This window comes from Bacillus sp. FAU20 (assembly GCF_056033865.1).
Genome location: NZ_JBVYHY010000021.1, coordinates 461,373 through 518,103 on the forward strand (window position 1 = coordinate 461,373; position 56,731 = coordinate 518,103).

At 34.3% G+C, this 56,731-nt stretch carries 67 protein-coding genes and 2 pseudogenes (2 of these 69 only partly in view); 15 read left to right on the forward strand and 54 right to left on the reverse strand.

What is annotated here, in order from left to right:
• A protein-coding gene (locus AC0OM3_RS16090) for a PP2C family serine/threonine-protein phosphatase (RefSeq protein ID WP_074594594.1) crosses the window boundary here: on the reverse strand, nt 1-574 show its 5' portion. The gene continues 254 nt to the left of window position 1, outside the view; the window shows 574 of its 828 coding nt (coding positions 1-574); it begins with the start codon at nt 572-574; the stop codon falls past the left edge of the window.
• Between the two features lie 122 nt (nt 575-696).
• Between AC0OM3_RS16090 and AC0OM3_RS16095 the strand changes: the two genes are divergently transcribed.
• From AC0OM3_RS16095 to AC0OM3_RS16105, 3 genes are read left to right on the forward strand one after another with little or no spacing between them, the layout of a single operon-like run.
• Nucleotides 697-1,107 (forward strand): MarR family winged helix-turn-helix transcriptional regulator, encoded by a 411-nt coding sequence (locus tag AC0OM3_RS16095; protein ID WP_001059785.1) that lies wholly within the window; start codon nt 697-699, stop codon nt 1,105-1,107.
• Nucleotides 1,091-1,420, forward strand: a complete 330-nt coding sequence (locus AC0OM3_RS16100) for a DUF3147 family protein (protein WP_000545640.1) — start codon at nt 1,091-1,093, stop codon at nt 1,418-1,420. The genes AC0OM3_RS16095 and AC0OM3_RS16100 overlap by 17 nt, the downstream gene beginning before the upstream one ends.
• On the forward strand, nt 1,381-2,292 hold the full coding sequence (locus tag AC0OM3_RS16105) for an alpha/beta fold hydrolase (protein ID WP_474212598.1): 912 nt from the start codon (nt 1,381-1,383) through the stop codon (nt 2,290-2,292). Before AC0OM3_RS16100 ends, AC0OM3_RS16105 begins: the two co-directional genes overlap by 40 nt.
• A 39-nt stretch (nt 2,293-2,331) precedes the next feature.
• Here AC0OM3_RS16105 and AC0OM3_RS16110 read toward each other — a convergent pair whose 3' ends face one another.
• From AC0OM3_RS16110 to AC0OM3_RS16130, 5 genes are all read right to left on the reverse strand, one after another.
• Nucleotides 2,332-2,703 (reverse strand): hypothetical protein, encoded by a 372-nt coding sequence (locus tag AC0OM3_RS16110; protein ID WP_000461766.1) that lies wholly within the window; start codon nt 2,701-2,703, stop codon nt 2,332-2,334.
• Between the two features lie 89 nt (nt 2,704-2,792).
• Entirely contained in the window at nt 2,793-3,368 is a 576-nt protein-coding gene (locus AC0OM3_RS16115) for a histidine phosphatase family protein (RefSeq protein WP_000208266.1), read from the reverse strand.
• Between the two features lie 117 nt (nt 3,369-3,485).
• On the reverse strand, nt 3,486-4,577 hold the full coding sequence (locus tag AC0OM3_RS16120) for a serine hydrolase (protein ID WP_474212386.1): 1,092 nt from the start codon (nt 4,575-4,577) through the stop codon (nt 3,486-3,488).
• Nucleotides 4,578-4,813: 236 nt separating this feature from the next.
• Nucleotides 4,814-4,975, reverse strand: coding sequence for a hypothetical protein (locus AC0OM3_RS16125; RefSeq protein WP_000108701.1), 162 nt, complete (start codon nt 4,973-4,975; stop codon nt 4,814-4,816).
• A gap of 65 nt (nt 4,976-5,040) precedes the next feature.
• Entirely contained in the window at nt 5,041-5,157 is a 117-nt protein-coding gene (locus AC0OM3_RS16130; protein ID WP_001987133.1) for a hypothetical protein, read from the reverse strand.
• A 41-nt stretch (nt 5,158-5,198) separates the two neighbouring features.
• On the opposite strand from AC0OM3_RS16130, the gene AC0OM3_RS16135 reads away from it, so the two are divergent.
• On the forward strand, nt 5,199-5,621 hold the full coding sequence (locus AC0OM3_RS16135; protein ID WP_000214589.1) for a YfmQ family protein: 423 nt from the start codon (nt 5,199-5,201) through the stop codon (nt 5,619-5,621).
• Nucleotides 5,622-5,675: 54 nt separating this feature from the next.
• On the opposite strand, the gene AC0OM3_RS16140 is transcribed toward AC0OM3_RS16135, so the two are convergent.
• From AC0OM3_RS16140 to AC0OM3_RS16160, 5 genes are read right to left on the reverse strand one after another with little or no spacing between them, the layout of a single operon-like run.
• On the reverse strand, nt 5,676-6,509 hold the full coding sequence (locus tag AC0OM3_RS16140; RefSeq protein ID WP_474212391.1) for a hypothetical protein: 834 nt from the start codon (nt 6,507-6,509) through the stop codon (nt 5,676-5,678).
• 20 nt (nt 6,510-6,529) lie between these two features.
• Nucleotides 6,530-7,792, reverse strand: a complete 1,263-nt coding sequence (locus tag AC0OM3_RS16145) for an MBL fold metallo-hydrolase (protein ID WP_474212393.1) — start codon at nt 7,790-7,792, stop codon at nt 6,530-6,532.
• Nucleotides 7,789-9,459, reverse strand: a complete 1,671-nt coding sequence (locus AC0OM3_RS16150) for an ABC transporter permease (protein WP_474212395.1) — start codon at nt 9,457-9,459, stop codon at nt 7,789-7,791. Before AC0OM3_RS16150 ends, AC0OM3_RS16145 begins: the two co-directional genes overlap by 4 nt.
• 12 nt (nt 9,460-9,471) lie before the next feature.
• Nucleotides 9,472-10,497, reverse strand: a complete 1,026-nt coding sequence (locus tag AC0OM3_RS16155; protein WP_474212397.1) for an ABC transporter substrate-binding protein — start codon at nt 10,495-10,497, stop codon at nt 9,472-9,474.
• Nucleotides 10,475-11,467 carry an ABC transporter ATP-binding protein gene (locus AC0OM3_RS16160; RefSeq protein ID WP_474212399.1) on the reverse strand — a complete coding sequence of 331 codons (993 nt, stop codon included), beginning with the start codon at nt 11,465-11,467 and terminating at the stop codon, nt 10,475-10,477. The genes AC0OM3_RS16155 and AC0OM3_RS16160 overlap by 23 nt, the downstream gene beginning before the upstream one ends.
• A gap of 162 nt (nt 11,468-11,629) precedes the next feature.
• Here AC0OM3_RS16160 and AC0OM3_RS16165 point away from each other — a divergent pair, with 162 nt between their 5' ends.
• The gene (locus tag AC0OM3_RS16165; protein ID WP_001050594.1) at nt 11,630-12,523 is read left to right on the forward strand and encodes a LysR family transcriptional regulator; all 894 of its coding nucleotides are present in this window, start codon (nt 11,630-11,632) and stop codon (nt 12,521-12,523) included.
• Nucleotides 12,524-12,563: 40 nt separating this feature from the next.
• Here the strand turns inward: AC0OM3_RS16165 and AC0OM3_RS16170 are convergent, their stop codons facing one another.
• Nucleotides 12,564-13,088, reverse strand: coding sequence for a hypothetical protein (locus AC0OM3_RS16170; RefSeq protein ID WP_463713158.1), 525 nt, complete (start codon nt 13,086-13,088; stop codon nt 12,564-12,566).
• 126 nt (nt 13,089-13,214) lie between these two features.
• Nucleotides 13,215-14,483, reverse strand: coding sequence for an MFS transporter (locus tag AC0OM3_RS16175; protein WP_474212402.1), 1,269 nt, complete (start codon nt 14,481-14,483; stop codon nt 13,215-13,217).
• Between the two features lie 119 nt (nt 14,484-14,602).
• Between AC0OM3_RS16175 and AC0OM3_RS16180 the strand changes: the two genes are divergently transcribed.
• The 6 genes and pseudogenes from AC0OM3_RS16180 (at nt 14,603) to AC0OM3_RS16205 (ending at nt 19,883) form a co-directional block, all read left to right on the forward strand.
• A complete protein-coding gene (locus AC0OM3_RS16180; RefSeq protein ID WP_474212404.1) occupies nt 14,603-15,817 on the forward strand; it encodes a helix-turn-helix domain-containing protein in 1,215 nt (404 codons plus the stop codon).
• A gap of 66 nt (nt 15,818-15,883) precedes the next feature.
• A complete protein-coding gene (locus AC0OM3_RS16185) occupies nt 15,884-16,063 on the forward strand; it encodes an H-type small acid-soluble spore protein (RefSeq protein ID WP_001025731.1) in 180 nt (59 codons plus the stop codon).
• A 217-nt stretch (nt 16,064-16,280) separates the two neighbouring features.
• Nucleotides 16,281-18,505, forward strand: a pseudogene (locus tag AC0OM3_RS16190) (glycosyltransferase).
• Between the two features lie 75 nt (nt 18,506-18,580).
• Entirely contained in the window at nt 18,581-18,916 is a 336-nt protein-coding gene (locus AC0OM3_RS16195; RefSeq protein WP_000426498.1) for an antibiotic biosynthesis monooxygenase family protein, read from the forward strand.
• A 2-nt stretch (nt 18,917-18,918) separates the two neighbouring features.
• Entirely contained in the window at nt 18,919-19,524 is a 606-nt protein-coding gene (locus AC0OM3_RS16200; protein WP_000660110.1) for a dienelactone hydrolase family protein, read from the forward strand.
• A pseudogene (locus AC0OM3_RS16205) lies at nt 19,525-19,883 on the forward strand (hypothetical protein). It abuts the gene before it with no gap.
• A 25-nt stretch (nt 19,884-19,908) separates the two neighbouring features.
• On the opposite strand, the gene AC0OM3_RS16210 reads toward AC0OM3_RS16205, so the two are convergent.
• The 17 genes from AC0OM3_RS16210 to AC0OM3_RS16290 form a co-directional block, all read right to left on the reverse strand.
• Nucleotides 19,909-20,079, reverse strand: a complete 171-nt coding sequence (locus tag AC0OM3_RS16210) for a DUF3951 domain-containing protein (RefSeq protein WP_000602225.1) — start codon at nt 20,077-20,079, stop codon at nt 19,909-19,911.
• Nucleotides 20,080-20,141: 62 nt separating this feature from the next.
• On the reverse strand, nt 20,142-20,453 hold the full coding sequence (locus tag AC0OM3_RS16215; RefSeq protein ID WP_000425944.1) for an AzlD domain-containing protein: 312 nt from the start codon (nt 20,451-20,453) through the stop codon (nt 20,142-20,144).
• Nucleotides 20,444-21,169 (reverse strand): AzlC family ABC transporter permease, encoded by a 726-nt coding sequence (locus AC0OM3_RS16220; RefSeq protein ID WP_474212406.1) that lies wholly within the window; start codon nt 21,167-21,169, stop codon nt 20,444-20,446. The genes AC0OM3_RS16215 and AC0OM3_RS16220 overlap by 10 nt, the downstream gene beginning before the upstream one ends.
• The gene (locus tag AC0OM3_RS16225) at nt 21,162-21,998 is read right to left on the reverse strand and encodes a TrmB family transcriptional regulator (RefSeq protein ID WP_061883970.1); all 837 of its coding nucleotides are present in this window, start codon (nt 21,996-21,998) and stop codon (nt 21,162-21,164) included. The genes AC0OM3_RS16220 and AC0OM3_RS16225 overlap by 8 nt, the downstream gene beginning before the upstream one ends.
• Nucleotides 21,999-22,015: 17 nt before the next feature.
• Nucleotides 22,016-22,726 (reverse strand): alanyl-tRNA editing protein, encoded by a 711-nt coding sequence (locus AC0OM3_RS16230; protein WP_474212408.1) that lies wholly within the window; start codon nt 22,724-22,726, stop codon nt 22,016-22,018.
• Between the two features lie 117 nt (nt 22,727-22,843).
• Nucleotides 22,844-23,617, reverse strand: coding sequence for a flagellar basal-body rod protein FlgG (locus tag AC0OM3_RS16235; RefSeq protein WP_001013938.1), 774 nt, complete (start codon nt 23,615-23,617; stop codon nt 22,844-22,846).
• 42 nt (nt 23,618-23,659) lie between these two features.
• The gene (gene flhF / locus AC0OM3_RS16240; protein WP_474212410.1) at nt 23,660-24,979 is read right to left on the reverse strand and encodes a flagellar biosynthesis protein FlhF; all 1,320 of its coding nucleotides are present in this window, start codon (nt 24,977-24,979) and stop codon (nt 23,660-23,662) included.
• Nucleotides 24,980-24,993: 14 nt separating this feature from the next.
• Nucleotides 24,994-27,060, reverse strand: coding sequence for a flagellar biosynthesis protein FlhA (gene flhA, locus AC0OM3_RS16245; protein WP_000472585.1), 2,067 nt, complete (start codon nt 27,058-27,060; stop codon nt 24,994-24,996).
• A gap of 23 nt (nt 27,061-27,083) precedes the next feature.
• Nucleotides 27,084-28,130, reverse strand: coding sequence for a flagellar type III secretion system protein FlhB (gene flhB / locus AC0OM3_RS16250; RefSeq protein ID WP_474212412.1), 1,047 nt, complete (start codon nt 28,128-28,130; stop codon nt 27,084-27,086).
• A gap of 10 nt (nt 28,131-28,140) precedes the next feature.
• Nucleotides 28,141-28,902, reverse strand: coding sequence for a flagellar biosynthetic protein FliR (locus AC0OM3_RS16255; RefSeq protein WP_001055718.1), 762 nt, complete (start codon nt 28,900-28,902; stop codon nt 28,141-28,143).
• A gap of 15 nt (nt 28,903-28,917) precedes the next feature.
• Nucleotides 28,918-29,193, reverse strand: a complete 276-nt coding sequence (locus AC0OM3_RS16260) for a flagellar biosynthetic protein FliQ (RefSeq protein ID WP_001098081.1) — start codon at nt 29,191-29,193, stop codon at nt 28,918-28,920.
• 33 nt (nt 29,194-29,226) lie between these two features.
• Nucleotides 29,227-29,985 carry a flagellar type III secretion system pore protein FliP gene (locus tag AC0OM3_RS16265; protein WP_001220582.1) on the reverse strand — a complete coding sequence of 253 codons (759 nt, stop codon included), beginning with the start codon at nt 29,983-29,985 and terminating at the stop codon, nt 29,227-29,229.
• Entirely contained in the window at nt 29,982-30,302 is a 321-nt protein-coding gene (locus AC0OM3_RS16270; protein ID WP_000121178.1) for a hypothetical protein, read from the reverse strand. The genes AC0OM3_RS16265 and AC0OM3_RS16270 overlap by 4 nt, the downstream gene beginning before the upstream one ends.
• Nucleotides 30,303-30,314: 12 nt before the next feature.
• The gene (gene fliN, locus AC0OM3_RS16275) at nt 30,315-30,674 is read right to left on the reverse strand and encodes a flagellar motor switch protein FliN (protein WP_000680010.1); all 360 of its coding nucleotides are present in this window, start codon (nt 30,672-30,674) and stop codon (nt 30,315-30,317) included.
• Nucleotides 30,675-30,684: 10 nt separating this feature from the next.
• Nucleotides 30,685-31,671, reverse strand: a complete 987-nt coding sequence (gene fliM / locus AC0OM3_RS16280; RefSeq protein ID WP_000012356.1) for a flagellar motor switch protein FliM — start codon at nt 31,669-31,671, stop codon at nt 30,685-30,687.
• 14 nt (nt 31,672-31,685) lie between these two features.
• Nucleotides 31,686-31,910, reverse strand: a complete 225-nt coding sequence (locus AC0OM3_RS16285; protein ID WP_000775712.1) for a flagellar motor switch protein FliN — start codon at nt 31,908-31,910, stop codon at nt 31,686-31,688.
• A 62-nt stretch (nt 31,911-31,972) separates the two neighbouring features.
• Entirely contained in the window at nt 31,973-32,758 is a 786-nt protein-coding gene (locus tag AC0OM3_RS16290; protein ID WP_000635227.1) for a lytic transglycosylase domain-containing protein, read from the reverse strand.
• A 257-nt stretch (nt 32,759-33,015) separates the two neighbouring features.
• Here AC0OM3_RS16290 and AC0OM3_RS16295 point away from each other — a divergent pair, with 257 nt between their 5' ends.
• Both AC0OM3_RS16295 and AC0OM3_RS16300 read left to right on the forward strand, forming a co-directional pair.
• Nucleotides 33,016-34,089, forward strand: coding sequence for a flagellin N-terminal helical domain-containing protein (locus AC0OM3_RS16295; RefSeq protein ID WP_474212415.1), 1,074 nt, complete (start codon nt 33,016-33,018; stop codon nt 34,087-34,089).
• 257 nt (nt 34,090-34,346) lie between these two features.
• The gene (locus AC0OM3_RS16300; RefSeq protein ID WP_474212417.1) at nt 34,347-35,147 is read left to right on the forward strand and encodes a flagellin N-terminal helical domain-containing protein; all 801 of its coding nucleotides are present in this window, start codon (nt 34,347-34,349) and stop codon (nt 35,145-35,147) included.
• A 95-nt stretch (nt 35,148-35,242) separates the two neighbouring features.
• Here the strand turns inward: AC0OM3_RS16300 and AC0OM3_RS16305 are convergent, their stop codons facing one another.
• The 22 genes from AC0OM3_RS16305 to AC0OM3_RS16410 all read right to left on the reverse strand — a co-directional run bounded on the left by AC0OM3_RS16305 (nt 35,243) and on the right by AC0OM3_RS16410 (nt 53,847).
• Nucleotides 35,243-36,190, reverse strand: coding sequence for a DNA-binding domain-containing protein (locus AC0OM3_RS16305; RefSeq protein WP_474212600.1), 948 nt, complete (start codon nt 36,188-36,190; stop codon nt 35,243-35,245).
• 741 nt (nt 36,191-36,931) lie between these two features.
• Complete coding sequence (locus tag AC0OM3_RS16310) at nt 36,932-37,840, reverse strand: chemotaxis protein (RefSeq protein WP_000075943.1); 909 nt, start codon at nt 37,838-37,840, stop codon at nt 36,932-36,934.
• Between the two features lie 123 nt (nt 37,841-37,963).
• Nucleotides 37,964-38,449, reverse strand: a complete 486-nt coding sequence (locus AC0OM3_RS16315; protein WP_474212418.1) for a LysR family transcriptional regulator — start codon at nt 38,447-38,449, stop codon at nt 37,964-37,966.
• A gap of 214 nt (nt 38,450-38,663) precedes the next feature.
• Nucleotides 38,664-38,999 carry a DUF3964 family protein gene (locus AC0OM3_RS16320; RefSeq protein WP_000198169.1) on the reverse strand — a complete coding sequence of 112 codons (336 nt, stop codon included), beginning with the start codon at nt 38,997-38,999 and terminating at the stop codon, nt 38,664-38,666.
• A 49-nt stretch (nt 39,000-39,048) separates the two neighbouring features.
• Nucleotides 39,049-40,272 (reverse strand): flagellar hook protein FlgE, encoded by a 1,224-nt coding sequence (locus tag AC0OM3_RS16325; protein ID WP_000588321.1) that lies wholly within the window; start codon nt 40,270-40,272, stop codon nt 39,049-39,051.
• A gap of 16 nt (nt 40,273-40,288) precedes the next feature.
• Nucleotides 40,289-40,867: a flagellar hook assembly protein FlgD gene (locus AC0OM3_RS16330; RefSeq protein ID WP_001143462.1), complete on the reverse strand. Its 579-nt coding sequence runs from the start codon at nt 40,865-40,867 to the stop codon at nt 40,289-40,291.
• Between the two features lie 3 nt (nt 40,868-40,870).
• A complete protein-coding gene (locus tag AC0OM3_RS16335; RefSeq protein WP_474212601.1) occupies nt 40,871-41,980 on the reverse strand; it encodes a flagellar hook-length control protein FliK in 1,110 nt (369 codons plus the stop codon).
• Between the two features lie 10 nt (nt 41,981-41,990).
• Entirely contained in the window at nt 41,991-42,401 is a 411-nt protein-coding gene (locus AC0OM3_RS16340) for a cytoplasmic protein (protein ID WP_474212421.1), read from the reverse strand.
• 116 nt (nt 42,402-42,517) lie between these two features.
• A complete protein-coding gene (gene fliI / locus AC0OM3_RS16345; RefSeq protein ID WP_000088699.1) occupies nt 42,518-43,822 on the reverse strand; it encodes a flagellar protein export ATPase FliI in 1,305 nt (434 codons plus the stop codon).
• A complete protein-coding gene (locus tag AC0OM3_RS16350) occupies nt 43,819-44,508 on the reverse strand; it encodes a FliH/SctL family protein (protein ID WP_474212423.1) in 690 nt (229 codons plus the stop codon). Before AC0OM3_RS16350 ends, fliI begins: the two co-directional genes overlap by 4 nt.
• Nucleotides 44,495-45,499 carry a flagellar motor switch protein FliG gene (gene fliG, locus AC0OM3_RS16355; RefSeq protein WP_000883364.1) on the reverse strand — a complete coding sequence of 335 codons (1,005 nt, stop codon included), beginning with the start codon at nt 45,497-45,499 and terminating at the stop codon, nt 44,495-44,497. The genes AC0OM3_RS16350 and fliG overlap by 14 nt, the downstream gene beginning before the upstream one ends.
• Before the next feature lie 13 nt (nt 45,500-45,512).
• Complete coding sequence (gene fliF, locus AC0OM3_RS16360) at nt 45,513-47,087, reverse strand: flagellar basal-body MS-ring/collar protein FliF (protein WP_474212425.1); 1,575 nt, start codon at nt 47,085-47,087, stop codon at nt 45,513-45,515.
• Between the two features lie 22 nt (nt 47,088-47,109).
• A complete protein-coding gene (gene fliE, locus AC0OM3_RS16365; RefSeq protein WP_000701670.1) occupies nt 47,110-47,409 on the reverse strand; it encodes a flagellar hook-basal body complex protein FliE in 300 nt (99 codons plus the stop codon).
• Between the two features lie 16 nt (nt 47,410-47,425).
• Entirely contained in the window at nt 47,426-47,839 is a 414-nt protein-coding gene (gene flgC / locus AC0OM3_RS16370) for a flagellar basal body rod protein FlgC (protein ID WP_000484680.1), read from the reverse strand.
• Nucleotides 47,840-47,860: 21 nt separating this feature from the next.
• Nucleotides 47,861-48,319 carry a flagellar basal body rod protein FlgB gene (flgB, locus tag AC0OM3_RS16375; protein WP_370445031.1) on the reverse strand — a complete coding sequence of 153 codons (459 nt, stop codon included), beginning with the start codon at nt 48,317-48,319 and terminating at the stop codon, nt 47,861-47,863.
• 319 nt (nt 48,320-48,638) lie between these two features.
• Nucleotides 48,639-48,911, reverse strand: coding sequence for a hypothetical protein (locus AC0OM3_RS16380; protein ID WP_001058088.1), 273 nt, complete (start codon nt 48,909-48,911; stop codon nt 48,639-48,641).
• Entirely contained in the window at nt 48,901-49,269 is a 369-nt protein-coding gene (locus tag AC0OM3_RS16385; RefSeq protein ID WP_416807903.1) for a flagellar export chaperone FliS, read from the reverse strand. Before AC0OM3_RS16385 ends, AC0OM3_RS16380 begins: the two co-directional genes overlap by 11 nt.
• Before the next feature lie 22 nt (nt 49,270-49,291).
• Entirely contained in the window at nt 49,292-50,674 is a 1,383-nt protein-coding gene (locus tag AC0OM3_RS16390) for a flagellar hook-associated protein 2 (RefSeq protein WP_474212429.1), read from the reverse strand.
• A 19-nt stretch (nt 50,675-50,693) separates the two neighbouring features.
• Nucleotides 50,694-51,557 carry a flagellar hook-associated protein 3 gene (locus tag AC0OM3_RS16395; protein ID WP_001266405.1) on the reverse strand — a complete coding sequence of 288 codons (864 nt, stop codon included), beginning with the start codon at nt 51,555-51,557 and terminating at the stop codon, nt 50,694-50,696.
• A 41-nt stretch (nt 51,558-51,598) separates the two neighbouring features.
• A complete protein-coding gene (flgK, locus tag AC0OM3_RS16400) occupies nt 51,599-52,897 on the reverse strand; it encodes a flagellar hook-associated protein FlgK (RefSeq protein WP_474212431.1) in 1,299 nt (432 codons plus the stop codon).
• Between the two features lie 17 nt (nt 52,898-52,914).
• Complete coding sequence (locus tag AC0OM3_RS16405; protein ID WP_000275887.1) at nt 52,915-53,367, reverse strand: hypothetical protein; 453 nt, start codon at nt 53,365-53,367, stop codon at nt 52,915-52,917.
• A 15-nt stretch (nt 53,368-53,382) separates the two neighbouring features.
• Complete coding sequence (locus AC0OM3_RS16410; RefSeq protein WP_000946323.1) at nt 53,383-53,847, reverse strand: YaaR family protein; 465 nt, start codon at nt 53,845-53,847, stop codon at nt 53,383-53,385.
• Between the two features lie 143 nt (nt 53,848-53,990).
• Between AC0OM3_RS16410 and AC0OM3_RS16415 the strand changes: the two genes are divergently transcribed.
• Together AC0OM3_RS16415 and cheR are read left to right on the forward strand one after the other, a co-directional pair.
• Nucleotides 53,991-54,488, forward strand: a complete 498-nt coding sequence (locus tag AC0OM3_RS16415) for a flagellar motor switch protein FliG (RefSeq protein WP_001020107.1) — start codon at nt 53,991-53,993, stop codon at nt 54,486-54,488.
• Nucleotides 54,489-54,527: 39 nt separating this feature from the next.
• Nucleotides 54,528-55,310: a protein-glutamate O-methyltransferase CheR gene (cheR, locus tag AC0OM3_RS16420; protein WP_000582876.1), complete on the forward strand. Its 783-nt coding sequence runs from the start codon at nt 54,528-54,530 to the stop codon at nt 55,308-55,310.
• 31 nt (nt 55,311-55,341) lie between these two features.
• Here the strand turns inward: cheR and AC0OM3_RS16425 are convergent, their stop codons facing one another.
• Complete coding sequence (locus AC0OM3_RS16425; protein WP_000403967.1) at nt 55,342-56,058, reverse strand: hypothetical protein; 717 nt, start codon at nt 56,056-56,058, stop codon at nt 55,342-55,344.
• A gap of 27 nt (nt 56,059-56,085) precedes the next feature.
• Nucleotides 56,086-56,731: the 3' end of a transglycosylase gene (locus AC0OM3_RS16430; protein WP_474212434.1), read on the reverse strand. 761 nt of this gene lie beyond the right edge of the window; 646 of the gene's 1,407 nt are visible here — the last part of the coding sequence; the start codon falls outside the window, past its right edge; the stop codon is at nt 56,086-56,088.

Sequence of the window (56,731 nt, forward strand, 5' to 3'; positions counted from 1 at the left end):
TTGCTGCAAAAATATTTTTCCTGCCAATATATTCGTAATTTTTCCGTTTATTTAATCGTCCTTTTCCATTTTTCGTTTTCTCAGAATGGAATAAATACGCGAAACAATCACCAACTGATAACCAATATAAAAATTCGCCTTTTCGTAAACAAATTAAGCAAGCGAGTTCCTCATCATCTTGATCACACTTTTTAATAAATAACTCATCTGTAAATAACGCTAATAAGTACATATGTGTATGATGAAAAGCTAAATGTATTGGATAGGAAAATAACTCTTTTAATTTCTCTTTTCTTTCTGAAATCGCTTCTATTATATAATCAATATTTTTTGTTTTGTGGTGTGTATCAAAAATCATAACAAATTCAAATTGTAATTCAGGGTCCCACCAAGCAAGTACCGCATCTCCTCGTTCATATGCATCACTTTCTTGATTTCCCCCATATACGCCGACTGAAAGAGGACCACATTTTTCAACATGTATTTCATCTACATACATCTGTTCATGACTCATCCATTTGAATGTATTCACAACTATCATCCTCTCTCTTGCTAAATGTATACCTTTACACATAGATTACCTTATATTTCAATAAAAATAAACTTTTTCAACATTTTTTATCCAAATAAAAGGATTTTATTTCTAAAATGACGAATATATCTTACTATACGATATAAAAAAGGGGATTTATTATTATGAACAACATTAATCAACATTGGGAGAGCATTTATTATCACTTACGATACGAATACGAGGACAACCTTTCCCACCAAGCAATTCGTATTTTACAAATCGTTTCTCGTGAGAAAGATATAACAATTGGAAAAGTCGCTACTGAGCTTAGTCTTTCTCATAACACAGCATCTGAACATATAAAGCGCCTTATTCAAAAGGGGTTCATCGTTAAAGAGAGAAATAAAAAAGATGAAAGAGTGGTAAACCTTACATTAACAATTGAAGGAATTGAAGTATTAGAAAAACATACTTTACTAGATAAAGAAAAGATAAAAATATTAGAATCACAGTTATCAAAAGAAGAACAACAATTAATTGAAAAAGCATTTTCGTTATTAGCGAAGGAGGCAAAATATGCATTTCCTCGTTAAAGTAATCGTTTCGGCACTTATTATCGGCGTTATCACTGAAGTCGCTAAACACTACAGTACGATAGGTGGCTTTATTGCTGCCCTTCCTCTCGTGAGTTTACTTAGTCTATTTTGGATTTCATTTGAAGGCGGGAATAAACAAGAATTGAGTCAATTTGCTTTAGGGGTATTATATGGATTTCCCGCATCAGCACTACTATTATTTATTGTCTATATTGGTTTAAAAAATTCATTTACACTTAGTACATCTGTCCTACTCGGTATAGGTGTTTGGTGTATCGTTTTTGCTTGTCAAAAATTATTTCAAGCTTAGGAGGAATTAACATTCATAAATTTGTAGAAATAATGGGGCAAAATATAGAAGTACATATAAAAGGAGGTGGTAAACAAACTGTAGTCATTCAAACCGGAATGAGTTGCTCATTTTATGATTGGCTTCCTATTATAAAAAAGCTTTCACAGCACTTTACAGTCGTTTCATACCATCGCCCAGGTTACGGGAAAAGTGAGCTAGGAAATCAACCACGTACAATAAGGCAAGTTACAAAAGAGCTGCATATGTTACTAAACAAACTAGCTATTCAAGAGCCATTTATTCTAATCGGTCATTCCTATGGAGGATTATGTGCACAACATTTTGCGATGTTACATGAAGATAAGCTGCAAGCACTTATTTTAGTTGATTCTACTTCGATGAACTTACACCGTTTAGATGAACTTCATTTACCAATTTCTGATCAAACTGACTCGGATGATATGTGGCTTGAAAAATATAATACATACTCCAAAATGGATGTAGACATGCTTTCTAATAAACTAAAATCTATACTCGCTAACCAATCAAGACAGTACATTGAATTTTCTACCTCTCCTCTGTTATATAAAGCAACAGCTTCTGAACTATATGAGTGGAAAAATTGTGCTCGCTCAATAAAGGAGCTATATAAAACATTAGAAATACCATTAATCGTTATCGGTAGAGATCCTCATTATTCTATTACTCAGTTAACTGAGGATGGCATGCCAAAAGAGGAAGCAACACAACTTGAAGCAATGTGGCAAGAACTGATCCATGAACAATTACAACTCTCAATACATAGCCAATATATACTTGCCGAACATGCTGGTCACGGAATCGAAATTGATCGGCCTGATATTATTATTGGGGCTGTTCAATCTCTATAAATAAAAAAAGGAAGCAACTAAAGTTGCTTCCTTACTTATCTATTCATAATCTTCTTCATCATCGATTTCTTCGTAATAAGCATTCCCATTACTTACATAAATAGGGCCATTCGCAACATCAATACGTAATACCCATGCCCATGGCACAGCTAAACGCTTATGTATTGCTCGCCAAAAGCTCATTGATTTTCTTTCGTACTCCTGGAACTCCTGAAGTAACTCTTTATAGGAGGAACCGTCTAACTGAATATTTGCTTCTAGCAAACGAGAATGGGCATAGTACTGCAGCTCTAGTTCAGCAGCAATTTCCATTTCTTCTTCTGTTGCCATACCAATAATTGTTCCATCTGCTGGTGCAATTTCATATACGTTGTGAACTTCAATAAGCCCTTCTTTCTCTTTCTCAAACATGTAAACAGCCTCCTTTAACATATAATTTTTATGTTACAAAGTCATACTTCTACAATAACTTCTCTCTTTCCTCTTTTTTTGATAAACTTTTACAAAATATTTAACCGATGACCTGTTTTCTCTATTCTTTCAGCAGAAATGAAACGATTTTTATCAAAATTTAATTTATACACATCAGGCATATGAAGTGTTTTCCAAAACTCCAAATCATATTTCGAATTAAAATAATTCATGAGTAATACCATAATATTTCCATGCGTACCTATTACAATATTCTTACCTTCATATTTTTTTAATATATTTTGTATACATATTACAGCGCGCTTTTGTGCTACAGTATTCGATTCTCCGCCTTCGTATGCAAAACTCCAATCTTTCCACACATTCTGCATAGCATCATTAAAATTTGATACTGGCTCTGTGCTCAATAATCTTTCACGCAAATCTTCTTCAGTTTGTATTGATAATTTATATGTATTCGCAATTCCTTGTACAGTTTGGATTGCTCTTTTGTAAGGACTAGAAATAACAACATCAATATGTTTATCTTTTAATAAATGCGTTACATTTTCTGCATCACAGTGCCCTTTTTCAGATAAAGGTCGTTCCCGTTCTTCTTTTGTATATGTAGAATGGGCATGGCGAACGAAATATATTGTTGTCATTTTTCAACCTCCTTTCTTATTTTCCATCTATATTCAATAATAATATTGGAAAATCCTGTATTACAAAAGAGCACTTTTTCATAAGTGCCCCTTTGTTTACATAATAAAATTATTTCATTATAATTTATTTCCAAACTCTTCATCTGTTATAGCATCTTGAATAAAATAATCTATATTATTTCTCAGTTTTTGATATGAAACTTGATCTTCTATATCGTTAAACATAATGACAATTTCTACTTTATTCCCTTTCTTATCTGTAGTATACAAGCTTTTTGTCAATACGAATGCGGTAGAACCACCTTTTTGACCAGCATATTCGAACTTACTATTTTTAACTGTTTCTTTGAAAATGTTCTCGATCTCTTCTTGCATTGATTTTGGAAAATAATTTCTACTATTTATCTTTTCCATTATACTCATATAATCTTTAGCGTTTGCACCCACTAATCGATCTGACCAAATTCGCTGAAATTCCATATCTACCTTTAATGGAATATCCCGTTTTTTCCATTCTTCTTCATCTTTCATCCATTCATGAATTTGTAACACATGTTTATTATATTCTTTCTTTGACATGTTACGTATCATTTCTAACGATTGATTTTTTGGCTCATGAAGCTCTTTTTCTACATACCCTCTCATATATAGTGAAGCAGTATACGAAGAGAACTTGTCATGACTAGTAAGCTCTAACTCTTTTAAACTATCATTTACTCTTTCTATTCCAAGCTTATCTAACAAATATGTCGTATTTGCATTAGAACTATAATGAATCATTCCTTTTGCAACTTCTTCTAAAGCGATTTGTCCATTTTCCACTAATTCTCTCGCTTTTGCATCTTCTAACCAATCAGGATGTGCCCCACCATCAGTGTTTTTAACATAATATTTTTCTAGCTCCTGTAATGAAATTTGTTCATCACGATTGATTTTTCCTTCTGACACTTGCTTAGCAAATTCAACTGCTATTACGATTTTTGCCATACTTGCTAATGGCAATTTTTTATTTTCATTTATAGAAGTTAATACTTCTCCATTTCTTTTAATAAGTAATGAACATGTTTCATCTTCTTTATGTTCTTTTATGTACTTTAATACGTAATCAGGATCTTCTTTTGACAAATAGTAATTCATAATAACAAAGAAAGCTATAACAGCTACTATAATGACTCCTGCAATTATTCCTATAATCTTTAATATGTTCACAATATACCCCCTCTAACAAATTTCCTTCTATATCATAATTATACCGAATTTAATTACAAAATTATACAAAAAAGAATAAATATCCCTACAAACAAAGAATCATTTTTTTATTTCACACTGTATTGTATGGAAAATCTCATGAATATGTCTAACTTTCACATAACAAAAAAACATGCCTTCATTAGGAAAGCACGTTTTGTGATATTCTTCACATTGTTTAGTTAAAAAATAAATGTTTACTTACCATGATGTAACATTAAATCACTAAGTTCTTCTTCAATGTGATTTAATTTCGCAACGCCTTCTTTCCATTTATGAATATAACGTGAAACCCCAACGAAAAACAAAACAATAATTGTGGAAAGAATAATACCATATACGATTGCTACAGTACTCATAGTTACACTTCCTTATAATTAGTAATGTGGTTATTAGTTATATTTTTATTATAAACCTTTTTCTTTTAAAATACTTCGATTTCAACTTTTTGTAACAAAATTGATTTTTCTAACATTTCGTTCGTGAAAATGGCATATTTTTCACAAATTATACAAAACTTCACCATATGTACTATTACCATATGAGTTATATTATTAAATAGAATAAAGGGGATGATATACTATGACGACTTGGTTTATTGTAATGTTAGTTGTATTTGGAGCATTTAAAATTATCGTTTCTAGCCTTCCTAACACTGTTATTGAATCCATTATTAGCAAGTACGAAACACATCCAAAACTTGAAGAAGAGAATGTGACTATTACAATTCACGGAAATAACGTAGAAGGCGAACAGAAATCAAAAATTATTCATGATTTTAACGAAGGTTTATTTTTAGATCGCTATTATGCACCACCCCATAATGAAGGCACTCCTTTAATTATCAATGCAAAACGGGGTAAAAAAGATTTCACATTTTATATTTACAGTCATGAAGAGCATGTTGATGTTGTAAAACAATATAAAAAGAAGGTAGTTGCTTATAGTTTACGCTCTAAAAACCTTCAAAATAGTGATATGTTCGTGTCAGCTGACTTAGCTTAATACTCATATATTAGAAAAAGGAATCCAAGAAATATGGATTCCTTTTTTTCTCATTTACTGAAAAATAAGCTCTGTCTTCAAACTATCTTTCGGTAACAACCAGCCTTTTTTCTCTAAACTCGCCATTAATAATTCCCTTTGTTTTGTCGCAATACTTTCTTCATTTGTTTTAAATGACACTTCTATTACGAAGTCATCTTCTAATTTTCCGGTATTACTTAATGGCCAAATTTCAATATTTGCTTTTATGTTTTCAAACTCTCCTGTATATCGTTTCATTAATACAGGACCGTAAATACGGGAATTCTTTAACATTTCTTCTCCCCAATTTGTATACAACCATTTGTTCATTTTCCCTGGTAATTTTTCTATTAACATGTTTTGAGCAGCTTGTTCATTTGGTAAATCAAGTATCCCATATCCTTTAGCGCTGTAACTTTTCTTATTTGAAATGCTTAATGTTTTCTTCTCAAATCCCCAATCTATTTCCGCCTCATAACTATCCGTATTACTATCGAATCCTTCTTTTTTAGCTACTTCTAGTGCATCTTGAATTACACCATTTGGAATAGGATATCTTTTTTTATATGTTAATTCAAAATCTTTACTAAATTCTTTCTTTCGAATTCTAGCAAACCAACCTTCCTCACTTAAACTTTTATTCGCAGTGTCTAAAAATTGCACTTGTATTCTTTCATATTTTGTACCAGCCTGGAAATGTTCTAGCACCTCTTGCTTCATCTCTTTGTTATCACCTAATACTTGTTCTGGCTTCAATAATAACTTTACTTCAAAACTAGGTTTCATTGGACTAGCTGCAAACCCTTCGTTAACGTTATAAAGGAAACAACAAAAGAAAATGCTTACGAATACAAATACTTTTTTCATATACCTATCCCCTTTACATTTCAAATGACTTCTATACGTTCCATTGCAAGTGAATATACATTTTCATATCCTGCTGTACTTAGCTTTTGTTGTAATCGATCCGTATCCTCTTTCAAAGCGTGTACTAGCACCGTATGTTCTGGTAATAATGTATTTAACATCTCTTTAACGTCTCTTATACTTTGGTGAACTTTATACGCAACTCGATTCACCCTACATGTATTCCTTACATGCTCTTTCATAACTTTTTCTGCAAAACTCCCTTTCGCAATATGCCCAGTAAAAATAACGGCATTCCGTTTTTCATTCCGAAGTTGTTCATAGTATAACTGTGCTCGTTTCGTTTGCATATTCGCATCGCTCATTACAACTATTCCGTAACTATTTTGCATACTAATGTCATTATCCATCACTATTATGTTTCTTTTTAAACTCTCCATAATCCATTTAAATTCTTCATTATTTTTTATCCAATCTTTATATACGAACATCTCTTCAAATCCATCTAAAATTTCTTTATCTACTATAAGCGGAAATTCTTTATATCGTTCATATAAATACAATACTATATCTTGCGCCCTACCAAGTTGTGGCAGCGGTAATAATGCTATTCCTTTATTTTTCATAACTCGTTCAATTTCTGTACATAGATCGTCTAATCTTTCATTTTGCGAAACATCCTCTGTGTGATAAGCGGCATCTACTATTGCAACTTTTATATTGTGGCCCAATTTCTCAGGTAAATTAGCTCGTAGTATATTAGACTCTGCTGAATAGTCGCCTGAATAAAATACGTATGTATTACACATATCCACCAAAAACCAAACAGCTCCTAATACATGCCCACTATATCCCCATTGAAACCGCAATGTAGGAGTAATTTGTATCCATTCATTTGGATTACTAATCTCATCAATACATACATAATTTAAATCTTTTATATGTTGGTCGCTATAAGGTAAATTCCACCCTTGCATCACATTATAGTTTCTCCATTTTTCATAATATAACGGCAGTTGCTCCTTCGTATAACGAGTCGTCCAAATTTTTTTCTTATAGCCATACTTCGCTAATAAAGGTAAACCCATCGTATGATCTTCATGAATATGTGATAAAAATACCGCATCTAAAAATGGAACAGCTTCTCTCTCTATTTTTGGATAACCATCCTCATAAGATCGATTAATACCACAATCAAATACTATTTTCGTCTCTTTATTTTTTACAAAATAGCAAGAGCGACCGTATTCTCCTGCTCCTCCCCATACTTCCACTCTCATCATGCTACCCCTTTTCGCTTTTGCTCCATATGTTGCAGCAGTAATAAGCACATTGTTGTAAGTCCAACAGAAACAACGGCCATCGCCATTCCAATAGATACTTCACCCTGTTCAAATTGAGCAAAAATAAACGTTGCTGACGTTTCTACTGATGGAGGTAATACGAGAAGTGATGCTACTAACTCTCTTATTGAAATTGTAAATGTCATCGCCCATCCGGCAAGAATGCCTGGGATAATAAGAGACAATATTATTTTTCTAAAAATATAAATATAATTTCCAGAAAAAATACTTCCTGCCTGCACGAGAGAATCATCAATTTGTCCGAGTGATGATTTTACATATTGCACCGTGTAAGGTAAAAACAGAACAACATACGTTACGATAACCATGATTGGTGTATTATAAATTGACATAGGCATATATGGTGAATTCCAAAATAGAATAAGACCTACAACCATAACGATTCCTGGTACCATATTCGGTAACATACCGCACATATCAAGCCATTTTTCAGAGGTTTTTTTCCCCTTTCGAATCATAAGTGCCAAAAAGACTCCAATCATTACCGCAATAATCGCTGTTACGAGTGAAAAAAGAAAACTATTCCATAAAGCCTCTAATCCCGGAGACCCCATTGTAAACAATGCCTCATAATGACTTGTTGTAAAGTTATTTACATGTAAACCGCCGCCTCTTAATTTTGAAAAAGAAGCAATAAGTATAGAAAAGTATGGAATTCCAATTGATACGATTAATAAACCAATTACATACATCCATGCTACAACGCGCGTAAATATAGACAAAGTATATCTTTTAGATTTCACACCTTTTCCACTAACCATTGCATATGAATACTTTCGATTCAATACATTTTGCATATACCAAATGAGCATACAAGCACTAAGTAATAAAGAAGATAATGCTGTTGCACTACTGAAATCAATTGGCCAACTCGAAATAAATTTATGAATTTCTGATGTTAATACGTGGAATCCTATTCTACGTCCGAATGTAGCCGGTGTTCCAAATTCAGCAATCGTCTTTACGAAAATGAGTAAAGCACCCATTACATAACTTGATACTAATAACGGCAATATTATTTTTCTTAAGCGATAGAAAAAACTTCCGCCATGAACTGCTGCAGCCTCTTCTTTACTACTCCCAATCTGAAGTAACGTGTTTTTCAGCATGAAATAAAGGAATGGGAATAAATGCAGACTCATAATTAATACCATACCTCCTAAACTAAAAAACGATGATGAAACTGTCTTTAGCATCGGGAAAAATTGTTCAAAATAGCCGTTAGGTTGCATGAACAAAATCCAGCCCATCGATCCAATATACGGCGGTGTCATAAATGGAATCATAAAAACAATATCTAACTTACTATACTTTCCTACATCTGTTTTGCTCATAATAAATGCCAATGGAAATGCAAATATTGTAGCACCTATTACAACGAGTACACCTAGAAGCATCGAATTTAGAAAAATCCCCGCTAATCCACCACTCTGCATCACTTCAAAAGGCTTTAAAAAATTCCAACTGCTATTTTCATATACACTAGAAAATAAAATAAGAAAAAGTGGAATGACGATTAACATCGCCACAAGTAATAACGCTACCGTCATTCCAACTTGTCTTACTGATACGAATCGATTTACCATGGAATCACCATCTTATTGAAATACTTTCTTAAATTGTTTCCCTATTTCATCTTGCTCTTTCTCAACTGTTTTCCAATCAATATTTAATACTGGAATCTCTTCTACATTTGGTCTATTTTCAGCTTTTATATCTGTTCTACCAGGCAATAAATACGCTTTAGAAACTTGTTTTTGTACATCATCGGATAATAAATAATCAATAAACTCTTTTGCACCTTCAACATTTTTACTATCCTTCATAATCCCCGCTGCACGTGGGCTAATAACTGTTCCGCTTTTTGGATATACGATATCAACAGGTTCACCCTTTGCTTTTGCGCTATACGTCATATAATCAACACCCGCAATGACCATATCTTTCGCACCTGTTACAACTGGGTCTAACGCTTCCTGGTTTGCTCCTGCTACTGTAACTTCATTTTTCTTAAGCTGCTCAAATAAATTCCATCCATCTTGTCCATTCTTTTTCACGTATCCTGTTACAAAGTCTAAAGCTGAACCTGAAAGTGCTGGATCTGGAAGATTCACTTTCCCTTTCCATTCTCCTTTCGTTATATCGCTCCAATCTTCAGGCGCCGTCTTCACATTTTTTGTATTGTACACAACCCCTAATGCTGAAGCACTATACCCGAAATAATGGCCTTTATCATCTGACCATTCAGAACGCAGCTTATCAGCTTGTTTCGCCTCTTTATAAGCTAACGTTTGACCCTCTTTCTTTAATCCTTCCATCGCTGGTAAGGAAGCGAGTACGACAACGTCAACGACTGGATTTTTCTTTTCAGCTTCCATTCTCGCTAAAATTTTACCAGTTGTCCCTTGAAACATTTCCACCTTTATACCAGTTTTCTTTTCAAAGTCTTTTTGAATTTTTTCTGCTAACCCTTTTGGCCCTGCACTATATACAACAATTTTCTTTTCATTCGTATTTTTACTTTTTGCATCTGCATTACCTGTCTTTGAACTACAACCTGTTACTACAGTAGAAAATAGTAAAGTACATACAAATAAAGACTTAAGCGAACTGAATTTCTTCATACGATTCTCCCCCTATATGATGAATACATTTTTTGGGTACATATAACGATACTGGTTTCCCGATGCTTAGCTTACTATTGTGATAGGCTGTCCAGATGCCTAAAGTCCCCATATTTACTTTCACTTCATAACGTTCTCCTACATATATAACGTGCTGAATTTCACCTGTATACATTTCGCACACATCATTTTTTGTCCAACTCACATGCTCTGGACGAATCATTTTTTCACCCTCTACAAGCCAATTCGCCTTACCAACAAATTTGGCAACAAATTCATGAGACGGTTTCACATAAATATCTTCCGGTGTTCCTTTTTGTAATACTTCTCCTTGTTTCATGACGATAATTTGGTCTGACATTGACATTGCTTCTGTTTGATCGTGAGTGACATACAGTGCAGTTAAACCAATGGAATGAACGATATCCATAAGCTCTATTCTCATTTCTTCTCGCAAAATTGCATCGAGTGCACTTAGCGGTTCATCAAACAAAATAAAATGAGGTTTTGTTACAATTGCTCTAGCGAATGCGACACGTTGTTGCTGTCCACCAGAAAGTTCGTGTGGATACCTTTTCTCCATACCTTGCAGGCGAACTCGCTTTATCGCATCCTCTACTTTTTCTCTTAAATGATTCGTTTGCTTTGTAGCCCTTAAACCAAATGCAACATTTTCAAAAACAGTCATGTGCGGCCATAAAGCAAAATCTTGAAATACCATACCGATATTCCGTTCATGAGGAGATGTCTTTATCTTTTTTGTAGCAGAATACATGCACTGGTCTCCAAAATATATTTCTCCCTTATCCGGTTCTTCAAGTCCTGCTATCATTCTAAGTAAAGTCGTTTTCCCACATCCCGAAGGTCCTAAAAGTGTAGTGAATTCCCCTTGTTTCATTACAATCTGCAACGGCTTTAACGCTTGTGTTTTTCCAAATGTTTTTTCTAATCCACTAATTTTAATATCCATCGTCTCACCTCTCTCCCCTCATTCTTAACCTGCTTTCATTCTATATGGAAGATTTATACTGAATGTTAATGTACTGTAAAGATTAAATTAAAAAACTTCTAATAAACTATTTATTTCTATAGATTTTTTCTATAGTTAAAATAAAAAAGGCGGCAATTCATAATGAATCTCTTAAAATTAGAAATTGTAGTACTTATTAAGAAATACAAAAAGCTTACAATCGTTGCAGAAAAACTTGGCGTTAAACAACCAACTATTACTTTTCATATAAAAAGCTTAGAAGAAGAACTCGGTGTGTCTTTATTCGAATTACGTTCTGGAAGGTATTTCTTAACAGAGGCTGGTGAGGCTTTGCACCATTATGCTTGTAAAATAGATGCACTTATGAAAGAAGCTAGACGTGTCACGCAAGAGTTTAAAGATTTTCATAAAGGTGCTATAACAATCGGCGCTAGTTATGTACCAGCGACTTATCTTTTGCCAGCAGTCGTTCATCAATTTCAATGTGAATTTCCCAATATAAAAATAACGCTACTAGTTAAAACAGCCCCTGAAATTCGAATGATGCTACAAAATCACGAAATCGATCTTGGGATAATTTCCGCTGCTCCATTTGATGAACCACTTTTAAAACAAACGAATATAATGCCCGATACACTTGTTCTTGCTTTTTCCAAAGAACATCATTTTTCAAAGAAAGACAATGTATCGTTACAAAATATAGAAAAGGAACGCATACTATTGCATCGTAATCCATCTACAACGAGAGACTTACTTACACAATGGACGTTAGCGCACAACATTACATTCCAATCAGAAATTGAATTAGACTCATTAGAAACGATGAAACAAATTTTAAAATATGGTAATGGAATTGCCTTGATTTCTAAACTTGCTATCGAACAAGAAATACAACGAAATGAGCTATGCTATATACCAATCCCTGAATTTGAATTTCAGCGTAATATTTATACGATTCATCATGAGGACAGATGGAATTCTAAAATCATTTCTTTTTTACTACAGAGCATCACTTCATTTGCAACAAAAAATTAAAAGGCTGTCGTTATGCATGACAGCCTTTTAAACTATAAATCTATTTATTTTTCTTTGCCTCAATTTTTGCTTGCGCCTCTTCAGCCTTATCTAATGCTTCTGATACTTTCTTCTCTTTTTCTTTCACTTCATCTATACTATCGACAGCTTTAATAATTTTATCGATTCCTTCTTCTTCTACCTTTCTACGCTTTGCCACTCTTTCATTTACTTTCTCTTCCACATCTTTTGCTTTTTGAAGCATATTCTCTGCATTTGATGTTACAGCTTTTTCAAGTTCATCATCTTTTTTCTTTTGTAACACTTCATTTGCAATGTCTTTCGCTTCTAAATACTTACCATCTTTTAATGCTGTTGCTCCGTTATCCATCTTCTCAGCAACTTCTTTATATGATTTCGCTTCATTTCCTGATTTCTCTTTTTCTGCTTTTTCGAACCACATTGTTGCATCACTATACTTTTCATCTTTCAATGATTGCATACCTGTTTCAATATATGTGTCATAATTGCTACATCCAGCCATTACGACTAATAGAAAAAGCATAACAAAACTTAATTTTTTCATGCTGTTGTCTCCTTTTCTTTGCAAGCTCACTTTACTTTAACATACATGAAAAAGAGTTTCAAAAACTAAAATACTAATTTAGTCATTTTTATAATGATAAGTCAAATTTTTATTATTTTCTTATTTTTAAGCGGACACATCTACTTGTTTTTTCGCCATATGTTGCTTTACTCCAACTAATACAACTAACAATAAACCTCCGCCTATTGTCATCATAACAATGCTAGTTGGCAACATATCTAATAGTAGTCCATATACAATTATACCAAGTGGTGCGATTGCAGTCGCAATTGTTTCAAGTAGGCCAAACACACGCCCTAGGTAGCTCGGATCTGTCGTTTTTTGCATATGTACTTGCATTGGAATGTTTACAATCATAATTGCTATACCAGTTAACATCATAAAAGCAATATAGTAAATAAAACTTGCTACTTTTGGAATGATAACTAACAACGGAAAGACTGTACATAAACTTAAACCTGCAAACAAAAACAGTCCAGTATAAATAGAACGAAACGGATTATTCACTTCTTTACGCACTGATAAAGAAATCGCTCCCATTAGCATCCCGACTGCTAACATTCCCTCTACAGTACCGAGTTGCTTTGAAGATAAATGCAATGTATGGACGATAATATATGGAAGTGCAACTGTTAGACCACACGCAAAAAAGTTTACCCACAATGCTATTTTTATTAAACCATATATTTCACGTTGTCTTTTTACATATAAAAAACCTTCTTTTATACTCGTCAAGAAATGCTCTTTGCTTTCAGCCATTTCTTTTTTATATAGATCAAATACAATAAACAATTGCAAAATAACCGCTAAAAAGAACGTAATACTATTTAATAGGAAAAACGATTTAATTGAAAAGAAACCATATACAACTCCGCCAATAATCGGCCCTAAAATATTTGATAAAGAAGCCGCCGTTTGATTTAAAGCACTCGCTTTTTGAATACGTCCTTCATCTACTAAACTCGGAATAGACGAAGTTAATGCAACGGAATAAAAACTTGCACAAATTGATAATAATGCTGCTGAAATATAAATAAAAAGAAGTGATGGTCCAAATATAGTAGCAAGAATAAACATACTAAGCATCGTTAAACTACTTAATAAATCAGTACCAATGACAAGCCATTTTCGATTCACACGGTCTGCTACAGCACCAGCAATTGGGCCACAGATCATCCTTGGAATTGATCCGCAAACGAGCGTAATTGCAAACCCCATCCCTGAACCAGTAGTCTTTAATACATATAACCCCATTGCGAACGTATAAATACCTGAGCCTAATAAAGACGTCATTTTTCCAATCATCATTAAAATGATATTTCTAGTTGCAATCTTCATTCTTGAATCATGTTGTCCTATACTTATATCTCCCATTTTTGACTCTCTCCCCTTAAAAGTTAAATTGTGTTAAACTTATTATATAATCAACTTTCCAATTTTCACAACAAAAAGTTAAATACAATTAAACTTCTTAAATATAAAGGAGCAATAATATGGCAACTCTCGGTGAAAAAATTAAAGCATTACGAAAAGAAAAAAAGCTTACGCAAACAGCACTGGCAGGTTCGGAACTGACAAAAAGTATGCTTAGTCAAATTGAAAATGGAAAAGCTACACCTTCTATGAAAACATTACAATATATTGCGGAAAAACTTGAATGTGAAACGAGCTTTTTATTAGAAGAAGATGAAGAAGAAATTGTGGAACTCATTCAAAAAATGGAGCCATTAATAAAATCAAATAAATGCGATGAAGTTTACAAGACTTTACTACCTATCGTTCAAAAAGAACTACCCCTTACTTTAAATACAGCACGTTTATATAAACAGTTCTTAACTGGAGCGGCTATTATGAACGATTACAATATTGAATATTACGTTGAAACAGCTGTTTCTATATTTGAAAAATATACTTTGTATCGCGAAAGTACTGAAACGAAATTACTGTTTTACTATATGCTCTACAAACGGAAAAAATATAAAGAATGTTTACAGTTGATTACCAAAATTCGCGATGAATATAAAACGAAGAATTTAGAAATGGATCTTATTACACATATACAATTATATTTAAAAGAAGCAATTATTTTACTCGCATATGGTAATTATGAAAAATGTGAAAAAATCATTTTAGATGCACTTGCATTTTCAAAAAAACATCAAGTGTATTATAAAACAGATGAATTTTACCGTATTTTATCTTATCAAAAAATCATTACAACCGATAAAGAACGATATTTATATTACATAAAAAAATCGGAGCAATTTGCCATTTTTACAGAAGATACTTTATCCGCTGCAAATATAGATATATTAAAAGCTTATTACTACAATACCGTTACAAATGAATATACAATTGCATTAGAACATTTAGAACAATTCCGAGAAAAACTAAAAGATGTACCGATTTTTCAAGACGATGGATTGTATTATCTTGAAAAAGGAAAATCTCTGTATGGTTTAAAACGTTACGAGGAAGCTTTGGAAACATTAGAACGTGCTAATATTCCAGATTATATGAGTCATCCACTTGATCAGTCATGGTTATTAACAGCTGGATCATATCGTGCCCTGTGTCATATAGAACTTCAAGATAAACCAGCTGCTCTGAAAGAAGCAAAAGAAGCAGTTCAAACGATAGATGGTTATCCTGATTCCATCTTCACTTCATTTATTAAAGAAACATTACAAATAATACAAAAACTTTAAGAATGTCTCTAAATGGTATATTATTCCTCTTTTTTAGCAAAGATAATAATGATGGGAGGAATATAAATGAATATACAACGTGCAATAGAGCTTTCTATGTCAGCAGAACAAGCCAATGTCAATTTTCAAGGCATGCCTGTTATGATTCAACACGTCGATGAAAGCAATGAAACCGCCCGCATATATGAAGTAAAAAACCCAGGACGCGAATTAACTGTTCCAGTTAATAGCTTAGAGGAAATATAAGAAATGCCACTTCTCTTTTGAAGTGGCATTTTTCTTATGAATCAAAAATACGACTATTATTTCTTCTAATTTTTTAAGATTATAATAAGAAAATGTAAAATTTATACTATAAACCTATATTTTGTGATAATGTATGATTTGGAAATAAATAAATCTTTATAGATGAATAATATAAAGTTTTTTTCATTTCCTACTCTATACATAAAGGAGGCATTGTATGAGCCTTTCTATATACGAAGGTTTAGGCATTATTTTTTTCGTAATCATTATGACTTACGCCCTTGCACACAAATATTTATGCTCAAAAAAATTACTTATTATTCTATTTCTCATTTGTAATGCTATTTATCTTATTTGGCGAACTTTTTATTCGTTACCAACTATTAATCTCATAAGTATTATCGCTGGTATTATATTGTTAATTACAGAATGGGCTGGTTACTTACAATCTATCGTTTTCAGCATTGTTTCATGGAAGCCATATAAACGGAAAGAAGTACCATTATCCACTTTCGAAAAACTGCCTACTGTCGACATATTTATTGCAACTTACAATGAACCGATCGATTTGTTAAAACGTACTGTAGCTGCTTGTACGTTGATTACTTATCCGAAAGAGTTACTAAACATTTATATTTGTGACGATGGGCGCCGTGAAAGTGTAAAGCAACTTGCGGCAGAGTTTTCTGTTCAGCACATAACTCGCACAGAAAATAAGCATGCAAAAGCTGGAAATTTAAATCATGCGATGCTTCATTCAAAAGGTGATATTATCGTAACAATGGATGCTGATATGATACCACGAGCTAACTTTTTAGAGCGAACGATTGGTTATTTTTCTAAAAATAATGTTGTATTCGTACAAGCACCACAAGTTTTTTATAATGCTGATCCTTTCCAATATAATTTGTTTTTTGAAGATAACATCGCCAATGAACAAGATTTCTTTATGCGCCAGTTAGAAGAAGGAAAAGATCGCTTTAATGCTACGATGTATGTTGGTAGTAACGCCCTATTTCGCCGCACCGCTCTTGAAGAAATTGGAGGATTTGCGACTGGAGTTATTACTGAAGATATGGCAACTGGTATGCTACTACAAGCTAACAAATGGGAAACTATATTTGTCAATGAAACACTTGCTGTTGGATTATCCCCAGAAACATTTAGTGATTTATTAAAACAGCGTGACCGCTGGTGTAGAGGGAATATTCAAGTCGTAAAAAAATGGAATCCTTTCACTATAAAAGGATTATCTTTTATGCAGCGTCTTTTATATGCAGATGGAATCCATTATTGGTTTTTCGGTGTTTATAAAATGATATTTTTACTAGCACCGCTATTATTTTTAATATTTGATATTTATAGTTTAGAAATTAATTTCATGCACTTATTCATGTTCTGGGCACCTGCTTTTTTAACATCACAGCTTATTTTCAAAGCTGTTTCTAATAAAAAACGAACAACTACGTGGAGTCATGTGTACGAAGTTGCTATGGCTCCTTATATGGGATTTGCTATTTTATCAGAAACTTTCTTACGTAAAAAATTTCAATTTCATGTGACAAGAAAAGGAGTTCAAAATAATACAAGGCATTTTTTATGGATTGCAAGCGTCCCTCATCTCATATTACTCATTTTAACAATTATTGCACTGATTCGTGCAACACTTATGTTCTTATATCCTGAGCAATATCATATTGAAAGAGAAAGTTTATATATTAATATTTTCTGGGTACTATACAACGGGATAGCTATTGTCACTTCACTATTTGTAGCATTTGAAAGACCGCGTTTTCGAAATTCAGAACGTTTCGTAGTAAATTTACCAGGTACTTTATATGCCGAAGATATGATCATTTCTTGCAATGTCCTTGATATTAGTGAAACGGGGGCACGTTTTGAATTAGATTCCTCCATTCCATTTGAAACTTTATCAAGTCTATCTTCCTATACGTTATCTTTTGGCGAGGTAAAAAAGATTCATAGTACAAAAAAATGGATTCAAAGACAAGAAAATTCTGTACAAGTTGGTGTATCATTTGATGATGTATCCCATGAGCAATATTGTAAACTCATTCTTCATTTATTTAGTAAACCGGTTAATGACCGGGTGGAAAAGGTGTACGATAAAGCATTTCTTACACTAGCAATTGCATCTTTCATAAAAAACACAAAAAAAGCACCAAGACAATTTCGCAGACAACATATACGTGAGCAACTGATGTCTCCTGGAACATTGCATATGAATGGGATGCCGATTGAAGCGACTATTATCGACTATAGTACAGGTGGATGCCAAGTACAAACGAACATCCCACTTGTTATTGACCAAATTATACAAGTAACAATGGAGGAACGTAATATTCAAAAGAGAAATGCACAAGTGTGTTGGATTCAAAAAAAGGTCGTAAAATATATGCTGGATTAAAATTCACAGCGTAAAAAAAGAAAAGAAGCGTAGTGCTTCTTTTCTTTTTTTTTACATGCTAAAATACTTATTAAAAGGGGGAAATTTATATGGAAAATGCTTCACAAAAGGCGAGTCATTATTATGCGGTGATATTCACTTCTAATTTATCAAATGATACAACTGACTATAATACCGTTGCCGAAGAAATGGAGGAACTCGCAAAGCAACAACCTGGATTTTTAGGTGTAGAAAGTGCACGAGGTAATTCTGGGCTCGGAATAACAATTTCTTATTGGGAATCACTTGATGCAATTGAAAATTGGAAAAAGAACGCCTTACATAAAGAAGCGAAAAAAAGAGGTCGTGAGCAATGGTATGAAAACTTCCACCTGCGTATTTGCCTTGTTGAGAAAGAATTTAAGTCTCAAAGAGGCACAATATAACTATGAAGGAAAAATTAGCTCTCGTTATTGTTCATGAAATATATGGTGTGAACGACCATATGCATCACGTTGCCCAGCACTTTACTTCATCTCATATAGACGTATTCTGTCCTAATCTTCTACACTTACAACATGCATTTCATTATCGTGATGAAGAAAAGGCATATGAACATTTTGTAAATCATATTGGATTTGATTATGGAAAAAAGCAAATTGAAGAATTCATTTCTCATCTTTCTAGTAGTTATACACATATTGGACTTATCGGCTTTAGTGTTGGAGCTACCATCTCATGGCTATGTAGTAACAATCCGAAAATAAATTTTATTATCGGATGTTACGGTTCTCGTATACGCGACTATGTTCACATAAAGCCTACATGCGCTACACTACTTATATTCCCTGAAAAAGAAGCTAGTTTTTCAGTATCCTCTTTAATTCACACATTGCAGCAACAAAATAATCCTTTATTAGAAATAAAACAACTACACGGTGAACATGGATTTCTAAATCCGTATACTAAAAAATATAACGGACACTCTACAAAACAAGCATATAATGTAATAGATTCATTTCTTGTAAAAAACACTCTTATAAAGGAGATGTAAATGACACTTACATTACTCTTACTTATTTTCATATTCATTGCCTTTTTCTCAGTGCTAACTATTATTTTCGTAACCGTAAAAAAGGGGGAGTTTTCCAAACAGCCCTACTTACAATCTATTATCGTTTGCATTTTATTTTTTACAAATTGGATTTTATATTTATCAACTTTTTATGCGTTACTTCCCGAGAAAATTAGTGAGTTCCTATTCCTACCCATTTGGTTTTTCCTTTGTATTTTAGGTTTTATCACTTTCTGGCGCGAATGGAGAAATAATCGTGTATTTTCCATATGTATCGTTCTTCTTTCCTTTATTAGTTTTTATTTGGGTTATTGTTGTTAGTTCTTTCGGGGATGTAATAGAAGAAGGAAGAAAAGCCAACTTTCAACTTTTCTTCCTTCTCTGTTTACCTTTAGTTTTCACTGTCACTGATTCACAAGGTGTATAATATATTTGAGGTGTCGCCTTATCAACAAACATCATAAACGTAACGAAACCGATAATAAAGAAAATAAACAACGCTAACAAAATTGCTCCTATCGTTAAAAGTATCATAACACCACCCCTATATTTTTCATGTTATTACACTTTTCGCTATTATATGAGCGTAATCCTTTTTAGAAAAAGAAACGTAACAAAATAATCACAACCACTCCCGTTAATACTGTACCTAATAAACTACGAGTATATATCGCTACAAGAAATGTTGGAATTGCTGCAATAAGATAATCCCACTGCATCGTCTCATGCATAAATAAAACTTGTGCTAAAAGTGCTGCTAATATCGCAATTGGTATGTAATTTAACCATTTTAAACCCCAGTCTGGAATTTGTAGTTTACTAAATACGAGTAGAGGTAAAATACGTGGCACGAGTGTAACAGCTCCTGCTGCTAGTAAAAGTAATAATACATCTAATCTCATTTCCATTTTTCAATCACCACTCCAATCGTCGCAGCTAGTAATGTTGCGATAATAACTGCTATACTATCTGGCATAAATAGGTGTGAAACGTATGCGATAATAATCGCTACAATTGCAACACTTAAATGAATTGCTAGCTTTGGTTTACTACTTATGAGCTGAAGTACAAATAATCCGATAAACATCGCTGGTAATGCATAATCCATCCCGTATGTATGTGGATCTGGTATCCACTCACCAAATAGCCCACCAATAATAGTAGCAAGAATCCAATTTAAATACGCTGTTACGTTAAGCCCTATCATCCATCTTTCACCTAAATATCCTTTTTGCGCAGCATGCTGCACTGCAACGCCGAAAGTTTCATCTGTAATTTGCGAACCGATGATTAAGTTTTTAAATAGAGGAATTTTCCTAAAGTACGGTGCAAGTGCAGCACTCATAAGAAGGTGGCGCAAGTTAACAAAAAATACAGTAAAAATAATTGCGGAAGCAGGAGCACCGGCTGCATACATACCAGCTAATATAAATTGGGCAGAACCTGCATAAATTAAAGTGGACATAAATGCAATTTCAATGATAGAAAAACCTGCTGTTTTTGCAATTACACCAGCTGCTATACCGATGCTCAAGTAACCAAATACAGTTGGTAAACAATCTTTTACTCCTTGCTGAAATGTATCATCGCTCTGCAAAGCTACATGTGCCTGAGCTTTACTCATCCTTATCATCCTCCATTCCTTCTAAAGTTCGTTTTCCTGTTACGACATGAACTAGATCTATATTTTCACGCCATAACGTATCTAACTTATCAGCTCCAAATTCCTTCGTAATTTCTTCAACCATAATATCGTGCCGCACATACTCTGTAGCAACGAGAACTAGCGCTGGGTCATACGTTGTAACGGCCCATGAAGTGCTATCATTTGAGAATTTCGCAATTAATACTTCCTCTCCATCACGAGCAATAACAGTTAAATGACCACCCATTCTCTTTTCAACAACGTGGGGCGTCATATAATTATGGTGAAATGTCGCTCCTATTTTTGTTTCTGGAGCTCCAAATAAGATTGAAAATATATGTACGCCTTCCTCTTCCTTTTGATGAATGTATGGTTCAATTTCATGCACTTGATCTTCCCATAAAGAAACCCATAACTCTTCCTTAGCTCTACTAATTATATTGCATATTTCTTTCAAAACACGATCATTTGAACGAATATGCGAAATTACATCTATTTGTCTCTCTTGTTCTAAACAATTTAATTTCTGGTCTAAAAACTCAAAGGACTTTTCAAAGTCTTTTCGCATTCGATTCATTAATTCGGTAGCTGGTACTGGTACATATTTAACTGGTTCAGAAGGTACAATATGCACCGCTCCTTTATCCATTAACTTACCGAGTACCTCGTAAATCATAGAACGAGGTACTCCTGTTTGTTTACTCACTTCATAGCCTGTTACTGGGGAATGTTTTAGTAGTCCAATATACGCTTTACATTCATATTGGGAAAATCCTAACTTTTGTAATTCCTTTATAATTTCATCCATCGGTAACCCCTCACAATCTAAATCGCCCTTACTTCAAAACGACGATTTTGCTTTCCTTTACTTTTTACTTTATCAATAACAAGTGTTCCTATTTCACTCGTATTTTTCACATGTGTGCCTCCACAAGCTTGTTCGTCTAAATTTTCAATTGTAACAATGCGGATTTCTTGGATAGTAGTTGGCAGGAGATTTATTGCTGTTTTAATCATTCCTACAGCATTTTCTGCTTCTTCGCGGTTCATATAACGAGTGGAAATTTCTTTATTTTGCTTAATAAGTTTATTCACTTCCTCAACAATTTCTTCTACTTCCACGCTCGATAACTCTTGTAACTCATTAAAATCGATACGTGCTTTATCAGGATAAATTTGATTTCCAGTGCATAGAGCTCCATACTTTTCATAAACAACAGCTCCGATAAGATGCAGTAAAGAGTGATGACGCATTAAATTATGACGTCTTTCCCAATTTATCTCTAATTTAACTGGACCTAACTTTACTTGTGTTTCGTCTTTTATATAGTGAACTATTTCTCCTTGCTCCTTCTTTACTTTTTCAACTTCAAATACAGACCCATCTTGTACAATGACACCCGTATCACATTCCTGTCCTCCACCAGTTGGATAAAAAATTGTTTCTTTTACAAATACTTTATTCCCTTCTACTCTTATCACTTCTGTTTCGCAACTCGTTTTGTATGCATCTTCTAAATATAATGCCGTTGTCATACTCTCACCTCTTTAGTAGTTATAGTTATACCTACTAATATAAAAAAGAAGCTCCGTAAAGTCAATTGATAATTCTGAAATTTAAAATTAATAAAAGACTCCTTTATTAGGAGTCCACTATCTCAATATTTCATTCGCTTCTTTTTCATAAATTTTATCAAATGACGTCATAACGCGCTGTGATGCTTGAATCATCTTTTGATCTGTCATAAGATCTGCCATCTCTTTCGTCATATCAACATTCGAATTTTCTAGCATATGATTTTTTACTATTCCTGTTCCGTTCGGTAAATTAGCAATGTTTCCTTCTGCTAGTGTAAAGCTTTTGTTCTCTCTTTGCACAAGACGAGCATTCGTTTCGGCATCTACTGTTTTTGTTTGCAAACGAGCAATATTATTTTGTGTTACTTCATCATATAATGTACCATCTGCTTGTACAGCAACCTTTGCTCCTTCTGGAATACGAATACGCTCATTATTAACATCCATCACATAAGCACCTGAAGATGTTTGTAAATAACGATCACTATTTAATGTGAAACTACCATCTCTCGTTAAAAACGTTTCATCATTTTTAGAAGTAACGAAAAATGATGTTGTGCCGGCCGCGCCGTCATCTAAAAAGAAATCTGTAGCGCTATTTGTCATTTGTATATTTCCTTGTACTAAATTCACATGCGTTGCAGCTGGTACTACAGCGTAATCGACCGAACCGATATTTGTTACCGCCCCATCTCCGCGGCGATATGTGTCTTGTACATCAAATACTTTAGACGTCATATTTTCTGCTTTAAATCCTGTCGTTTGAGCATTTGCAACGTTATTCGAATGAACATTAATGCGCTGCATGTAATTCATCATGCCCATAGAACCTATATAAAGACCGTTCATATTCGTTTGAATAAGGCAAGCGCCTTATTCTTCACCTCTTTTCTACGATGTTTGTAACATTTGTTTTGCTAAATGTTCAGCTGTAGCGATATGTATATTTTTCTTTATGTCTTGGCCATCTGTCATTAATACAATAGGAGCTGATGATACTGCTGGAATTTTCAACAATTCGCCACTACTTGCTGTTTCATCAAATTTCGTAAACACAATACCATCTATATGAATATCTTTAAAGTTTGTAATAATTTCAATCATATCTTTACTTTTCATAGAAGCTGATAACGTTAAACAAATATAATCTGGTTCTACTTGTCCCATCGTTTCAATCATTTCTTCCACTGTTTCTGACGTACGATAATTTTTCCCTGCTGTATCAATTAAAATATAATCGACGCGTGCTTCTTCTTTAAAATACGTAAGCGCTCTTGTCATTGCAGCTTCATCACGCACAGCAATTACTTCAGATCCAATTGTCTTTACGTTATCTTGCAATTGCTGCACTGTCCCTATGCGCGAATGATCTGTCGTTATAAAACCAACTGTTTTTTTCTTACCGTGAAATTGCCATGCCATTTTCGCAAGTGTCGTCGTTTTACCAACGCCAGTTGGACCGATTAATGCAATTGTTTGTACTTCTTTTTCAAAGACGTTTTCCGTATTAAAATGAGATTTCATATCTTCCAATATGTACCTGATAACTTCTTCTTCCGTAATCATCGTTGCATTTTCAAACTTTATTTTTAACTTTTCAGCATATGCATGAATGAAATATTGTTCCACATCGTTTTGTTCTAGCATCCGAATTACTTTTTGAATAATAAACGGTACAGATTCTTGATTTTCTTTCTTTGGAACTACTTCTTCTTTCTTTACCGGAACGACTTGTTTCACAAATTTTTTCTTTTTCGTTACTTTCGTTACTTCCGTTTCTTTCATCGGTTTCACAACGACGATTCCTTTTTCAAACAGCTTTAATAGTTTCTCTTTTTTTCTTGCCCATTCTTCACTATTTCCTGTTTGCATCGCCGCGTATGACATAGAAGTCGTTACGTTTTCTAAATTGTGCAGTACTGATTGAATTCCATTCGCCTTCACAATTTGTTCTGAAGGATCATTCACAACATCCATTAATTGTTCATGAAATTGAGCTGTACCTTCATTCACTTCTTCCTGTTTTTCTTCTGGAAATGCAACTAACATTTCATAATCCTTTTTCCAAAAAAACGGTATATTTCGTTTTACACTTTCATCGACAACGTAATAATAATCTGTACCATATTGGTCAAATAACTTTCGATACAATTCATTTTTCGAAGCTGCTTTTATTCGCATTAACGCTTCTTTCTTTTCTGTACTTTCCATTACTTCACCCCCTACTATTCAATATAGGCAATTTGATCCACAACAATTTCTGGTGCTAATTCACTAATACAAAGTACTTGTGCTTCCACTTGATAACGTTCTAGCAGTCTTACAATCGCAAATCTAAAATCTTTTCTACGTGTTAATAACACTGGTTCTCTTCCCATTAAACGTGCTTGCTTAAAGACGCGCTGCACTTGCTCAACGACACGTGTTTCTAAATCTAAATCCCAGTTTAATAAGTAACCTTGATATGAATTATTCACAACATCCGCATCTAACTCAATTGAATCAGAGAAGAGCGCTGCATATATTTTTCCGTCCGGATTTTTCGCATTTTCACAAATAACTTTTGAAATACATTCACGAACAAATGATGTTACACCATCCACGTGGTTTTGATAAATTTCCTTGCCGTCAATAATACCTTCAATAATTGTTGGTAAATCACGAATAGAAATACCTTCTTTTAGAAGTTGTTTAATAACATTTTGAACAAGTGATAAATCAATTTCTTTTTTCTTAATCTCTTCTAATAGAACGCCATTATCATTTTCAAGCGAGTTAATTAAGTCTTTTACATGTTGGCGCTGAATTAATTCATGAAGATTACGTCTAACGACAACATCTAAATGTGTAATTAATATGCTAAGTGGCTCTAACACTTGATAGCCTTTCATTTGTGCATCTTGCACCATATGCTCTAAAATCCAATATCCATCTTCACCGAAAATTGGATCTTTCGCTGGCTCTGCATCTAAATCAGCCATTACGTTTGGTGTTTTCAGTGCTAATAAATAACCTGATTTTAAAACACCTTCAGCCGCCTTCGCACCTTTAATTCGAATAATGTAACGTCCGCGTGGTCTAAAGCTCGTATTATCTTTAAAGTTAATTCCAGGAACGTTAATACCAAGGTCAGTAATAATTGACTTCCTCATAAGAACAACTTTATCACGCGCTGTTTCCCCGTTAATTTTTTGCTTTACAAGTGCTGCTAAATCTAAACCGAGTTCTACTATAATTGGATATTTATCCGTAAATACTCCAAATGAATCTTCTACTTGTTGCAGTTGCTCATCTTCGCCTTGGATCATTTCTATTTCTTTTTGAAGCTCGTCTTCTTTTTCTTTCTTTATTCGATTTTTATTACGAATTCCTAAGAAGATAATTGTTCCGCCAACGAGTGCGAATGGTAGAAACGGTAGCGGAGTAAAAATACCCATTGCGATAAATAAACCACCGAGCGCATATACAACGACTTCATGCGCTAATAACTCTTTAAAGATACCTTCTGTTACTGTATCTGGTGAGCCGTCAAATACACGCGTTACGATAATACCAGTTGAAATCGCAAGCATAAGCGATCCAATTTGGTTTACGATTCCGTCACCGACAGTTAACTGTGTATAATGAAGAGCCGCATCTGCAAAGCTCATCCCTTGCTGCATCATTCCGACAATTAAACCGAAAATAATGTTTACGAATAAAATGACAATCCCGAAAATAACGTCCCCTTTAATGAACTTTCCGGCACCATCCATCGCCCCATAAAACTCTGTTTCCATATTTAATTTTTTTCGTTTTGCTTGTGCATCTTTTTCTGAAATAATACGCTGGTTTAAATCAGCATCGATAGACATTTGTTTCCCTGGTAAAGAATCAAGTGTAAAACGAGCTGCTACTTCAGCTGTACGAGACGCACCGTTTGCAACAATAAACTGGAATATGATTAATACTGTAAAAATAACGATACCAATTAATAAGTTTCCGCCAATTACGAACTGGCCGAACTCTTCAATAACATGACCTGCATTTCCATCTGTCAAAATCGCTCGCGTCGTCGAAACGTTAATCGATACGCGGAAAATCCCGATTAATAACAACATCGTTGGAAATGACTTTAATTCATCCCACTCGTTAATACTTGTCGCTCGCATATAAATAAGCACTGACATACTTAGTAGAAAAACGATAATGATATCAAGTATAAATGGTGGAAGTGGAATTAAGAGCGCCACTACGAATGACGCTGCTAAAAAGATAGAAAAATAGGTTCTTGCAGACTCTATCTTAAACAAAGAGATCTCCTCCAAACGCGCTATTATACTTCAAGTTCGTTCGTCTGAATTAAATAGCGCATAACTTCAATTACAGCTACGTATAAATCTTCTGGAATCGCCATATCTTCCTCGACTTGATAATATAAAGAACGAGCAAGCGGACGGTTTTCCACCATTGGTATTTCTTGTTCACGGGCAAGCGTTCGTATATATAACGCGAGCTCATCTTCCCCTTTTGCAACGACAATTGGTGCTGCATCAACGTGTTTATTGTAACGAAGTACGACCGAAATATGAGTCGGGTTGTTTACAATAAACGTTGCGCCATCCATCTTCTTCGCAATTGTTCCTTGCAAGATTGCATGCATAAAGTTTTTTCGTTTCCCTTTTACTTGCGGGTCCCCTTCATTATCTTTATGCTCTTGTTTCACTTCTTCTTTTTTCATCTTAATATCTTGCTCGTACTCCCATTTTTGATAAATGAAATCAATAATAGAAAGAACGATTAAAATAATTAAAATTGCTAAGAAAATAAATTTAATTTGCCTAATAATTTCAGTAAGTGACGCAGTCCAGTTAAATCCAATCATGCTCACGATTTTCTCTAAATTCTTTTTAAAAAGAACGTAAGCGACGTAACCGATTAATCCCATATAAAACAGTGATTTCAAAATATCTACTAAACTTTTACGACTAAACAGTCTCGTGAAATAGTTTTTCGGATTAATACGTGATGCTTTCGGTTGAATGACTTTAGAAGAAAATAGGAACCCGACTTGAATCATATAATTGAATAAATGAAAAGCGTATACGAGTATTAATATCGGAGCCGATACTTTCAGTAATAAAATCCCCATTAAATAAAAATACTCGGTTGAATCTGTATTTTTTCCAATTTGACCAAACAGCACCGCTACGGAATTCGCAATCTCATACCCTAGCCAATCTCCGAAGAAATAAACGACAACTGCTAATACGAGAATGGAAAATAAATTATTTAAATCTTTACTCCGGGCAATATTCCCTTCTTCACGCGATTTTTTACGCTTCTGCGGGGTGGCCTTTTCTGTTTTATTATCCTTTGCCATGCGCGTCCCCCTACTTCGTTAAGAAAAAGTTAAATAGTTTCGTATACTCTTCAAGTAATACATCCGTCATATTTTTAAACACATAACCGAGCATCGGTACACTCATCGCAATAAACAAAATACCGCACGTAATTTTAATTACGTATGCATTCATAAAAACGTTTAATTGCGGAGCGTTTTTTGCAATTAAAATAAGAACAAAGTTAATAATGAATAAACTTCCCATAAGCGGAAGAGCAATTTCAACCGCTGATGTGATCGCAAATAATAGCGTTGCGAGTAGACTATCTAAAAAACTAGTCGTCAACAATTTTGAAATCGCCTCTGTATATTGAAACGACTTTAAAATCGTGGCAACGAAATAATTAATGCCGCCAAGTGAAATAAAAATAATGAGAAAAAATATATCAAAAATGGTTGATAGTAAAGTAGACTGTGAGCCCGCATTTACATCAAACAAACTTGCCTGTGATAAACCGATATCAAAGTCTAAAATATGCCCGGCCATTTTCGGAATGTTCCATAGCATTTCTACAATTTTTGAAAGTGATAATCCAATTACAATTTGCGTTCCTGCATAAGCTGCAACGTCCCAAACTGTCTTGATGTGAGAGACATCCACTTGATCGGCCACTGTAATTGAAAGAGCAAGTCCAACTGTAACCTTCGCCATTGCTGGAATGGATCGTCCTGAGAAAAACGGTAAAAAATATAAAAATGAAGTAATGCGGCAAAACGCAAAAAACGTTGCCGCCCATAATTCCATATTCATTTCAGTTCACCTATCTTAGTACGAACGCAATAGCGATGGGATTTTATCAAATAAATCTAAAATAAGTGTCGTTAACTCTTGGAACATCCACGGACCTAAAATGATAATAACAAGGACAATACTCGCCATTTTCGGTAAAAACGTCAGCGTTTGCTCTTGAATTTGCATCATTGCCATAATAACCGCGATAATAATAACGACAATCAGACTTACAACGGCAATCGGCATTAAAATCATAACCCCTTTATAAAAAAAGGTTTGGAAAATATCTATAATTGGTGACGTATTCATTTATATGACTCCTATCACATAGCATCAAGCGCTTCAGGCGACCGTCTTAAACATAATATCGACGATTTTTGTATATCCACCTAAATATACGAAAACGAGTATTTTAAACGGTAAACTTAAAATCATCGGCGGTACCATCATCATCCCGAGGTACATTAAAAGTGTACTAATAATCAAATCTATAAATACAAACGCTAAATAAATGAACATCCCTGTAAGTAACCCTTTTTGAATTTGCGTTAACGTAAAGGATGGTACGAGTGTAAATAGTGAAAGATCTTTCAAATCTTTCGGCAACTCTTCTCCGCGTACTTTCAGCATCATTTTCAAATCATGCTTATACGTATGCTTTGACATATATTCTTTCATAATAGGAGCTGTCGTTTCCGCAGCTTGGCTTACTGTTATTTTCTCTTTCGTCATCGGATCCCACACATCGCTCTTCAGTTGCCCGAGTACAGGCTGCATCGTAAAGAGTGATAAAAATAATGCAAGTCCAACAAGCACTTGGTTTGGTGGTAAATTCATTACCCCAAGTCCTTGACGTGTAATCCCAAGAACGATCATAAAATAAGTAAAATGTGTAAATAATAGAACGATAGAAGAAGATAATGATAAAAGGGTAACGAGCGCAAATAGTTGTACACTTGAATTACTCGTAAACTCTTTTCCATTTTCGAAATTAATAAAACCGTTCGGGGCCGCATACGCTGGATTTACAAAAATAATTGAAAAAACGATAGAAAATACGAAAATAACGGCTAATAATGATAACTGTTTCTTTATTCTCATGATGGATCCTCTACTTTTTTCGTTTCAGTCTTCACCGCGTCTTCTAGTGCTTGTTGAAACTGATTTCCTGTTCCGGTTAATTGCACAGACTGCACACCGTTATTACTAATAACAGTGAACACTTGCTTTCCGTCCACTTCAAATAAAAAGGCACTCGTTTGATGATTTAAATACACGCCGTCTTTTACTTGAATATGGCCATTTTCACCCTGCTTAAAAAACTGCTGTTTGCGCGTCTTTTTTGTCATATAATATGCACCGTAACCGAGCGCACCAAACAGTAAAACGACTTGAAATAAGGTCGTCATATACGACATATGACTCCTCCTCTACTCTTTATCTTGCATTTGACTTTGCGCTTTCATAAGCGCCGCTTGTTTCTTGTCAGCTTCAATTTCAGAAATGATAATACCGAATTTCTCGTCCATTACGATTGCTTCACCGATGCCGACTTTCATATTACTTAAATACACATCTACTTTATGTCCTAAGTTTTTCTCTACTTCAAGAACATCGCCAACTTTTAACTGCTTTACATCACCAAGCGTAATAGATGACTTTCCAAGCTTTACACCAAGTTCAATCGAAATATCTGAAACAGTATCGATATGTGCTTTGCCTGCTTCATTTCGCTTTCCTGCAAAATCTTCTAATCCCATTAATGACACGGGAGATACTTCATGCTTCATATGGATCCTCCTACTCTACAAAACTTTTAAATAGGAGCGCCTTACGCGTTCCATCTTTTCCAATAAAACAATTAAATTTATGCTTTCCATCTACATAACCAAGTAATTCATCCGAAACTTTCGTATGAAGCGGAATAATATCGCCTTCTTCAATTTGTTCAATCTCACTCATTGTCATTTTCTGCTCACCAATTGCAACGTGAACAGGTTTGTACACTTGATTTACTTTCATTTCCACTTCAGACGTATACTTTTTACGCTTGTCTGAAGAATGTTCGACAATATTTTCAGACGTTAACTTATCCATAATTTCTTCAACAGATAAGAATGGAATTCCGATACGCACCGTCGTATTCCAAAAATCTGTTTTCATATTTACGTTAAGTAATGAAATGATATCGCTCGCTGTTGTAATCTTTAATGCATTCGGGTCTGTTTCCGTCGTTACAAATTTCGGTTCAATCGCAACAACACTTTCAAATGATTGCTCTAAATTTTTACAAAGAAGCAAGAATATATTATCAAGCGTTAAAAACTCAAACGCTGTTAACGGTCTGCGCATCGTAAAGTTACGCTTACTATCTCCGCCAAGCCAACATTCATGAATATAAATAACGAATGCTAAATCAATCTCAATAACAATTTCTCCAAGCTCTGGTAAACCGAGATCAATTACGCAATATAAATAATAATCTTTCGGCATTTTCTCCACATATTCACTCGTAAATGGAACTTGCTCAACTGTTGAAGGTTCTAGTTCAATTGGAATACGCATACGCGCTGATAACGTCTGTGACGTCTGCTTTCCAAACGTAGAAGCAATCGCTTGCAAACTACGTAAATGCTCAACACCGAACTTCTCTGGTCTATTAAAATCATACTCTTGAAATTTCTCTTGCTTTCCTGCTTCTTGTGCGAAAGCTGGCATTTCCTCGCCTTCATTTACCGCCTTCAGCAGGGCATCAATTTGCTCTTGGCTTAATTTTTCGCCACTCATGACAATCCCCTTCCCTACCTTTTCAATTCAACGATTTCAACGTACATCTTTCCATTCTTCGTCAAAATCTTTCCGGTTCCAATCTCTTCATTCTCAAGCATAAGACGCACCGTATTTTTCGTTGAATTTTCAAGACGATACAATGTACCTTTCGTAATATGAAGCAGATCTTCAATTTTCTTTTTCGTATTTCCGATTTCAAAATAAATTGTTAACGGAATATCATCTTGTAATTTCAAATCTAGCCAACTCCCATATCATGTTCACGAAAATTTCATGTTCTCTCTATATATGAAACTTCTTATTTTGAAACGTCGATATTTAATATTTTTTTAATATATCCTTGCGTTTCTTTAAATGGCGGTACGCCTCCGTACTTTCTCACATTACCAGGACCAGCATTATAAGAAGCAAGCGCCAATACTAAGTCGCCGTTATTTTTCTTTAAATAACCGCTTAACTCTTTCACGCCACCTTCAATACTTTCAGCTGGTGAAAAGGGATTCTTCACACCCATCTCCTTCACATTCGCTGGCATAAGCTGCATAAGTCCCATCGCACCGGCATGTGACACCGTTTTCGGATTAAAATTAGACTCTACCTCAATCATTTTTTGAATTAACGTTTTCGGAATTCCATATGTACGACTTACACGATCAATAATATCCTCATACTTCCCTTCATTGGAAGAACGTATTTTTTGAATATTATACTTCTTCGTTAATTCCCACGTATCAGCAGCCTCATTTTTCGTTTCTGGGAAACGTCGTTCAAACTCTTTTTGTGCAACTTGCACTTCATCTGCTTTCTTCGTTTCAGCCTTTTCTTCAGGCTTATTCGCTTCCTCTACTTTATTAATAGTTTCTACCGGCTTATTAACAACCGCTTCTATTTTCGTAGATTGTACCGGCTGACTCATATCTTCTATGTTTGCCGGCTGCGTAGTAGCCTTCGTCTCCTTCGCAGGTTCACTCTGCAACTTCTCTTGAAAACGACTACTAACGAATGCTTGTGGACTACTTAGCTTTTGCTGAATTTGTCCTTTTTTATATGCAAGCACTTCTTTTACTATATTTCCAACTATCATAATATCACCTTTTCGGTAAACAAAGATAATCTAATATTAGAGTTTTTTTTTAAAGTTTGCAATAATCCTTTTAATAATTATGTAATAAAAAAATGAATATATTGTTAAACTGTTATTTTTTTATATTTATTAATTCGAATTTTTAGTTGACACCCGCTATGACAGGGATTACAATAAATCTCGAAATTGATTTTTTCGCATATTACCGTTTTTCAATTTGCAGAAAAGTCAATATAAAAAAATGGGGGTTTCTTAACATGAGAATTAATACAAACATTAACAGCATGCGTACTCAAGAGTACATGCGCCAAAACCAAGCTAAAATGAGCAACGCTATGGACCGTTTATCAAGCGGTAAACGTATCAACAACGCTTCTGACGATGCAGCAGGTCTTGCAATCGCAACTCGTATGCGTGCTCGTGAAAGCGGATTAGGAGTTGCAGCTAACAACACACAAGACGGTATTTCATTAATCCGTACAGCTGATTCAGCAATGAACTCAGTATCTAACATCTTACTTCGTATGCGTGACCTTGCAAACCAATCTGCAAATGGTACAAATACATCTGAGAACCAAGCAGCTCTAGATAAAGAATTCGGCGCATTAAAAGAGCAAATCAATTACATCTCTACAAACACTGAATTCAATGATAAAAAATTATTAGATGGTTCTAATGAAACTATTGCAATTCAAACACTAGATAACGCTGATGAAGGTAAGAAAATTGATATTAAATTAGCAAACGTTTCTACCAAATCATTAAGTATTGATAAACTAACAATTAGTGGCGCATCACAAAAAACAGTTGATGATGTTGCAGCCAAATTTACTGCACTTAGCACAACAACTACTACTGACAAAGGTGATCTTCAAAAAGAAGTTGATGCTGTTATGACGGAATTCAATAAAGTTAAAGGGTCTATGTCTGCAGCAGATGCTAAAGCCGTTACTGACAAATTAACAGCTTACAATACAGCCGCAGATGCAGATAAAGCTACTACAGCTAAAGCCTTAGGCGGTGCGTTCGATAAAACAAAAGTAACTGTTGGTAATCCTAATGCTGCTGTCGCTGCAATTGACTCTGCACTAGAAAACATTGCATCTAACCGTGCAACTCTAGGTGCTACATTAAACCGTCTTGACTTTAACGTAAACAACCTGAAGAGCCAATCTTCTTCTATGGCTTCAGCTGCTTCTCAAATCGAAGACGCTGACATGGCGAAAGAAATGTCTGAAATGACTAAGTTCAAAATCTTGAACGAAGCTGGTATCAGCATGCTTTCTCAAGCAAACCAAACTCCACAAATGGTTTCTAAATTATTACAATAAGCCATTTGAGTTAGTTTCCTGAATAAACCTCTCTGCTTGCGGAGGGGTTTATTTTTTCTATATAGACAGATTATTTATAAAACTTTCTTTTTTATGTGGAAGAGAGTATCTGCGGTGCATAGAAGCGGTTAGTGCTTATCTTGATCCCCTCTTATGCTAAAACACAAATAGCAAATAAGCATAAGCCTTTTTATCTTTTCATGACCTTTTATTAACTTTAGAACACTAACTATATCAATCTATAAGGAGTGTCTATTATGCGTATTGGTACGAATGTTTTAAGTATGAATGCTAGGCAGTCGTTGTATGAGAATGAGAAACGTATGAATGTGTCAATGGAGCATTTGGCGACTGGTAAGAAGTTAAACCATGCTTCTGATAATCCCGCTAATGTTGCAGTTGTGACTCGTATGCATGCGAGAGCAAGTGGTATGCGAGTGGCGATTCGTAATAATGAGGATGCGATATCGATGCTTCGCACGGCGGAAGCTGCCCTTCAAACTGTGACAAATATTTTACAGCGTATGCGTGATTTAGCCGTTCAATCTGCGAACGGTACAAATTCAAATGCAAACCGTCATTCGCTGAATAAAGAGTTTCAGTCTTTAACAGAACAAATTGGCTATATTGGCGAGACGACTGAGTTTAATGATTTATCTGTATTTGACGGTCAAAACCGCCCTATTACACTAGACGATATCGGTCATACGGTAAATATGACGAAACATATTCCCCCTTCCCCTACACAACATGACATCAAGATTTCAACAGAACAAGAAGCAAGAGCGGCAATTCTTAAAATCGAAGAGGCTTTGCAAAGTGTGTCATTTCATCGTGCCGACCTTGGTGCAATGATAAATCGTTTACAGTTTAATATTGAAAATTTAAATAGCCAAAGTATGGCGTTAACAGATGCTGCATCTCGAATTGAAGATGCAGACATGGCGCAGGAGATGAGTGATTTTTTAAAGTTCAAATTATTGACTGAAGTTGCACTTAGTATGGTTTCACAAGCGAACCAAATTCCGAAAATGGTCTCTAAACTACTACAATCATAAAAATTAATCTTCCATTTTTGGAACGATTCCATACAAAACAAAAGGGAAATACATATAAACTATGTATCTCCCTTTTATTTTGTACCCAAATTTTATTACTGTGTTACCGTCATAACTTGTCCGCTACGGTCAACCATTATTTTCATTTTTCCGTCTTGTGCATTATATAGCCCGAGTTTATGTAATTCCATTTTACAATCTTGTACGAAAGTTGGTAATTTACGAATTTGATCGATATCAGAACTTGTAATGAAATGAATTAAAAGCTGCGTCATACCTTTAATATCTTGTACAAGCTCTTCTTTCTCTCGTTTTAGCCTTTCATTTTCTAGTTGTAACGACTGCAATTCACCTTCTAGACTACGTGTATTCTTTGCTTCTCTAGAACGCCCTGCTGCCATGCTAGAAAGCTTATAAATACCTTCCATAAACTGATGTAGTTCGTCTTCTTTCCTTTCACTACATTGATTAATTGTTTCAAAGTTATCAACGATACCAGATATAACTGTTACAAGATTTTTTTCATCCTCTTTATGCTGGATTTCTTCTTTTAATTCGTACTCGTTTTCTTGTTTTCTTGCAACCATTGTCTCTTTTACTGGTATATATTTTCGCTTTCGTCCTGGTTTTTGTTTTTCAATATTTTCAAACGGTATTTCACGTTTTTTCAATTTATAATACGTATTTTGCAATTGACTTTCTGTTTTTGGAAAAAGATTTAGTTCATTTTTACTTACGTATTTTGAAATATTTAAAATGTTTAAACCGTGACGTTGACAAAATTGATACACTTCATACAGTAGCTCTAGTTCAGACTTCAGCCATGTAATTGCTGATTTTTCATATGCTCGCATCCCGCCATTTTTTTCTATATCTATTTGAAATAATACCATTCTATTATGTAAATCAACTAACTCTTCATACTTTACTTGGAATTTTTTTTCTATTTTTTTTAATTCCGCTTCTAGTTGCATATCGTTCATTTTATTATTTGACATGTTTTGCAAAAGACCTAATACATTAATTGCTGTGTGGTGATACATACTCTGTGCCACTCCCCCTCATCCTTTCACAATTCTCATCTGACTCCCATGTCTTTTAAGAAAATAGCAATTTTTACATATCCATATTATAACAGTTCGAAATTATCTGTCAAATAATAAACATACAAAAATGTATAGAAAGTATAAAAATTTGGAAAATGTTTTTTTATTAACATGCAAAATTGCATATTAATTACATTTAATTATATTATATGGTATTTTGAATGTTTTTTCACCGAAAAAATTTGCGTTACCACGAAATATTACTAAAATAACAATCGAAAATACGTTTACTTATATTTTTAAATCAAAAATCTCTAAATAAAGATTATTCGCACATACAGCGACAAACACCCAAGAAACCTTTCATTTTTCTACCAATTTAAAGTATATAATACTAAAAAGGAACTAGCCAATGCTACACATGGCTAATTCCTTCCCCTCTCTAACAAAATAGAGTTATAAACCCAGTCTTCAAATCCTCAATCAAAGTCTCACTTCTTCTTACCTAAAACTACTTCATACCTCTGAACTCACATCGCATGAGACTCTATTAAGCACTGAAAACTTCCTTACATAAGTAGTTCCTCTATTCCTACTAAATAGAAAAATGTTATACGCCAGCTCTTCTACTTACCTATAACCACTCCATATCTCTGGTCTCAACATCGCATAGGGCTCTATTAAGCACTGACCGCTCAACACTTAGCTAGAGCTTCTATTCCGGCTAAATAGAAGCTTTTAAAGCACTAACTTATCAACTAAACCAATTAGCTCTTGAATATCTGGCTTACTTACTTGAGCATTTGCTCCTACAGCTTCACCTTTATGGAATAATTCATTTGTAATTAATGAAGAGAAAATAATGACTGGTAAACGATTCATTACTTCACTATCCTTAACCACTTTCGTTAAATGATGTCCATCCATTTTTGGCATTTCAATATCCGTAATTAGCAAGTGAATATGTTCAAACATTTTTTCGCCTTGCTCTTTCGCTAATTTTTCAATTTGTGCTAACGCTTCTGCACCATTGCTGAAGAAGTTCATTTTCGTATATCCAGCTGATGATAATGTTTCTTCTAATATTTGGCGAAGCATTGCTGAATCTTCTGCAATATAAATTACTTTTTCAGCTCGATCTGTTTTTTGTTCTAACCCTGCAATTGATTTATTGTCATAACCAGTGCCGCTAATTTCACATACAATTTTTTCATAATCTAATAGTAAGATGATTTTGCCATCTAGTTTTACAATACCAGATGTCGTTTCTTCTAGTCCCATAGATAATGAAGCTGGTTCATCAATTTGTTCCCACGAAATACGTTGAATACGATGTACTTCATCCACGCGGAAAATAACTTTCATTTGGTTTAATTCTGAGATGATAAATTTCGTTTGATCAAGTGGCTTTGTTGACTTTAAATTAAGAGCCATTGCCAAGTTAATAACAGGTAAAATTTCACCACGTACTTGAACAACACCTTCAACTGCATGATGAGATTCTGGCACAGTTGTAACAGGGAATGGATTAATGATTTCACGTACTTTCATAACATTAATACTAAATAGGTTTTCACCAACAGTATACGTAACAATCTCTAATTCATTTGTTCCGCTTTCTAATAAAATACTTTGTGCTTGTGACATAAAGGTGTCGCTCCCCTTCCATTAATTCCGTATATCTAATTATTAAGCTTTATAAAAGAGAAAAAGTCAACTACCTATATAAAAAATATAGATAGTCGAACGATTCACTTTATTAAAAAACAATTAATCTTGTATAAACGAAGCAAGTGCCTCTAATAAAACTTCTTGTGCTCCTACAATTTCTGTCGGCATTGCTTCCCATTTTTTCAAAAGCTCCGTCTCTACTCTTATTCTCAGCTCAGAATTCATTTCTGCTAGCACATATTCTTTCGTTGCTATATCAACATCAAGTAGCGCGAGTGCATATAATTCCGGGTCATTTATTTTTTCGAATAATCGTTTTAATACTACCGGTGCTATATGTTTTAATTTTTCAATATGAATTTCCTTATCCGAAAATAGTAACTCATATTGAATAAACGTAACATTTTCTTTAATCACTTTAAAATAACAATTATTTTTTTTATCATTCACAAAATAACCGTTTGGATCTGCGATAATACTCTCTACTTTACGAATTAAATCTGGCAAACTATTCGCCGCCATTACAGTTCGCTGCTCAACCTCACTCGGCGAAATGAATGTAACGCGATACTTATTTTGCACCATCCTCCTCACCTCTCCTTTTATAGAAATTCAGTCTAATTGTATACTACAACTACCTTAAATTAACTTAAAACTATTTTATATTACCACTTCTTACACTACCACACTACTCTAGTAACGCTACATATCTCTGGTCTTACACATCGGTCGGGACTCTATTAGGCACTAACCGCTCCAAAACATCGCCAGGTCCTCTCTCAAAACCTAAAAAGTGCTTTTAAGAACCTTTCAATAACTCTATGTTATTAAACCAAAACGCTATCTGCTGATCCGTAATATTTGGCAACATAACAAAAAACTCACGGCACTTCATCTCATCCTTAAACAGTTGATACTTCCAAACAGTATCGCTACCAACACTTATGAAATAAAACTCATGGATACGGCCAATGATTGCTTGTTTTTCGCCAAATGAATACGGAGGCACTTGCTTAATTTCAAATTGATCTGGTAAATATACATGCTCTTCTCGTTCTATTTTTAATACTTGCTCGGCAAGTTCACGTTTATTTTCGAAAAAAGGCAATTGTAAAATTCGCTCTTGTCTTGTCATACGAATAAAAAACCCTTTCTACTCCATTACATTTTTTCCATGCGATATATTATCGAATTAAGTTTACAACTTCATTTAATACTTCATCTGAAACTTTAATTACTTTCGCATTTCCTTGGAATCCGCGTTGGTATAACATTAAGTCAACGAATTCTACAGATAAATCTACGTTAGCACCTTCTTGTGCACCACCGCGTACTTTACCTGCACCGTTTTGACCAGATGTACCAAGAGCTAAAATACCTGTTGTATTCGTTGCTGTATAGTTACCATTACCTGTTTTCATTAGTCCGCCTTCGTTCGGGAACATTGCAACAGCTAATTGACCTGCAGATTTCATACTTCCATCAGAATATTTTACCATTACGTATCCACCGTCAGCAATGAAGCAATCTTTAACCGTGGCTGCTGCTCTACCATCTACGTCTGTTACTGATAATGTTTTATCTGTTGGATGATTTGTTAAATGGCTTAAGTCTAATTTTATAGAACCGCCATCAAATGGAATATTGGCTCCTTGCTCTTTCGGATTTGGATTTCCAACAGCATCAAATGTCATATTACCACCTGCACCTGGAACATCTTTAAACTCTGTTTCTTTTTTCGAGTCATTGCGCATTTGTACTTTATATGTATAGTTATGTTCACTCGTTTGTTTAAACTCTACACGCATTGTCCATGTATTCCCCGCATTATCATATACAGGTAAATCTTGTGTAATTTGTTTTTCACCAGTTGGAATATTCCCTTTAATTGTCCCTTTCGATGTTCGAATACCACCAATTGCTGTTCCCATTGGAATTTGCAACGGTCCTGGAATTCCAGATAAATCAACTTCACCAGTTGCCTCATTTGCAGGGTAGGCAAATACGTATTGACCTTCAGTATTCGTAATATAGTAATCTGAAGATATCCCAAACGTACCTTTACGAGTAAATTCCATATTTCCGCCTTTTGAATCACCTACAACGAAGAAACCATTACCTTCCATTGCTGCTTGTGTTTTGCCACCTGTTAACGTAATTGTACCATCACTATAATCCGTAACCGTACCACTCATTTTCACACCGTTACCAATACTTTTCGGATTCGTTCCTGCGTACTTACCGTCACCTTTTGCACCAATCGAATTGTTATATAGTAAATCATCAAACATTGCTTTTTGTTTTTTATAACCTACTGTTTGTGCATTGGCAATATTATTTGAAGTTACACTTAATGCATTTTGTGTTGCATTCATCCCTGTAATACTTGTATATAACGCTTTAATCATAACGTATGGACACTCCTTATGAATTTGTAGTTTTTACTTCTTCAGTTACTTTTTGATCGTCTTTCTTTGCGTCTTCTGGATTCGTTTCCCCAATCGGTTTATCAGACACTCTCTCAACGAAACGAAGAGAGACAACTTTATTATTAATAACGAGCTGTACATCGTTATTTTCCGCAAGACGAACCGTTTCTACTTGACCGGTTACTTTGTTTCCGTCACCGTCAACACCTCTTACGTATTTCCCTAAAAACTTCATTCCACCATCAAGTGCTGTTGAATACATCGTTGATTGCAGCTTATCTACCGCTTTCGTCATATTCTGTACTTGTTCCATAAGAGATAACTGCGCTGTCTGATTCATCATTTGATTCATATCCATCGCATTAAATGGATCTTGATGTTGGAAACTTGATAAAAACAATTTTAAGAAATCATCTTTCCCCATTACCCCAGGAGTCTTTTGCGCTCCTGCTGAAACTCCATTACTTTGTTGCACTGGCGATTGTACACCATTAACAGGTACATTACTTTTTTGCGCTCCTGCTTGTAACGGAATATGATTTGTACTCGTTGTATTTAATCCAACTGTTGGCACGCTTTATTCCTCCAATAATCCCGCAAATTCTGTTGATTGTTGTTTTTCATGATTTGTATTTGCTAATTTCTGTTTTTGCCTTTGCTCTTGTTCTCGCTGTTCTTTACGATTTTCATCTTTATCTGAATAGCTAATTTGAATATTGATTTCTTTTTCTTTTAACTTTAATCTCAATTCATCAAAAATGATTTCAACACGTTTTTTCGCATCGTGTTTTTCCATTTCTACGTGAACGTCAATTTGATCTCCGTGTTTTTTCATAAACACTGTTAATGTACCAAGTTTTTCTGGATTTAACTGGAATAAAACACGTTCTTGTTTCACTACAAATTTTTGCAGCGCTTCTACTTGCGCTTCCATTTTCTTTCCTAAGTCAGGTAATGAAACTTTCTCAGCACCACTATTTGATTTCCCTATTTGTTCGGTACTCGTCGTTTTATTTAATAATTCTGCACCTGCAGAGCTCGAATCGTTTAATGCATCAACCTCAGGCAACTCTACCTTTGTATCATCGCTCTCAGCTTTCGGAAGATCTACGTCTTTAAACTCTTCTTGTTCCTTTGCAATATTACAAGTTTCTGTTTCTACAGCCTTCAATGCTTGCATCGCTTGCTCTGGCATCTTCATTTTGTCTAATACCATTTGCATTGTATCTTCTAAACATATAGCATTTTTGATATTCATATTTGAAAGAAGTTCTTGTAATTGTTGTAATTCAGCTGCAGGTAATTCATTAAGTTTAATATTGCCATATTCTTTATATAGCTCTTGTATTTTTTGTATGTATTGATATAACAATTCCGGTTGGACATGTAATTGCTCAATTGCAACCATTTGCTCAGATACAGCTAATAACAACTGTTCTGTCTCTTTTTTTTCTTCTTTCTTTACAATTGGTTCTTCTTTCGTTACCGATGGTTTAGAAAGAATATAATCTTTTTTCTCTTCTTTCGGTGCTTCTTCTCGTTTCGTTTTCTCCGTTTGCGGCTGTTTTTTATTTTCCATTCTCATCGTACGATCGAATGAAGAATCTTCATTTTTTGATTGTACTTCTAGCCCTTTTTCTTTTTGCGGAGGTAAACTTTGTTGCACCGGTAATACAGACTGTATCACTACATTCACCTCATCCATTCATACACATTTTCAAATCCAGAAGCATTTTTTCTTCCAGCTTTTCTTGTGCTTTCGCAAACTTTTTGCAATCTTCTTGATACATCTCATCAATGACACGTTCTTTTTCTTTTACTTGCTCTAAAAGGCTTTCATTTTTTTGAATAAAACCTTCCGTTTTTTTAATTTTTCGATTCCATTCTTCTATTCTTTCAGGTGAAAACGTATGTGAAGAAAGCATGCCAGCCATAATACGTTGCCCAGTTTGTACGACTTTACTACGCGATTTCACAACATATAAATCATATTCTTTTTTTTGTTCTATTTTTCTTTTTTCAGCTGTTAATTCATACACTTCTTTTAAAATATGTTCTTTTTCTTGATTTATTTGCAATTTTATTGTGTCGTACTGCTGTTTATCCACCTGTTTTCATAACCCCTTTCTATTATAACGTTCTCTTTTTCTATTATATAGTTTTTTCCCAAAAAAATCTGTGAAATATTAAAAAACAAAAAAATAAGACCTCTTATGCAGAGGCCTTATACTATATGCTGTATCGCTTCAACGATATCATCAAATTGGAAACTATCCGATCGACCTTGCTTTAAAAATGTATTTATGCCTTCTACTTTATTTTTACATTCAAAAATATAAGCATTTTCTTCATTTTCTTGAATCGTTCCTAGCTTAAAATACAATTCATTTTCTTTATAAATTGATAAAATCTTTCTCATTTCATTTGCAAGTTGCCAATGATGTGGCGAAACAATTTCTTCCATAATCCTACTTACTGAATCTAATACTGAAATTGCAGGATAATGACTAAGCGTTGCAAGCTCACGCTTTAATACGATATGTCCATCTAAAATACCACGTGCTAAATCTGGTACAGGACCATTTAAATCATCCCCATCAACAAGCACCGTATAAATACCTGTTATAGATCCCTTTTGTGTTTTTCCGGACCGCTCTAACAACTTCTTCATATAACTTTCCATTAACAGTGTTTTACCACCAATCGGTAACTCTTTAACAGCAATATCAACACTTCTTCGTGCATCGGCAAAACGAGTAACAGAGTCCATCATAAGTAATACGTTATTACCTTGATCACGGAAGTATTCAGCAATAGACGTTGCGAGTTTCGCTGCACGAAGTTGCATAAGATGACTTTCATCTGACGTCGCTACAACAACGACGCTTTTTCGCATACCTTCCTCGCCTAACTCTTTTCGAATAAAGTCTTTTACTTCCCGGCCACGTTCCCCTACTAAACTAATAACGTTTATATCAGCTTTTGCATTTTTTGCTATCATTCCAAGTAAAGTTGATTTACCAACACCTGACCCAGCAAAAATACCAATCTTTTGACCGATACCAATTGTTAGCATAGAATCAATTGATTTTATTCCTGTTTCAAATACATCGGTAATCTCTTCACGTTCAAATGCATGTATAGGTGGTGCATCTAGTTTTATTTTCTGTAATGGAATGTTTTCAGCTTCCTCATTTAACACTTCACCATTTGCACTTAACACTTTTCCGAGCAAGTGATTACCACGTGGTACAACAACATCTTCTGAAACTAATGTCACTGAATCTCCATAACATACTTTTTCTGTCTGTTCAAATGGAAGTAGCATATTATTTTCTTTTTCAATGGCAATCACTTCACATAAGACGTTATGTTCTCCAACGAAGCAAACATCTCCAATCTTCGCTTTCGGCCCTTTTGCTACGAAAAACTGTTCTTGTACACTATGAACTTTGCCTACTTTCGTATACAGCGGTGTTTTAATAAACTTATTCCATTTTTCGTTCTCATTCATTAACAGGCGGCTCATAGATTTTGCTCCTCAAATAACTTCTCTTCTTCCCATTTCTGACGAAGTTTTGCAAATATAGGTGCAAATTTAAATTCAAAGAACTCTTTCTCTTCTTCCAGAACAAATTCACCAAACTGCAAGGAGAAATCATATTTCCATTCTACTAATTGTAGTAACCAATATTCTTTCGTATTCTCCTTCTCTTCTTGAATACGTTCAAACGTTTCTGGATGTACTGTAATGATTAATTTTTCAAACGAAGTTGGCAATGTTTGCACGATGCCAGTTAAAATAGGTAACACATCAAGCAATCGTGAATCTACCGCTTGATTCACGATTTTTTCTGCTAGATGAAAAGATTGATCCCATAATAACTCTGTCCATTCATACGCTATTTCTTGTTGTTCTTTTTGAAATTGCACACGCGCTGCTTCCATCTGTTCCATTTGCTCATGAATATGCATTTGAAATTGTTCTTTATCTTGTAATAACTGCTGCCGCTCTCGTTCTAGCATTTGCTGCTCTTGCCTTAGCTGATTCATTTCCATATGTAATGATTCTTGCTGGGCGCGAAGTTCTGCATGATCAGCTTGTAATTCTTCCTCTTCTATTTGAACTGAAGCTGGTTTTGGAAATTGTAATTCATACGTTTCTTCAGAAAAAGAAACAGAATTCTTCGGAATTCTGTTTTTAAATAAGGACATCCTCTTCACCTCTTTGAACGATAATTCTTCCTTCTTTCTCTAGCTTTTTCACTGTACCAGTGATCGTTTGCTGCGCTTTTTCAGCATCCGTCATCTTAAGCGGTCCTAAGCCATCTAATTCTTCTAGAATCATCTCTTTACGGTTTGAAGACATACATGTAAATAATTTCTCTTTAATTTCTTCTTTTGCAATTTTAAGTGCTTTCGCAAGAACACCGTTATCTGTAATTTCTTCTAATACACGGCGAAGCGCAAGATCTTCAAGACCAAGTAAGTCTTCAAAGACAAACATATTTTCTTTAATTTTCTCAGATAACTCATAATCGACTTCATCCAGCTTTTGAAAGACTGTTTTTTCAACACCTCGTGAAACATTATTTAAAATATTTACGATTGTTTTCAAGCCATCAGTTTTATTAATTGCACTAAATGCCATATTATTTAATTTCGATTTTAACAACTCACCAATTTGATTAATTAACTCACCATCAACTTGTTCTAGTTTCGCTATACCCATTACCGTTTCAACGCGCTTATGATCTGGCAATCTCTCAATTAATTGAGACGCAAGTTGCGGTTTAATATAAGAAGCGATAATTGCAATTGTTTGTGGTGACTCATCATTAAGCACTGTAAGAAGTGGCTCTAAATCTGTAAGTGAATTTAAGAACTCAAACGGATTATCTTTGTTATACCAAAGATCTTCCAATAATTTTTCCAGTTCGTCTTCTGGCATGTTTTTAAATATGCGACGAATGTATTCTTTATCTGGAGTGACTAAGTTCAATTCTTTTACATTTAGTTCATATAAGAACTCTCCTAGTACATTTTCTAACGTTTCTGGTTTGTATACACGAAACTTTGCGATTTCACGAAGTAATACTTCTTTTTCCTCAGCTGTCATATATTCAATGACTTTTGCTGCCACCCCTTCTTCTAATGTACGAATAAGGATGGCAGCTTTTTCTTTGGAGGAGATTTCATCTAACATCGTTGTTCCTCCCTTACTGTCCGTTTAACCATTTTTTAATTACTTTTGCAGTTCCTTCTACATGTTCTTTCGTAGCATCCTGCACTTGTTCATCTAACGTTGGTTCTTTCGGTTCTTCTGGTTCAGGTTTTGGCTCTGGCACTATTTTTTCTTCAGGAATTTCCAAGATACTTTCATTACTTGCAGCAATTTCCTCTTCTGCTAAGTATTCTTCATATTCCTCTTCTTCTTTCTTTCTCTTACGTCTTGCTAATAAGAACCATACTAGGCCACCAATCGCTAATAAGCCAGCTGTAATTCCACCGAATAACCACCAGTTCATACCACTTTTTTCTGGCTCTTTCTCTTTTTCAGCTTTCGGCTGATCGAACTGAACAGTTACAACGTTAACTTGACCATTTATAAAGTTACCGTTCGGATCAGCTTGAAGTCCTGCCGCTGTTCCAATTGCTTCTTTAAAAGTTGTCATATCAATTCTACGTTTTACTAACGTATCATTGTCTACCCATACAACAACATTTGTTTTCGTTAATTCTGGGTGTTTCTTAATTGTTTCAACTGTTTTATCTATTTCATAGTTTTCGATTTTGTTACCATTTTTATTATCATAGACAACTTTACCATTTTGATTATTGTTCGTACCGTAGTTTGGCACTTCACCGTTCGCTGTAATACCAGCACCTTGCTTCGTATCTGCCCCTTCTTGCGCAGTAGAGCTTTCCTCTTGCTCTTGTTTACTACGAAGTACACCTTTATCACCATACTTTTCTGACTGACGTGTAACTTCATCGTAGTTTACAGATACTTTCGTATTCACTTTATATTCATTCGGTTTAAACATCGTCATTAACGTTGCATCAATGTCCTGCTTTAATTTACCTTCAATTTGCTGCTGCATCTCTACTTCTTTCTCATAAGAAGAGGAACTACTAGAATGTGCTTCATCTGCTCCTTTTGAGATAACACCTTTTTTACTATCAATAACGCTTACTTCTTCTGCCTTCACACCAGGAACTGCTGCACTAATCATTTGCTGTATACCTGCAACTTGATCAGCTGTTAACAATTGGCCACGTTTCACTCCAACCGTAATCGCCGCTGTTCCTTTTGCTTTTTCTTCATCAAAAATTGTCTCTTTTTCAGGCAATGTAATTTGAACATTTGCCGTTTCAACTGTCGCAAAGTTTCTTACAATATCTTGCTCCAATTGCTTCTTCGTACCGACAATTTGCTTCATTTTTTTATCTTGTTCACTTGAACCGAGAGAGCTTTCTAATAAAATTTCTTCACCGCTTTTCGAATTAAACGGTAAGCCCATCCCATTCATTTCTTTTCGAACCCATGGAGCATCATTCTTTTGCACACGAATTGAACCATCGGCCGCTAATTGGTAATCGACACCTAACTTCGATAATTCTGCTGTAATCTCTTGTTTATCTGCATCATTTAAATTTTGATATACAACAACATATTTATCTGGCAAGGTGAAGTATAAAAGTGCTCCTGTTACAATCGCTAAAAGCGCAGCACCGATTACTAACTTATGCCACGTTTTTAACGATTGGATAACATTTTTCATCTTTTCCATTTAAACACACCCGTCCACTTTCCTAAATTTGCATATTAATTAGTGACTTATAATTTTCAATAAGATTATCACGTACGAGAGCAGCCGTTTTCATTTGAGATTCAGCTTTCTTTTGCTGAATTAAAACGTCATGTGTTTCTCCTACCCCTTTAGTTAGTAAATCATATACTGCTGTTTGTGCATTGTTTTGCGTTTGATTCATATCTTCCAATAAATCAATAAACTTTTTCTCCGGAGCTACAGATGTTTGAGAAGTTTTCGGTGCACCAATTGACTGAATTGCTCCAAATGGTTGTGTATGTAACATTGGTTGAATTTTCATATTACGATCTTCCCCCTTATCCTCGGCCGATTTCTAAATCTTTATCAAGCATTTTTTTATTCGCATTTAATACACTCGTATTCGCTTCATACATTTTTTGAGCAACCATTACATTCGTCATTTCAGCAGTTACATCAATATTTGGATAACGTACATATCCTTCTTCATTTGCGTGCGGATGCGTCGGATCATACACTAAATTTTCCGTTTTGTCTGCTTCAATACTTTTTATTTTTACTCCATTAGTAGGAGCCCCATCTAACATACTTGCAAAACTATTGTTTGATTCTAATACCACACTACGACGCTCATATAAATCTGCCCCCGGAGCCGCCGTCGTATTTGCATTTACAATATTGTTAGAAGTAACTTCCATCCACTTTCTCGCTGTCGTTAGCCCTGAGCCACTTGCATTAATTGCCTGAAACATCCGTTGTCTCTCCTTCTACTTTTAACGTCCGCGTGCCGCTTGGTTAATTGCATATTGTGTATTAATTGCGTTAATTGAAATACCGTATAACTGATTTGCTTTCATTAAATCTAGCATTTCTGTCGTTACATCCACACTATTTCCGTCTTTATTCGTTTGCATTGATTTTGTTTGAATCTTTGCATATGTATTTTTCGTATTTACTGTCGGTAAGTGCATTTCATTCGTTTGATATAAATCTGGATTGCTCTTTAAATCAGCCGCATTATTTTTATATAACGCACTACTTTTATTCATCTGCTCAGCAAATGTTACATCTTGTGCTTTATAGCCAGGTGTATTCGCATTTGCAATATTACTAGAAACAGTATTTCGTTTCGTCACTAAATAATTCATATAATGGCTTACATCACTCACTAAATCTGGCATATTCCACACCCTTCCTTTTCTAACGTAATGATCCACTGATAGAAGTTTCACTTCATTATTTATTTTCTTATATGCGTTTATTAAAATATTTACTATTATGTACCCTTACATATTTTATTCCATTTTTTCATTGTTGTCTTTAGAAAAATACAAAAATATAAAAAAAGAATGCAAAAAACTGTATACACATAGTAATCTATAGAACATTTCAATATATAAACTACAAACTAAAGTCCATTTTTCTATTATTTAGATTACTATTATTTTTTTCATCACAGTCATAAAATGAAACCTCAATCAGCGGAGTTCTTTATGTAAACGAAGGAATAGACCCCCTTTTAAAAGGGGAATCTGTTTCCAGACGTTATTATTAATATTTACCGTAAAATGAATTAGCCTTCATTCGCCCATCATTTGTCATAATCATTTCTTCCAAAATCTTTTGCTTATCTCGAATATGTTGAGCTGCCTTAATAATGAATGGGCTTACCTCCGCTGCAACTTGCGCACGCGTTTCTTCATCCAATGTCATCATCCAGCGATTTAACATCTCACTCTTCTCAGCAAACTCTCTGTCTGACACTTGCAATTCACCGATTTCATTAAAACAGCTGACAAACGTCCGATAAATATCATTGTTCATTTTCAAGTGCTCCGCGGTAACCGTCTATTAAATCTTGTAACACTTTCACAATTGCATCAATATCTTTCGCTTCACGCGTTACTTTCATCGTTTGAATTTGAATGCTAATCCAATCATATAAACCATAGAGACTATCATATAAATCTTTCGTAATCTCAGGATTTAATTGAAGCTTTAGTTCTTCAAAAATACGTTCTAATTTTTCAAGAAGTGCGTTCCCTTCTTGTAATTTAAAAGTATGTAAAAGTTCTTCTAAATTACGAAACTCTACAATACATCTTTCATAAATAAAAATTGTATTTTTAATCGGATTACTCGTCATAATATCATTTTGCATATAACGTTGCCATGCTTGCATACGATCACTTCCTCAACTTTCATTAATCATCACTTTTTTGTTTTGTCATTGCTTTAATTGTTTTTAGTTGGCTATCAAGCGCCGCTAATGTACTCTCTAGCTTTTGATACTTCTTCACAATATCATTTTGTTTGTCCAAATTTTGCTTTTCAATATCTTGAATCTTTTTATCTAAATCACTTACACGTGAGTCAATATTTTTTACTCTCTCTCCAACTACACCTTTATCACCGAATAGTTTATCAAGCGGTTCTTCCATCATTTTTCCTAAACCGTTAGAACTAAAGAAAAATTGCTTCGCTGCATCTGGCTTCTCTTTTAATGCTTTCGTTAACTTTTCGTCATCAACTTCCATCGTTCCATCTTGCTTTAATTGAATACCAAATGTGAATAAATAATTACCATCTTGAGAAAATGTTACGACATTGTTCATTGCCTGACGTACACTTTGCATAATAGCTTGACCTTGGAAAGCTCCACCTTTTCCAGCAAAGATATCTACTGTAGAAACAGCTTTATTATAATCAGCTACCATTTTTTTAATAACATTCGATGCATCTGTTACGTTTGAGTCATTTACTGTAAATTTTAGATCTATACCTTTTGCTTTTGGATCTGTTGTTGTACCAGCATCTAGCGCTCCTTCTACTTTCGGCTCAGTTACCTTTAACAACTCAATTTTCACACCAGGAAGAGCTTCAATTGTATTAGTAGAACCTTCCCCTTTGATACCATTAATAGTATACATAGCATTTTGTGCTTCATTGATTGTATTGAGCGCTGTTCCATCCGCCTTAGCTAAACCCATATCTTGAAATAGTGTAGATGTGTTTGCCTCAAACTTAATCTGTCCATCTGTTCCCTCTTTTTTCGAGGTCATGAAAATTTTATTTCCAAGTGTATAAGCTGATACGCCATAATCTCCATCATTAATCTTATTAATTAAATCTTTATATGTCATATCAGTTGTTACTTTTAATTCTTTACCACCTAGTTTTAATACTTCATCTTTAGGAAGCTTTGCATTTATATCTTTAATTTCATTTGAAGCTATTTGATGACGCTGTGCAAGCTGTGTAATCGTCATATTAAAAGTTCCTGCAATCGCACCACCATCAGCTTTTACATTAATATAACCGTCTTGTGTTGTAGTTACTTTTTTCTCATTCCCTTTAAAAGCCGCTAAGTTTTTAAACGTTTGTGTGAAAGAACTAAATTCTGATTTTAAACTTGTATATAATAGTTTATCATTTGTGAGATCATTCTTTTCCTTCGTATACGGTGTTTTCCTCATATCTAAAGCATTCATTTCTAATTCGACGAAGTTAGAAGTATCGATCATATTATTTCCGAGGTTCCAAATTTGTTGTCTACCGCCAATACCTGTCATCGTTGTTCCTGCCATTTTTCTCACTCCTTATAGATTACATGTAGTCTAAAATACTCGTTTTACTCATCGTACTAACCGCTTTAAGCGTCGCTTCATACGTCGCATTTATATATGCCAAGTCAGAAATTGCGACCGCTAAATCAACATCCTCAATTTCTTTACGGTTTTCTTGAAGCGCTAAATTTTGCTCACTTAAAATTGTTTTAAACGTCTCCATTGTGTTCATTGTTGAACCAACTTCAGTTGTACGGTTAATGATGCCATCTAAGTTTTTCTTATTTTCTCCTAATAACGGTTGTAACGCTTTTTGGTCACCTTTTTGCATCGCTTCGCTCATCTGTTTTAACGTTTTTATAACTGGGGATAATAATGCTTCTCCGTTACGGAATGCCTTTAACTCATAACCGTCATTTAGTTGCCAGTTCACATCATTTTGTCCACCCTGGTACGTACCATCTTCTGTAAATGGTGACTTTTCTGCACTATCACCACCGAAAATATAACGACCTTGCTCTTTCGTATTCGCTAAATATACAACTTGTTTTAAAATTTGATCAATCTCTGCACCGATGGCTTTCAATTCTTTTTCACCATTTGGCTCATTTAATGCCTGTACCGTTAATTGATCTGCTCTCGTTAAAGATTTAAAAATACCTTGTAAAGTATTTTCAGTTTGTGTTAATACATTTTTTGAGTCAGCTAAATCTTTTTGCATTTGTTCAATATTCGCCAATGAATGTTGAATCGCAAATGATTTACTCGCTGCAAGTGGATCTTCACTCATAAGAAGATTTTTCTTCCCTGAAGTTACTTGGTTTCTATGGTATTGTTGTTGCACATTCAAATCCATTAACTGATTCTTTGCCCAGTTTGCATTTTGAAATGTAGATACTCTCATTTCTATCTCCTCCTTATATATTTCCAATCAATTATTATCACTTATCGAATAATCGAAAATAGACTATCAAACACTTCATTCATCGTAGTAATAGCTTTAGAGTTTGCGACGAAATATTTTTGGAAGGCCATTAAATTTACCATTTCCTCTTCCATATTTACACCTTCAACGCTCATTTTTTCTTGTTGAATACCTTCTAGTAAGTCGCCATGAATTTTTTGATAACCATTTACTGCACTTTTATCAGATGCAACACGAACTATAAATTGGTCTAATGCTTGTTTATAAGAAAGACCTTCTTTATAATCGTCATCTGTAACTGCTGCTAGTTTATTTGCTGTTTCAGCAGATATTTTCATTTTCGAAACATCTTTTTGGAATTCTGGATTTAACTTCATCTCTTTCGCATAATCTCCAACGAAGAAATCTTTTCCCATCACTGTATTCACTTGTTTTTTCACTGAACTCATTAAGTCTTCGAGATTTTTTTTATAATCTACAATCTTCGCTTTCGTATCAATCGCTGATTTTATCGCTCCGCTAGTTACAGAGATTTCTGAACCGTAAATCTCAACTGACATTGGGTCTTTTTCTTTATTTAATTGAAGTGGATATGTATCTTGTCCATTTACTGTTAAAATACCATTCATTCTAACACTCGCGATATTAGGATTCATAGATTCATAAGATACTTCGATGTTTGCATACTTAGACATCTCTGTAACGATGCGATCTCGTTCGTCTAAAAGTTGATTCGGCACTTGTGTACCTGCTTGTCCAATTTTATGATTCGCTTCTGCTAAACTCGCAGCAAGACGATTAAATTCATTAACATGCGCTTCAATATCTTCTGCTGTCTGTGCTTCCACTGTATCTAAGTTTTTTGCAAGACGATTCACTTGACTTGTGAACTTCCCAGTTTCAGAAATTAATGTATCATAGTAGTTTGGTTGCTCTGGATTTTTTGCTACTTCACGAAAGGCATTAAAGAAACCGTCCATTAAACTAGATAATGAATTCTTCCCTGTCGTTCCAACCATAGACTCTACACGTGATAAAGTTGAATTCATGTAGTTATAATAAGAGAGCTGAGATAATTGATCATTAAACTGCTTCGTTTTTACCTCATCAGTAATACGGTCAACACCTAGCGTTTGTACACCGTAACCAATTCTCTGTTCTGGCGTATGACCATTGCTTGCTCCAACAGATCCGTAATTCACCATTTGACGAACATAACCTGGTGTATGAATGTTAGACAAGTTTTGTTTCGTTGTTTGTAACCCCATTTGAGCCGCTAACATGCCCGATAGCGGTGTATTATAATCAGATAATCTCATAAAGCTTCACTTCTCCTTTACAATAGTTCGTTCATAAAGATTTGCGAATTATTGTTTCGCTCTAAGTTATATTCAGAAACAGAATCCACAATACTTTCTGTAGTTTTTAATAGTACGTTTAAGTAATATTGATTTTTCAAAAGAATCATTTTTACATTCTCTTCTAATTCAGTTACGTTTTTTTGTAATTCTTCCATTTTTTCGATTTCTTCTTGAGAAAAATACGAAAATAACGCACTTACACGAAACGATTCAACTCCTTGTTCTTTACAGAACTGAACAACCATTTCTTCAAATGAGCTTGATAACCCTTTTAAACCATCAATGTACTGCAATTGCTCTACTTGTAACTTTTGAACTGCATTTACATTTTTACTTTTTAAATTCTCATATATTTGCTCTCCAAGCGCTTGAATATTTTCATACGCCTTTTGTATAATAACGAGCTTTTCATATAATTGTATGTACATATAGCTTCCTTCCTTTTACAAGACTAAATTCACAATTAATCCATGGATTTCTCCAATTTGATTCAACATTTCTAAATGTCCTGTTTTCGTATTAATTAAATTCATAACATCTTCTAATTCATTCAATCCCATTTCTGCCTGTTTCACAATCGTCATTTTCTGTGAATATCCGTAACGTGGGTGACGAGACATGACATCTTTATACTGCAATACATTATCAACGTAAAAATTCAAAAATGATTTTACTGTATTTTTGTACTCCATTACATTATCAAGCGTTAATTCCATTTCAATTTTCTCTTTAATTTCTCCAATATTATCAACAAACGCTTCCATTTGTTCTAGTAATTTATCTTTTTTCGGATCTGCATGCAAATTATCCGAAAATGCAAGTCCTGTCCTGACATTTGCTTCTTTCGGCATTTGAGTAGCAGGCGGTATATGCGATAAAATTGGATTATGCGAGATAGAACGTAGCATATATATCACCTATTTATTTTTTTATTTCTTCCTAAACTTAATCGTAAAATCCAGTTATTTATAATTATACTCTGAACAGTAATATTTTGCAGTTATTTTTTATAAAAGATATGTTACAATTTAGCATGAGGTGGCACAATTCTATGAATATTTTCCTTTGTGGTTCAAATCAATTAACAGCATTAGATCAAGAAGAAATTAAAAAATTTTTAACTGACTATGCTCACAAACATAAAATTTACATATTATGTTATAAATCTATTGAAAATGAGGTTCTTCGTTTTTTCGTTGAGAATGAAAGACTCGCTCAAAATTTATGCCTTTACACGCTGCAACCATTGCAAGCAATAACAGATGAATTTCAAGAAGTCATTGATTACTTAAAAAAACACGGAGCCGAATATGTTGCTTTTGATCATCCTTCTGACTCCATTTACCGATCAGATTATATGTTTTTTGTTAAACAAATTATTGAAGACACTGATTTAGTTCTCTGTTTTTATAATGGGGACAAACATACATCTGTCATCCCTGTCGATGTTGCAAAAGAAGCAGGTATTGATGCTGTTATTTATGATTTACCAGGATTACATGAAAAGCAAATGAAAAAAAGCTTTGAACAAAAAATTCGTATGATGTAAAGGGGGAGGCACAATATCATTATTGTGCCCATTGTAAATATGATAATTGAACAAGATTATGATCATTTTATCGCGAGTTTTAAACAACAATTCAATATGGATATCGCTTCATATAAACAAGATAGAATGCGCCGTAGAATCGATGCTTTCATTTCGAGAAAAGGCTTCGAAAACTACACTAATTTTTTAAACAAATTACGCGCTGATCAAAATTTATTTTTAAATTTTATTGACTATATTACAATTAACGTTTCAGAGTTTTTTAGAAATAAAGAACGATGGCAAACTTTAGAGTCAAAAGCACTACCAAAATTACTCGAACAAAATAGCGGAAAATTAAAGGTATGGAGTGCCGCTTGCGCTGCTGGTGAAGAACCATATACACTCTCTTTAATTTTATCAAAGCATCTAGCTCCATTTCGTTTTGAAATTCAAGCAACAGATCTTGATTTTCATATTTTAGAAACTGCAAAACGCGGTCAATATACAGAACGTTCGTTAAAGGAATTACCTAATGATTTGAAAGAACGTCATTTCACAAAAGAGAATGATCTATATTCATTGCATCAAAACATTAAACAAAACGTCTCTTTTAAACAACATGACCTTTTAATGCAGTCATTCGATACAAATTATGATTTGATTATTTGTCGCAATGTAATGATATATTTCACAGAAGAAGCAAGAGTAAAACTTTACGAAAAATTTAGTCGTTCTTTACGAAAAGGCGGTGTACTATTTGTTGGTAGTACGGAACAAATTTTAACACCCGAGCGTTACAATCTTCAGCGATTTGATACATTCTTCTACGAAAAAATATAAAAGAGGTCGTCACAATGGAGTGACGACCTTTTTACATAACTCGAATTAAAATAATACCGACAATCCATATGAAGAGAAAAAGAAACGTCATAGACCATTTATGTTCTTGCATCGTTTGTTTCAATGCCTGTGATAATTGTGTCATGTTCATTTCCGCAAGCGCTCTCCATACACTTACATCCCGATCTTTAGCAATGCGGTCTGTAACGCTAATTAAAATTGTTTCGTTAGATAATTTCGTTATATAAGCAGTAATAACCGTTACCATCAAATTTATATTTCCTTCTGAAGAATCACTTTCCACTCTAGAGATAAGTGCACTTACATCTAGTAAAGGAATATGTACTTTTCTACCAAATGATAGTTGTACTTCAGCGAAATCATATGTTCCATCTAACAAAGGAAGTTCTTTTATATGCGCCTGCTTAATAAGTCCTTGCAGACTTCTAATTACTTGTTCAAATACTTTTTCTGATTGCTTTCCTTCTTGAGATAATGTATGTAACTTTTTAAAAAGTTGTAACACTGTATCCATCTCTTTAGAAAGCATTTCCTTCATAATCTTTCCATCACTTAAACTTGCAAGTAAAATACCTATTTCATTATTTTTCGAAATAATTTTAGACTGTCCAGTAAACACTAAATTGCTACGCTTTCGTTCTTTCTGGATTTCATGCTCCGAAATAGCTGCAGGCTGTTTTAATGGTTGTAGCGTCTTATCTTCAATTGTCGTACGTTTAATCTCCATTTAAGCGCCTCCACTACTATGAAATAATTAGCCCCATTCTTTATTACTCTTTAAAACTAAAAACAGTACGAACAAACCTGACATGATAGTAAATACATCCGAAGCTTGTACTCCCTGTTCACCTTTTTCTTCTTCCTTGTCTTTCGTTTCTTCTTTTTGTTCTTTCTTTTTAGAGACAACTTGTTTGTTATTTTTCTCTTTTTGGTCCTTCGCCTTATGTACTTCCTTGTTGTCTTCGAACGGCTCTTTTATAACGTAAGTAAATTCCTCTTTCTCTTTCAACGGTTCTTTTATAAACTTATTTACTTTCTCATCTTGCTTCGGAATTTGAACAACTGGCAATTTTTCTTCTGGAAGCGGGTTTTTGACTTTCAAATCTTCTTGCTTCTCATTTTCTTTCTTATCTTCTAATTCATTTTCTAGTTTATTATCTAATTTATCTTCTTTCTCTTTCTCTTTCTCTTTCTCTTTCTCTTCTATCTTTTTATCATCTTCGTTTTTTGGTGCCAAAATAGAAATGATATATTCACTTTTCTCAACAAGTTTATTACCTGCTGCATCTACTATCTCTATAAGTAATTCATATGGACCAGCCGGCAATGCTTCTGTTATTTCAAATACTTTTTGCCAATCCATATCATGCTTGTTGTAGTCTAATAAAAACGAAAGCTCT

Excerpts from the sequence above, each read along its gene's own strand:
- AC0OM3_RS16095 (WP_001059785.1), top strand. The coding sequence starts at position 697 with ATGAACAACATTAATCAACATTGGGAGAGCATTTATTATCACTTACGA.
- AC0OM3_RS16100 (WP_000545640.1), top strand. The coding sequence starts at position 1,091 with ATGCATTTCCTCGTTAAAGTAATCGTTTCGGCACTTATTATCGGCGTT.
- AC0OM3_RS16110 (WP_000461766.1), bottom strand. The coding sequence starts at position 2,703 with ATGTTTGAGAAAGAGAAAGAAGGGCTTATTGAAGTTCACAACGTATAT.
- AC0OM3_RS16115 (WP_000208266.1), bottom strand. The coding sequence starts at position 3,368 with ATGACAACAATATATTTCGTTCGCCATGCCCATTCTACATATACAAAA.
- AC0OM3_RS16125 (WP_000108701.1), bottom strand. The coding sequence starts at position 4,975 with ATGAGTACTGTAGCAATCGTATATGGTATTATTCTTTCCACAATTATT.
- AC0OM3_RS16130 (WP_001987133.1), bottom strand. The coding sequence starts at position 5,157 with ATGGTAATAGTACATATGGTGAAGTTTTGTATAATTTGTGAAAAATAT.
- AC0OM3_RS16135 (WP_000214589.1), top strand. The coding sequence starts at position 5,199 with ATGACGACTTGGTTTATTGTAATGTTAGTTGTATTTGGAGCATTTAAA.
- AC0OM3_RS16140 (WP_474212391.1), bottom strand. The coding sequence starts at position 6,509 with ATGAAAAAAGTATTTGTATTCGTAAGCATTTTCTTTTGTTGTTTCCTT.
- AC0OM3_RS16145 (WP_474212393.1), bottom strand. The coding sequence starts at position 7,792 with ATGATGAGAGTGGAAGTATGGGGAGGAGCAGGAGAATACGGTCGCTCT.
- AC0OM3_RS16150 (WP_474212395.1), bottom strand. The coding sequence starts at position 9,459 with ATGGTAAATCGATTCGTATCAGTAAGACAAGTTGGAATGACGGTAGCG.
- AC0OM3_RS16155 (WP_474212397.1), bottom strand. The coding sequence starts at position 10,497 with ATGAAGAAATTCAGTTCGCTTAAGTCTTTATTTGTATGTACTTTACTA.
- AC0OM3_RS16160 (WP_474212399.1), bottom strand. The coding sequence starts at position 11,467 with ATGGATATTAAAATTAGTGGATTAGAAAAAACATTTGGAAAAACACAA.
- AC0OM3_RS16165 (WP_001050594.1), top strand. The coding sequence starts at position 11,630 with ATGAATCTCTTAAAATTAGAAATTGTAGTACTTATTAAGAAATACAAA.
- AC0OM3_RS16170 (WP_463713158.1), bottom strand. The coding sequence starts at position 13,088 with ATGAAAAAATTAAGTTTTGTTATGCTTTTTCTATTAGTCGTAATGGCT.
- AC0OM3_RS16175 (WP_474212402.1), bottom strand. The coding sequence starts at position 14,483 with ATGGGAGATATAAGTATAGGACAACATGATTCAAGAATGAAGATTGCA.
- AC0OM3_RS16180 (WP_474212404.1), top strand. The coding sequence starts at position 14,603 with ATGGCAACTCTCGGTGAAAAAATTAAAGCATTACGAAAAGAAAAAAAG.
- AC0OM3_RS16185 (WP_001025731.1), top strand. The coding sequence starts at position 15,884 with ATGAATATACAACGTGCAATAGAGCTTTCTATGTCAGCAGAACAAGCC.
- AC0OM3_RS16195 (WP_000426498.1), top strand. The coding sequence starts at position 18,581 with ATGGAAAATGCTTCACAAAAGGCGAGTCATTATTATGCGGTGATATTC.
- AC0OM3_RS16200 (WP_000660110.1), top strand. The coding sequence starts at position 18,919 with ATGAAGGAAAAATTAGCTCTCGTTATTGTTCATGAAATATATGGTGTG.
- AC0OM3_RS16210 (WP_000602225.1), bottom strand. The coding sequence starts at position 20,079 with ATGATACTTTTAACGATAGGAGCAATTTTGTTAGCGTTGTTTATTTTC.
- AC0OM3_RS16215 (WP_000425944.1), bottom strand. The coding sequence starts at position 20,453 with ATGGAAATGAGATTAGATGTATTATTACTTTTACTAGCAGCAGGAGCT.
- AC0OM3_RS16220 (WP_474212406.1), bottom strand. The coding sequence starts at position 21,169 with ATGAGTAAAGCTCAGGCACATGTAGCTTTGCAGAGCGATGATACATTT.
- AC0OM3_RS16225 (WP_061883970.1), bottom strand. The coding sequence starts at position 21,998 with ATGGATGAAATTATAAAGGAATTACAAAAGTTAGGATTTTCCCAATAT.
- AC0OM3_RS16230 (WP_474212408.1), bottom strand. The coding sequence starts at position 22,726 with ATGACAACGGCATTATATTTAGAAGATGCATACAAAACGAGTTGCGAA.
- AC0OM3_RS16235 (WP_001013938.1), bottom strand. The coding sequence starts at position 23,617 with ATGAACGGTCTTTATATAGGTTCTATGGGCATGATGAATTACATGCAG.
- flhF (WP_474212410.1), bottom strand. The coding sequence starts at position 24,979 with ATGGAAAGTACAGAAAAGAAAGAAGCGTTAATGCGAATAAAAGCAGCT.
- flhB (WP_474212412.1), bottom strand. The coding sequence starts at position 28,130 with ATGGCAAAGGATAATAAAACAGAAAAGGCCACCCCGCAGAAGCGTAAA.
- AC0OM3_RS16255 (WP_001055718.1), bottom strand. The coding sequence starts at position 28,902 with ATGAATATGGAATTATGGGCGGCAACGTTTTTTGCGTTTTGCCGCATT.
- AC0OM3_RS16260 (WP_001098081.1), bottom strand. The coding sequence starts at position 29,193 with ATGAATACGTCACCAATTATAGATATTTTCCAAACCTTTTTTTATAAA.
- AC0OM3_RS16265 (WP_001220582.1), bottom strand. The coding sequence starts at position 29,985 with ATGAGAATAAAGAAACAGTTATCATTATTAGCCGTTATTTTCGTATTT.
- AC0OM3_RS16270 (WP_000121178.1), bottom strand. The coding sequence starts at position 30,302 with ATGTCGTATATGACGACCTTATTTCAAGTCGTTTTACTGTTTGGTGCG.
- fliN (WP_000680010.1), bottom strand. The coding sequence starts at position 30,674 with ATGAAGCATGAAGTATCTCCCGTGTCATTAATGGGATTAGAAGATTTT.
- fliM (WP_000012356.1), bottom strand. The coding sequence starts at position 31,671 with ATGAGTGGCGAAAAATTAAGCCAAGAGCAAATTGATGCCCTGCTGAAG.
- AC0OM3_RS16290 (WP_000635227.1), bottom strand. The coding sequence starts at position 32,758 with ATGATAGTTGGAAATATAGTAAAAGAAGTGCTTGCATATAAAAAAGGA.
- AC0OM3_RS16295 (WP_474212415.1), top strand. The coding sequence starts at position 33,016 with ATGAGAATTAATACAAACATTAACAGCATGCGTACTCAAGAGTACATG.
- AC0OM3_RS16300 (WP_474212417.1), top strand. The coding sequence starts at position 34,347 with ATGCGTATTGGTACGAATGTTTTAAGTATGAATGCTAGGCAGTCGTTG.
- AC0OM3_RS16305 (WP_474212600.1), bottom strand. The coding sequence starts at position 36,190 with ATGTATCACCACACAGCAATTAATGTATTAGGTCTTTTGCAAAACATG.
- AC0OM3_RS16310 (WP_000075943.1), bottom strand. The coding sequence starts at position 37,840 with ATGTCACAAGCACAAAGTATTTTATTAGAAAGCGGAACAAATGAATTA.
- AC0OM3_RS16315 (WP_474212418.1), bottom strand. The coding sequence starts at position 38,449 with ATGGTGCAAAATAAGTATCGCGTTACATTCATTTCGCCGAGTGAGGTT.
- AC0OM3_RS16320 (WP_000198169.1), bottom strand. The coding sequence starts at position 38,999 with ATGACAAGACAAGAGCGAATTTTACAATTGCCTTTTTTCGAAAATAAA.
- AC0OM3_RS16325 (WP_000588321.1), bottom strand. The coding sequence starts at position 40,272 with ATGATTAAAGCGTTATATACAAGTATTACAGGGATGAATGCAACACAA.
- fliI (WP_000088699.1), bottom strand. The coding sequence starts at position 43,822 with ATGAGCCGCCTGTTAATGAATGAGAACGAAAAATGGAATAAGTTTATT.
- AC0OM3_RS16350 (WP_474212423.1), bottom strand. The coding sequence starts at position 44,508 with ATGTCCTTATTTAAAAACAGAATTCCGAAGAATTCTGTTTCTTTTTCT.
- fliG (WP_000883364.1), bottom strand. The coding sequence starts at position 45,499 with ATGTTAGATGAAATCTCCTCCAAAGAAAAAGCTGCCATCCTTATTCGT.
- fliF (WP_474212425.1), bottom strand. The coding sequence starts at position 47,087 with ATGGAAAAGATGAAAAATGTTATCCAATCGTTAAAAACGTGGCATAAG.
- fliE (WP_000701670.1), bottom strand. The coding sequence starts at position 47,409 with ATGAAAATTCAACCAATGTTACATACACAACCATTTGGAGCAATTCAG.
- flgC (WP_000484680.1), bottom strand. The coding sequence starts at position 47,839 with ATGTTTCAGGCAATTAATGCAAGTGGCTCAGGGCTAACGACAGCGAGA.
- AC0OM3_RS16380 (WP_001058088.1), bottom strand. The coding sequence starts at position 48,911 with ATGAACAATGATATTTATCGGACGTTTGTCAGCTGTTTTAATGAAATC.
- AC0OM3_RS16385 (WP_416807903.1), bottom strand. The coding sequence starts at position 49,269 with ATGCAAGCATGGCAACGTTATATGCAAAATGATATTATGACGAGTAAT.
- AC0OM3_RS16390 (WP_474212429.1), bottom strand. The coding sequence starts at position 50,674 with ATGGCAGGAACAACGATGACAGGTATTGGCGGTAGACAACAAATTTGG.
- AC0OM3_RS16395 (WP_001266405.1), bottom strand. The coding sequence starts at position 51,557 with ATGAGAGTATCTACATTTCAAAATGCAAACTGGGCAAAGAATCAGTTA.
- flgK (WP_474212431.1), bottom strand. The coding sequence starts at position 52,897 with ATGAGATTATCTGATTATAATACACCGCTATCGGGCATGTTAGCGGCT.
- AC0OM3_RS16405 (WP_000275887.1), bottom strand. The coding sequence starts at position 53,367 with ATGTACATACAATTATATGAAAAGCTCGTTATTATACAAAAGGCGTAT.
- AC0OM3_RS16410 (WP_000946323.1), bottom strand. The coding sequence starts at position 53,847 with ATGCTACGTTCTATCTCGCATAATCCAATTTTATCGCATATACCGCCT.
- AC0OM3_RS16415 (WP_001020107.1), top strand. The coding sequence starts at position 53,991 with ATGAATATTTTCCTTTGTGGTTCAAATCAATTAACAGCATTAGATCAA.
- cheR (WP_000582876.1), top strand. The coding sequence starts at position 54,528 with ATGATAATTGAACAAGATTATGATCATTTTATCGCGAGTTTTAAACAA.
- AC0OM3_RS16425 (WP_000403967.1), bottom strand. The coding sequence starts at position 56,058 with ATGGAGATTAAACGTACGACAATTGAAGATAAGACGCTACAACCATTA.